48 protein-coding genes are annotated in these 57,671 nt (G+C 46.9%); 22 read left to right on the plus strand and 26 right to left on the minus strand.

What is annotated here, in order from left to right; translation table 11 throughout:
* The coding region (locus BM613_RS15325) for a hypothetical protein (RefSeq protein ID WP_219930668.1) at window positions 1-186 on the plus strand (186 nt) is incomplete at its 5' end.
* 12 nt (window positions 187-198) lie between these two features.
* Here BM613_RS15325 and BM613_RS09290 read toward each other — a convergent pair.
* From BM613_RS09290 to hpf, 5 genes are all read right to left on the minus strand, one after another.
* Window positions 199-1,056 carry a methyltransferase domain-containing protein gene (locus BM613_RS09290; RefSeq protein WP_109430907.1) on the minus strand — a complete coding sequence of 286 codons (858 nt, stop codon included), beginning with the start codon at window positions 1,054-1,056 and terminating at the stop codon, window positions 199-201.
* A gap of 137 nt (window positions 1,057-1,193) precedes the next feature.
* Window positions 1,194-2,319, minus strand: a protein-coding gene (prfB, locus tag BM613_RS09295; protein WP_181363011.1) for a peptide chain release factor 2 whose coding sequence is annotated in 2 segments (ribosomal slippage) — window positions 1,194-2,240 and window positions 2,242-2,319 — 1,125 coding nt in all. Because the reading frame shifts where the segments join, the coding sequence is not laid out codon by codon here.
* Window positions 2,320-2,359: 40 nt separating this feature from the next.
* Window positions 2,360-4,747, minus strand: coding sequence for a preprotein translocase subunit SecA (gene secA, locus BM613_RS09300; protein WP_181363012.1), 2,388 nt, complete (start codon window positions 4,745-4,747; stop codon window positions 2,360-2,362).
* A gap of 130 nt (window positions 4,748-4,877) precedes the next feature.
* Window positions 4,878-5,138, minus strand: a complete 261-nt coding sequence (locus tag BM613_RS09305; RefSeq protein ID WP_109430909.1) for a hypothetical protein — start codon at window positions 5,136-5,138, stop codon at window positions 4,878-4,880.
* A 101-nt stretch (window positions 5,139-5,239) separates the two neighbouring features.
* Entirely contained in the window at window positions 5,240-5,800 is a 561-nt protein-coding gene (gene hpf, locus BM613_RS09310; RefSeq protein WP_109430910.1) for a ribosome hibernation-promoting factor, HPF/YfiA family, read from the minus strand.
* Window positions 5,801-6,053: 253 nt separating this feature from the next.
* On the opposite strand from hpf, the gene BM613_RS09315 reads away from it, so the two are divergent.
* The 12 genes from BM613_RS09315 (at window position 6,054) to BM613_RS09370 (ending at window position 21,356) form a co-directional block, all read left to right on the plus strand.
* Complete coding sequence (locus tag BM613_RS09315; protein WP_245926334.1) at window positions 6,054-6,641, plus strand: RNA polymerase sigma factor; 588 nt, start codon at window positions 6,054-6,056, stop codon at window positions 6,639-6,641.
* A 36-nt stretch (window positions 6,642-6,677) separates the two neighbouring features.
* The gene (locus BM613_RS09320; RefSeq protein WP_109430912.1) at window positions 6,678-6,914 is read left to right on the plus strand and encodes a flagellar biosynthesis anti-sigma factor FlgM; all 237 of its coding nucleotides are present in this window, start codon (window positions 6,678-6,680) and stop codon (window positions 6,912-6,914) included.
* Window positions 6,915-6,994: 80 nt separating this feature from the next.
* Complete coding sequence (locus tag BM613_RS09325) at window positions 6,995-7,288, plus strand: hypothetical protein (RefSeq protein WP_109430913.1); 294 nt, start codon at window positions 6,995-6,997, stop codon at window positions 7,286-7,288.
* Between the two features lie 87 nt (window positions 7,289-7,375).
* Entirely contained in the window at window positions 7,376-8,968 is a 1,593-nt protein-coding gene (flgK, locus tag BM613_RS09330) for a flagellar hook-associated protein FlgK (protein ID WP_109430914.1), read from the plus strand.
* Between the two features lie 28 nt (window positions 8,969-8,996).
* Window positions 8,997-10,301, plus strand: coding sequence for a flagellar hook-associated protein FlgL (gene flgL, locus BM613_RS09335; protein WP_109430915.1), 1,305 nt, complete (start codon window positions 8,997-8,999; stop codon window positions 10,299-10,301).
* A 68-nt stretch (window positions 10,302-10,369) separates the two neighbouring features.
* Window positions 10,370-11,701 carry a flagellin N-terminal helical domain-containing protein gene (locus BM613_RS09340; RefSeq protein ID WP_181363013.1) on the plus strand — a complete coding sequence of 444 codons (1,332 nt, stop codon included), beginning with the start codon at window positions 10,370-10,372 and terminating at the stop codon, window positions 11,699-11,701.
* A 102-nt stretch (window positions 11,702-11,803) separates the two neighbouring features.
* Window positions 11,804-13,369 (plus strand): flagellar filament capping protein FliD, encoded by a 1,566-nt coding sequence (gene fliD, locus BM613_RS09345; protein ID WP_109430917.1) that lies wholly within the window; start codon window positions 11,804-11,806, stop codon window positions 13,367-13,369.
* Between the two features lie 67 nt (window positions 13,370-13,436).
* A complete protein-coding gene (locus BM613_RS09350; RefSeq protein ID WP_146192785.1) occupies window positions 13,437-13,754 on the plus strand; it encodes a hypothetical protein in 318 nt (105 codons plus the stop codon).
* Window positions 13,755-13,868: 114 nt separating this feature from the next.
* Complete coding sequence (locus BM613_RS09355; protein ID WP_181363014.1) at window positions 13,869-15,773, plus strand: glycosyltransferase family 2 protein; 1,905 nt, start codon at window positions 13,869-13,871, stop codon at window positions 15,771-15,773.
* Window positions 15,770-16,129 carry a flagellar protein FliS gene (locus BM613_RS09360; RefSeq protein ID WP_109430920.1) on the plus strand — a complete coding sequence of 120 codons (360 nt, stop codon included), beginning with the start codon at window positions 15,770-15,772 and terminating at the stop codon, window positions 16,127-16,129. The genes BM613_RS09355 and BM613_RS09360 overlap by 4 nt, the downstream gene beginning before the upstream one ends.
* Window positions 16,130-16,215: 86 nt before the next feature.
* A complete protein-coding gene (locus tag BM613_RS09365; RefSeq protein WP_181363015.1) occupies window positions 16,216-18,123 on the plus strand; it encodes a TPR domain-containing glycosyltransferase in 1,908 nt (635 codons plus the stop codon).
* A 38-nt stretch (window positions 18,124-18,161) separates the two neighbouring features.
* Window positions 18,162-21,356 carry a glycosyltransferase gene (locus BM613_RS09370; protein WP_109430922.1) on the plus strand — a complete coding sequence of 1,065 codons (3,195 nt, stop codon included), beginning with the start codon at window positions 18,162-18,164 and terminating at the stop codon, window positions 21,354-21,356.
* A gap of 73 nt (window positions 21,357-21,429) precedes the next feature.
* On the opposite strand, the gene BM613_RS15330 is transcribed toward BM613_RS09370, so the two are convergent.
* The 7 genes from BM613_RS15330 to BM613_RS09405 all read right to left on the minus strand — a co-directional run bounded on the left by BM613_RS15330 (window position 21,430) and on the right by BM613_RS09405 (window position 28,696).
* Complete coding sequence (locus BM613_RS15330) at window positions 21,430-22,305, minus strand: ComFC family protein (protein ID WP_219930669.1); 876 nt, start codon at window positions 22,303-22,305, stop codon at window positions 21,430-21,432.
* A gap of 74 nt (window positions 22,306-22,379) precedes the next feature.
* Entirely contained in the window at window positions 22,380-23,219 is an 840-nt protein-coding gene (locus BM613_RS09380) for a DegV family protein (RefSeq protein ID WP_181363016.1), read from the minus strand.
* 175 nt (window positions 23,220-23,394) lie between these two features.
* The gene (gene pnpS, locus BM613_RS09385; RefSeq protein ID WP_109430924.1) at window positions 23,395-24,696 is read right to left on the minus strand and encodes a two-component system histidine kinase PnpS; all 1,302 of its coding nucleotides are present in this window, start codon (window positions 24,694-24,696) and stop codon (window positions 23,395-23,397) included.
* A 6-nt stretch (window positions 24,697-24,702) separates the two neighbouring features.
* Entirely contained in the window at window positions 24,703-25,407 is a 705-nt protein-coding gene (locus tag BM613_RS09390) for a response regulator transcription factor (protein WP_109430925.1), read from the minus strand.
* A gap of 27 nt (window positions 25,408-25,434) precedes the next feature.
* Window positions 25,435-27,645 carry an SF1B family DNA helicase RecD2 gene (recD2, locus tag BM613_RS09395; RefSeq protein WP_109430926.1) on the minus strand — a complete coding sequence of 737 codons (2,211 nt, stop codon included), beginning with the start codon at window positions 27,643-27,645 and terminating at the stop codon, window positions 25,435-25,437.
* Window positions 27,597-28,256 carry a phosphate signaling complex protein PhoU gene (phoU, locus tag BM613_RS09400; protein ID WP_109430927.1) on the minus strand — a complete coding sequence of 220 codons (660 nt, stop codon included), beginning with the start codon at window positions 28,254-28,256 and terminating at the stop codon, window positions 27,597-27,599. Before phoU ends, recD2 begins: the two co-directional genes overlap by 49 nt.
* Before the next feature lie 248 nt (window positions 28,257-28,504).
* A complete protein-coding gene (locus tag BM613_RS09405) occupies window positions 28,505-28,696 on the minus strand; it encodes a hypothetical protein (RefSeq protein ID WP_109430928.1) in 192 nt (63 codons plus the stop codon).
* A gap of 177 nt (window positions 28,697-28,873) precedes the next feature.
* On the opposite strand from BM613_RS09405, the gene BM613_RS09410 reads away from it, so the two are divergent.
* Window positions 28,874-30,136 carry a helix-turn-helix domain-containing protein gene (locus tag BM613_RS09410; RefSeq protein ID WP_181363017.1) on the plus strand — a complete coding sequence of 421 codons (1,263 nt, stop codon included), beginning with the start codon at window positions 28,874-28,876 and terminating at the stop codon, window positions 30,134-30,136.
* Window positions 30,137-30,166: 30 nt separating this feature from the next.
* Here the strand turns inward: BM613_RS09410 and BM613_RS09415 are convergent, their stop codons facing one another.
* Both BM613_RS09415 and BM613_RS09420 read right to left on the minus strand, forming a co-directional pair.
* Window positions 30,167-31,885: a GGDEF domain-containing protein gene (locus tag BM613_RS09415; RefSeq protein ID WP_109430930.1), complete on the minus strand. Its 1,719-nt coding sequence runs from the start codon at window positions 31,883-31,885 to the stop codon at window positions 30,167-30,169.
* A 161-nt stretch (window positions 31,886-32,046) separates the two neighbouring features.
* Window positions 32,047-32,475 (minus strand): hypothetical protein, encoded by a 429-nt coding sequence (locus BM613_RS09420; RefSeq protein WP_109430931.1) that lies wholly within the window; start codon window positions 32,473-32,475, stop codon window positions 32,047-32,049.
* A 67-nt stretch (window positions 32,476-32,542) separates the two neighbouring features.
* On the opposite strand from BM613_RS09420, the gene BM613_RS15075 reads away from it, so the two are divergent.
* On the plus strand, window positions 32,543-32,692 hold the full coding sequence (locus BM613_RS15075) for a hypothetical protein (protein ID WP_181363019.1): 150 nt from the start codon (window positions 32,543-32,545) through the stop codon (window positions 32,690-32,692).
* Here the strand turns inward: BM613_RS15075 and metK are convergent.
* The 7 genes from metK to BM613_RS09455 form a co-directional block, all read right to left on the minus strand.
* Window positions 32,687-33,880: a methionine adenosyltransferase gene (gene metK / locus BM613_RS09425; RefSeq protein WP_109430932.1), complete on the minus strand. Its 1,194-nt coding sequence runs from the start codon at window positions 33,878-33,880 to the stop codon at window positions 32,687-32,689. The two genes, BM613_RS15075 and metK, sit on opposite strands and share 6 nt — an antisense overlap.
* 161 nt (window positions 33,881-34,041) lie before the next feature.
* A complete protein-coding gene (locus BM613_RS09430; RefSeq protein WP_109430933.1) occupies window positions 34,042-34,263 on the minus strand; it encodes an alpha/beta-type small acid-soluble spore protein in 222 nt (73 codons plus the stop codon).
* Between the two features lie 170 nt (window positions 34,264-34,433).
* Window positions 34,434-35,318, minus strand: a complete 885-nt coding sequence (locus BM613_RS09435) for an LCP family protein (RefSeq protein WP_146192786.1) — start codon at window positions 35,316-35,318, stop codon at window positions 34,434-34,436.
* A gap of 17 nt (window positions 35,319-35,335) precedes the next feature.
* Window positions 35,336-36,067: a WecB/TagA/CpsF family glycosyltransferase gene (locus tag BM613_RS09440; protein WP_109430935.1), complete on the minus strand. Its 732-nt coding sequence runs from the start codon at window positions 36,065-36,067 to the stop codon at window positions 35,336-35,338.
* Window positions 36,068-36,105: 38 nt separating this feature from the next.
* A complete protein-coding gene (locus BM613_RS09445) occupies window positions 36,106-37,179 on the minus strand; it encodes an LCP family protein (RefSeq protein ID WP_109430936.1) in 1,074 nt (357 codons plus the stop codon).
* Between the two features lie 293 nt (window positions 37,180-37,472).
* A complete protein-coding gene (locus BM613_RS09450) occupies window positions 37,473-38,468 on the minus strand; it encodes a stalk domain-containing protein (RefSeq protein ID WP_181363021.1) in 996 nt (331 codons plus the stop codon).
* Between the two features lie 108 nt (window positions 38,469-38,576).
* Window positions 38,577-39,545 carry an NPCBM/NEW2 domain-containing protein gene (locus tag BM613_RS09455; RefSeq protein ID WP_109430938.1) on the minus strand — a complete coding sequence of 323 codons (969 nt, stop codon included), beginning with the start codon at window positions 39,543-39,545 and terminating at the stop codon, window positions 38,577-38,579.
* Window positions 39,546-39,893: 348 nt separating this feature from the next.
* Between BM613_RS09455 and BM613_RS09460 the strand changes: the two genes are divergently transcribed.
* Complete coding sequence (locus BM613_RS09460; protein WP_109430939.1) at window positions 39,894-40,091, plus strand: cold shock domain-containing protein; 198 nt, start codon at window positions 39,894-39,896, stop codon at window positions 40,089-40,091.
* Between the two features lie 86 nt (window positions 40,092-40,177).
* Here BM613_RS09460 and BM613_RS09465 read toward each other — a convergent pair whose 3' ends face one another.
* Complete coding sequence (locus BM613_RS09465) at window positions 40,178-42,820, minus strand: PAS domain-containing sensor histidine kinase (RefSeq protein WP_181363022.1); 2,643 nt, start codon at window positions 42,818-42,820, stop codon at window positions 40,178-40,180.
* A gap of 299 nt (window positions 42,821-43,119) precedes the next feature.
* On the opposite strand from BM613_RS09465, the gene BM613_RS09470 reads away from it, so the two are divergent.
* A complete protein-coding gene (locus tag BM613_RS09470; RefSeq protein WP_109430941.1) occupies window positions 43,120-45,051 on the plus strand; it encodes a S53 family peptidase in 1,932 nt (643 codons plus the stop codon).
* Window positions 45,052-45,184: 133 nt separating this feature from the next.
* Here BM613_RS09470 and BM613_RS09475 read toward each other — a convergent pair whose 3' ends face one another.
* On the minus strand, window positions 45,185-46,462 hold the full coding sequence (locus tag BM613_RS09475; protein WP_109430942.1) for a sensor histidine kinase: 1,278 nt from the start codon (window positions 46,460-46,462) through the stop codon (window positions 45,185-45,187).
* Window positions 46,463-46,464: 2 nt separating this feature from the next.
* Window positions 46,465-47,139, minus strand: a complete 675-nt coding sequence (locus BM613_RS09480) for a response regulator transcription factor (protein WP_109430943.1) — start codon at window positions 47,137-47,139, stop codon at window positions 46,465-46,467.
* A gap of 239 nt (window positions 47,140-47,378) precedes the next feature.
* On the opposite strand from BM613_RS09480, the gene BM613_RS09485 reads away from it, so the two are divergent.
* The 4 genes from BM613_RS09485 to BM613_RS09500 all read left to right on the plus strand — a co-directional run bounded on the left by BM613_RS09485 (window position 47,379) and on the right by BM613_RS09500 (window position 53,853).
* Window positions 47,379-48,104 carry a hypothetical protein gene (locus BM613_RS09485; protein WP_109430944.1) on the plus strand — a complete coding sequence of 242 codons (726 nt, stop codon included), beginning with the start codon at window positions 47,379-47,381 and terminating at the stop codon, window positions 48,102-48,104.
* Between the two features lie 166 nt (window positions 48,105-48,270).
* Entirely contained in the window at window positions 48,271-48,762 is a 492-nt protein-coding gene (locus BM613_RS09490) for a MarR family winged helix-turn-helix transcriptional regulator (protein WP_181363023.1), read from the plus strand.
* Window positions 48,763-48,826: 64 nt separating this feature from the next.
* The gene (locus BM613_RS09495) at window positions 48,827-50,725 is read left to right on the plus strand and encodes an efflux RND transporter periplasmic adaptor subunit (protein ID WP_109430946.1); all 1,899 of its coding nucleotides are present in this window, start codon (window positions 48,827-48,829) and stop codon (window positions 50,723-50,725) included.
* Entirely contained in the window at window positions 50,722-53,853 is a 3,132-nt protein-coding gene (locus BM613_RS09500; RefSeq protein ID WP_109430947.1) for an efflux RND transporter permease subunit, read from the plus strand. Before BM613_RS09495 ends, BM613_RS09500 begins: the two co-directional genes overlap by 4 nt.
* A 119-nt stretch (window positions 53,854-53,972) precedes the next feature.
* On the opposite strand, the gene BM613_RS09505 is transcribed toward BM613_RS09500, so the two are convergent.
* Entirely contained in the window at window positions 53,973-54,755 is a 783-nt protein-coding gene (locus BM613_RS09505; protein WP_109430948.1) for an EAL domain-containing protein, read from the minus strand.
* Window positions 54,756-54,829: 74 nt separating this feature from the next.
* A complete protein-coding gene (locus BM613_RS09510) occupies window positions 54,830-56,446 on the minus strand; it encodes a glycosyl hydrolase family 18 protein (RefSeq protein ID WP_109430949.1) in 1,617 nt (538 codons plus the stop codon).
* A gap of 293 nt (window positions 56,447-56,739) precedes the next feature.
* Between BM613_RS09510 and BM613_RS09515 the strand changes: the two genes are divergently transcribed.
* Complete coding sequence (locus tag BM613_RS09515) at window positions 56,740-57,348, plus strand: tetratricopeptide repeat protein (RefSeq protein ID WP_109430950.1); 609 nt, start codon at window positions 56,740-56,742, stop codon at window positions 57,346-57,348.
* Window positions 57,349-57,671: the final 323 nt, after the last annotated feature.

Here is a 57,671-nt window from a genome sequence, read left to right on the forward strand (position 1 = left end):
TTTAGTTTTCAAGGATCAACTCGCTACCTTCTTGCGCCGCCGCTCGCGGCGACATCGAGTAATATAGCATATGCCCCTTTTACGAGTCAACTAGTTTTGTTGATCTTACTTTTTCGACTTTTTACAGGCCGAGCACAATCTCTTTTTGTGCCCGGCGGAGCCCAAATCCTCCTTTACGCAGATTGAGCAAAGTACCGTTTACGGTTTAACAGCAAACGCTGTCACCTGCCCATTCGTTTCAAAATGCCATTGTTGAGCGTCCATCTGGTATTGATCATAATACGCATCAAATTCTGCAGCCGTAAGTAACCCAGCTGCCAATACACGGTCACGCACCTGCCGCAGACGACGTAAGACAAATTGTACTGCCTCGTCCCCAATTGTACTTTTAGAATACCCGGATTGCACCTGTGCAACACTTTGAACGCCGACAAAGCCCGCATTTTGCAGATAGTGCGCAAGCTTTCGCCCAATCTTCCGATCACCACCTGCGCGCTCCTGCAGTCCCATAAACGCCTTGTGTAACACTTGATAACCATTTGATTCAGGATAACTTAACGACAACCCTTCATCTACATCAATAACACACGCCACCCCGCCGCTGCGCAATACGCGAAACAGCTCTTGCATTCCAATAACCGGATTTTCTAAATGTTGAAAAAGAAATCGTGAAATCACAAGATCAAACGACTGCTCTGCAAACGGCAATTCGTACACATCACCGACCGTAAAGTTCGGAAGATGCCAATCGACCTTTCCTTGTTCCACAATATTTCGAACAAGTACGTTGGCGATTTCCAGCTTTTTTTCATCTACATCTACAGCTGTCACCATAACAGGCGCAAAGAACGCTAATTCTGTCGCCAAAGCTCCAAATCCCGTCCCCACATCCAGAACACGCGCTCCTTCACGCAAAGGCAAAAATGCATACAATCCACGCCGCTCTCGCGCAGTATGCACGGTCTGTTCAAGCAACCAAAGATCCTCTAGCTCCGGATGTTGTTCAATATACTGTGTGTACGCCTGATCTACCATCTGAAATCTCTCAATCGTCAAATCGAACCCTCATCTCCCGACAAACGCGATACACATAGAAACTGCGCCGCTGCAGCAATATCCAGCACACGGCGCAGAAATTTTACTACAGAACAGGAACGCGAGATTGACACCTCGTCCCCTTGACACTTGTGTGATCAATCGGTCGACATGCGACGCCTTAATTGCCACCTCAGATACTCATTCACAAACTCATCCAGATCACCGTCAATCACCGCTTGAGCATTCCCTACTTCATAATTGGTGCGGTGATCTTTGACCAGAGAGTAGGGATGAAATACATAGGAGCGAATTTGGCTTCCCCATCCAATATCTTTTTGTTCCCCGCGCAGCGCAGCAAGCGCCTCCTCCTGCTCTTCACGCTTCTTTTCAGACAGGCGAGCTGCAAGCAACTTCATGGCCATCGCCCGATTTTGAATCTGTGAACGTTCACTCTGACAAGTGACCACAATGTTTGTCGGAAGATGCGTAATCCGAACAGCTGAATCTGTCGTATTCACGTGCTGCCCTCCAGCACCCGTAGAACGATACGTATCAATCTTGATTTCATCAGGACGAATGTCAATCTCTACGGTATCATCAAGTTCCGGTATTACATCAACTGAAGCAAAGGACGTATGGCGTCGTCCTGAACTATCAAAAGGAGAGATGCGCACGAGACGGTGAACCCCTTTTTCCGCTTTCAGATATCCGTACGCATTATGCCCGCTAAATAGTAACGTCACGCTTTTTAGGCCCGCTTCATCCCCTGGGAGATAATCAAGCGTTTGCACTTTCCAACCGCGATGATCCGCCCAACGTGTATACATCCTCAATAAAATCTGTGCCCAATCTTGAGATTCCGTCCCGCCTGCTCCGGGATGCAGTTCCACAATTGCATTGTTGCGATCATAAGGGCCATTTAGCAACAATTCAAGTTCAAAGGTCTCAATATCATCCAATAAATCAAAGCTTTGTTTGTCCGCTTCGCGAAACAACTCTTGATCGTTTTCATCTTGCGCTAGATCCACAATCACTCGCAGATCTTCGACCGATTCCCACAACCGATCATAGGCCCCAAGAATCGATTTAAGGCCCCCTGCTTCCCCGAGCACCTTTCGCGCGAGGTTAGGATAATCCCAGAAGGTCGCTTCCATCATCTTATCTTCAAGCAATTCCAACCGTTCGCGCTTTGACTCGATGTCAAAGAGACCTCCCAATATCCGCCAAACGCTGGGCCATAGTCTGAATTCCCTGTTTCAATTCTCCAAATGTCTCTGCCATAACATCCTCCAAGTCACATCAAGTCATCGATCCAGAAAAATCACGAGGAAGTGAATAGCGGTTGCGGCGTCTCTGGCGGAGCCTCATAGGATAACTGCGCCTTAAAGACGTACATTGTCACTTCTTCACGAATGCTGTGCACCATACTCTCAAACATCTCATATCCTTCTTGTTGATAGGCCGTAAGTGGATCAATTTGTCCATAACCACGCAAATGAATTCCTTGACGCAACATTTCCATCGCGTCAATGTGATCCATCCATTTGCTATCCACGGTCCGCAGAAGCACCATACGCTCAAGATCGCGAATCACTTCGCCCATCTCAGCCTCACGTGCCTGATACTCAACTTCAACTTGTTCATATAAGAATTGACGCAATTCATCTCGATCCAAACGGCGTAGTTCTTCCTCCTTCAAACGCCCAGGAGTTAGAAAATGATTCTCTCCATAATCAATCAAACCCGGAATGTCCCAATCCTCTGGAATTTGATCCAAAAGACAATACGTATCCAGCATAAAATCAATCAAATCCCGAACCATCCCCGCAACAATCTCGCGCAGATGATCCTGCTGGATAATTTGCAACCGCTGCCGGTAAATCACTTCCCTCTGTTTATTCATCACATCATCATACTTTAACACATGTTTGCGAATATCATAGTTATTGGCCTCGACTTTGCGCTGTGCACGCTCAATCGCTTTTGTGACCATTTTATTTTCAATCGGCTGATCTTCTTCGATACCCAACTTATCCATCAGCCCCATAATATTCTCAGACCCAAACATACGCATCAGGTCATCTTCAAGCGACAAATAGAATTGTGAGGACCCAGGATCACCTTGACGCCCAGCCCGTCCGCGCAACTGATTGTCAATCCGCCGACTCTCGTGTCGCTCTGTGCCGATAATGTGCAGTCCACCCAGTTCCTGAACCCCTTCCCCGAGGATGATATCGGTACCACGACCAGCCATGTTCGTAGCTATGGTCACCATCCCAAGTTCCCCTGCGTGTGAAACAATCTCTGCCTCCCGTTCATGGTATTTCGCATTCAGAACTTGGTGCTTGATCCCTTTGCGCTTTAACATAGCAGAGAGAATCTCCGATTTTTCTACAGATGTTGTCCCGACAAGCACCGGTTGCCCCTTCTTATGTCGAGCCTCGATTTCATTGACCACTTGCGAAAATTTACCTTTTACTGTCTTGTAGACAACATCTGATAAATCTTTCCTCTGGTTCGGACGATTCGGCGGAATGGTCACTACATCCATTCCATAAATATCGATAAATTCCTGCTCTTCCGTTTTTGCTGTACCCGTCATTCCGGAAAGTTTTTTATACATCCGAAAATAGTTTTGCAGCGTAATGGTCGCAAGCGTCTTTGATTCATTTTGTACTTTGACGCCCTCTTTCGCCTCTATCGCCTGATGCAATCCATCACTATATCGACGTCCCTGCATCATGCGACCTGTAAATTCATCGACGATGACAACTTCTTCCCCTTGTAATACATAGTCCTTATCTCGTTTCATCAACGTGTGCGCTTTTAACGCCTGCATGATATGGTGATTAATGACCACAAATTGAGGATCAAATAAATTATCAATGTTAAAATAACGTTCTGCCTTATGCACGCCAGACTCCGTGAGATTTGCAGTACGCGCCTTTTCATCTGTATGATAATCCTCAGAATTCAAAGAACGCACAAACAAATCCGCCTTAAAATACAAGTCCGTAGATTTTTCTGCCGGCCCAGAAATAATCAACGGCGTACGCGCCTCATCGATCAAAATGCTGTCAACCTCGTCAACAATCGCGTAAAATAGCGGCCGTTGTACCATTTCCTCAACCTGCATGACCATATTGTCACGTAAATAATCAAAACCAAACTCGTTGTTTGTTCCATACGTGATATCTGCACGATAAGCTTCTTGTTTTTCATAATGTGAAAGCCCATGTACATTCAATCCTACGGTCAAACCGAGAAAACGATGAACTTGCCCCATCCATTCACTATCGCGGCGAGCTAAGTAGTCATTGGCTGTAATCACGTGTACTCCTTGCCCTGCGATCGCATTCAGATAGGCCGGAAGTGTAGCAACAAGCGTCTTGCCTTCACCTGTGCGCATTTCAGCAACCCGCCCATGATGTAAAACGATCCCGCCTAGCATCTGCACGTCAAAATGGCGCATGCCAATTACGCGCTTTGCAGCCTCACGCGTTACAGCATACGCTTCAGGTAACATGTGATCGAGCGACTCACCGTTTTGATACCTTTCTTTAAATAAGGCAGTCTGCCCTCGCAATTCATCGTCCGACATAGCTTCCATTTTAGGTTCAAGCTCTCGAATTCTTTCCACGATGCGGTATAAGCGCTTGACTTCGCGCTCATTCCCGCCTCCGATCATCTTTTTAATCAGCCCTATCAACAGGGTACACTCCCCTCACTCACACCAAAGATCTGCCGCGAGCTTCATTAAAAATCATTTTACCTTTTTCTACTCCCTGACACAACAAAAGAGCGACAACGTCGCCCTTTGTATAAAAACGATCCTCTCATTAACGCGTAAGTCCGCGATTGTACTCGTATTCTCCATTTGCAACACCCAAAATTACGCTGACGCCGATTACAAAAAACCAACTTCCATAACCCACGTGCGCCAACAAGACAATCAACAACGCGATCACAAGCGTCACAAACATCGAAAACAACAACGAAGCAATGCCAAAGCCTCTACGGAGATTCCAAAACAGCAGGTGAACGACCTTCCACACCACAAGAGCAACGATCATCTGCAAAACCCATAAGAGTATGGCCATTGTCCCCACCTCCGCACCCGCGATTGCTATGAGTCGCTACAATAAGCGTATTCTTAGCGCCCGTCCAGGTTGCCTTATGAGGTCAATGTTTACATCTTGGATCACTGAGGTTGAATCAGTCCATATTGTCCATCGCGCCGCCGATAGACAACGCTCGTTTGATCCGTCTCCGCATTCGCAAACACAAAGAAATCATGTCCAAGTAAATCCATCTGCAAAATAGCCTCAGAAACATGCATAGGCTTCATATCAAACTGTTTCACACGCACGAGCGGAAAATCCTCGTCCGCTTCCATAGGAGCCACACTTGAAGTGAGAACGGGTTGAACTTTTGCACGCCCGCCTTCCACCTTTAATCGATGCCCAATCTTTTGTCCAATCTTATGTTTATACTTATCTAATTGCTTTTCGAGCTTGTCCATGACCATGTCAATCGAAGCATACATATCCCCCGACCGTTCCTCTGCCCGTAACATGACATGACCGAGTGGAATCATCGCCTCTACTGCATGGATTCCCCTTGTCACAGACATCGTCACAGTCACTTCCTGTGAGGCAGGCGCATCAAAATAGCGATCAATGCGCGACAACTTTTTCTCTAAGTAGTCTTTTAAGGCAGGTGTCACATCAAGATGATTATCTCCACGAACGTGAATCTTCATCTCTATATTCCTCCCCTCGGAAGTTAAAGGAATTATAACACCCGAACGGCCAATTGCAAAGCGCACCGAGACGTTCCGCTCTATCGTTATCATCTAGCTACCAAGTTTTCATGATTCTTGGTACATCCTATGCTATAACAGGTAACATAGCGATATTCTAGATTCTGAGCGGTGAGCGAAGAGTTACACACTCCCCGTCATCAATCTGTCGCCTCTCTCGAATCCCACAAGGAGTGACAACGTTTTGGAAGATGTGTCCTTTAGCGATTTAACCCCCGAACAAATGTTATACATAAAACGGTTGGCACATCGTCTGATTCAGTGGCGCAAGAGCGGGTCCGTTGATGTCGACGATCTCATTTCCGCCGCACGCACTCGCTGGTGGAAATATTGCTTGCGCCACCCAGAACTTGCCGATGGAGTAAAAGGCGATGAACCCTCGAAAGATTGGGTCATGATCGCTTTTCGACAACAAGTAAAGTATGCGATGCGCGACGTCTTGCGAGATTCATCCCCCGTAAAAGTGACTAGAACCTATCAAGCAAAAATAAAAGCTTACGAAACTCCCTACAGCGTCTCTTTAGAACATGCGATCAATATTCGGGCAGGCGAAGAGGTTGCTGATCACGATCTATGGCTTGATGTCATCTCCAGTATTCGTCAATTGTCGCAAAGAGATCAGATCATTCTTTCTTTATATGCTGAGCAAGGATACAGTTTCACGGAAATTGCGTATGCGCTCGACTTGTCCGTCTCAACCGTTTCAAGAGCTTATCAGCGTACGATCGAACTCATTAAAAAAAATGTCGAAGAAAATCGAACATCGCGCAAAAAAACGTAAAATTCGACTGTACATATAAATGAGGAGGTTACGAAGATGAATCCGACTCCAATCGATCCAACACAAAAAATCACACCTACAACGAAATCTACTGCTGATCAAGCACAAAATACGACAAACTCATCTTCACGTGCATTCGTTGACCACGCAGACAGACAACAAACGCGCGCACAAAAGTTAGAGCACATTCGTCAGCAAATTGCGCAAGGTGCATACCTCGTAGATGCTGAAGAACTCGCAAAAACGCTGATTGATGGTGGGTTTCTCGGTTAATACGTGCCCTGCACCACAAAGTGATTCAATCACAGACAGCTCTACAGAGATAAAATTTGTCAACCGATTAGGTGAGGGCTATGACAGCGCAACGCGCACTAGAGTTGATGGCAATTTTAGAAAAAATAACAGATGAAGTGATTGAAAACTTGGTTTCACATCAACCGCAAAAACTCGAATCTCTGGTCATAGACCAATGTCGTTATCTGCGAGAATTACAGTCATTGCAGACTGAATCCCTCGATCGTGAGCGACTCAATCACTTACATCAACGCGTTTGTACACAGCAAACACTCATCGCTCAAGCACAACAAGTGACCGAATTCTTTTTGCAGCGCCTAAATGAAGGGGCGATGTTTCAAACTCTCGGTTAATCAAGGACTTCGTGTGACCCTTTAAGATTTACCTGACTTTAGGACAAGTAATTGACGTTTACAGAGCATCGTTCAGGAGGAATTCTCATGTCTCTCTCTACTTTTTTTGGACTTAATATCGGCGTCAGTGCACTCGATACCATGCAACAGGCGGAAGATGTAGTTGCAAACAATATTTCAAACGCCAATACGCCTGGGTATGTGCAAGAGGCTCCGCAATTACAAGAGACGACAGCATATCCTCCGATTCCGGCCCAAGATCAGCCCATCATGGGAGGTCAACTTGGTCAGGGTACCTATGTCAGTGAAGTCACACGTGAAACAAACGCTTTTGTCAACGAACAAGATCGCACGAATCAATCCAACTATTCGATGTATCAAACATACCATACCAATTTAAGTCAGATTGAGTCTATTTTGAATGAACCTAGTTCGAACAGTATGCAAAACGCTGTGGATCAGTTTTTTTCTGCATGGCAAACTCTATCTACAGATCCTTCAAATACGGCCGCTAGAGAATCTGTAATTGCCGAGGCGCAAACACTGGGTCAAACTTTTCAGACCATCACAACGCAACTAGAGAGTCTTCAATCCAACTTGGTTGGGCAAATTCAAAATCAGGTTCAGGAATTAAATCAGTATGCGAGTGAAGTCGCCCAATTAAATAACCAGATCGTGCAAATTAACGCAATGAACCCCGGACAGACACAGGCGGGCCAAAATACCCAATCTGAAAGTCCGAACCAGTTGCTTGATCAGCGCGGATACATCCTTGACCAAATGTCAAAACTCGCCAACATTTCTTACGCGCAAGTCACGGGTGACGCTTTTGCCGTCAGCATTGGAGCAGGTCCTACACTTGTGACACTTGTGAATGGCTCATGGACATATACGCCACTTGCAACAGCTACCCTTTTGCCGTCGGCAACGAGTTTAGTCACTTCGACTGCAAACGCCACTTCACCACTCGGCGTAACACTTTCGGAGATTACATCTGGAAGCATTGCTGGTAATGCACAAGGATTAAATTATACAGATCAGTTGCTTGCAAACCTCGATAGCTTCCTCTCGTCATTTGCAAGTCAAGTGAATACAGTACAAGGCCAAGGCTACCCACTCAGTGGCTCTTCAACAACCGCACAAATTACTGCAACTGCGGGTGGTAATACATATAATTACGGGGATCTATTCACCTCAGCAACAACAGCATCTGGTAATTTAGTCTTATCTATAAATCCGCTCTTTCTTCAAACGAGCGGCACGAATTTTATTGCTGCATCTAACGCTCCTAACCAACCAGGGAACAATGCAAACGCAATGCAGATGATCAACCTGCAAACAAACCCAATAACTGCCACTTATACCTCCTATTCGGGTTATACAATCTCATCAAATCCTAGCTATCAAAGTTCATCCTATAGTCAAGCATCCACTGCAGATCAGTATATGGCGAGTCTCGTATCGAATCTAGGCGTTGAAACATCCGCAGTAAAATCCAGTGAAGCCACAGCAAATGCGCTTGCACAACAGTCATCAAACCTCAGGCAGTCCATTTCTGGGGTAGACACAAATGATCAAGCCGCGAAGATGGTTGAATATCAAAATAGCTATGATGCTGCGGCAAAGTTTATCAGTGTTTACGATCAGATGCTTCAATCTTTAATCAATATGATTCCATAACAACTTTCAATTAGGTGAGGTCCTGTTTATGCGTATTACTCAAAACATGATGACAAACCAGTTTATTTACAACATTACAAACGAACAGCAAACAATGCAAACACTTGAAAACGAGTTGTCTACCGGCAAAACTTTGACTCGTCCTTCTGACAATCCACTTGCCGTTTCTCAGGACATGTCAGTTCGTGCAACACTCAGTCAAACAGCCGCTTATCAATCAACCATTAACTCAGGTCTCAGTTGGATGAATGATACCAGTTCAGCAGTTCAACAGATTCTCTCTACTTTGCAAAGTTTGCAAGGTACCGTTCTTGAAGGGATCAATACGACAAGTAAAAGCCCGGCAACACTAGCTGCACTTTCACAAACAGCGCAAGAACTTGCTGCAAACATTGGTCAAACACTAGATGCAAAACAAGGTAATCGTTACTTGTTTGGCGGTGTGCAAATCGATACACAAGTTGCCTCTGTTACACAAGTTCCTTATAGTCCGACAGATATGGCTGTAGTGAACGGTACGACGACGTCAACCACAGGCTATTATGATCTACCGGAAACTCCTGGGAATCCTATGGTTGCCTCAATTACAGGTTCCAATACTACGCTGAGTACAAATCAACCCTATGAATTGCAAGTTGCCGTGTCTACTTCTGGAACTACAACTTTCACTTTGTCAAATCCAATTAATCAGACAGTAATTGCCTCAACACAAGTGGCCAGCACGCCTGTTGCCGGTTCTAGTGTCACCTTAATCGGACCCGCATCGCCGAGTGGCTCCCCTTCAACTTATGCACTGACTTTATCAAATTCATATGCTGTAGCTGCTGGAACAACACAGTCTGATCTTCTCATTCCGAGTACTCACTTAACGAATCCCTATAGTGTGGCGAGTTCTGCATCTGGAACGATCTCTTATGAAGTAGCACCAGGTGTCGAAATTCCAGTCAATGTGACAGCGCAACAAATCATGCGAACTTCTCCGGATGGATCTTCTCCCTCACTGCAAACAACATTGCAAAATATTGCTGTTGACTTGCAGACAGGGAACTCATCCAATCTTCAATCAGATCTTGCCGCCCTTCAAGAAAACATCACAAACATCACAAATATCAACGCGGATTTAGGAGCTCGTATTCAACGCTTAAATGCCTTGAAAAACCAAATGAGTAACTATCAAACGACGCTTACTTCTGAAAAGGGGGTGATAGAAGGCGCAAATATGGCGAAGGTCATCAGTCAGTTTAATACCGATCAAACTGTCTTTACTGCCGCATTAAAGATGGGATCTGAAATTTTACTGCCTTCCCTCGTCAATTTTCTGCCAAATGGTTAATCGTCCTTAGACATCATCGTACTTAACTATAAGAAGGGAATGAACATACTATGTCAAGTTTTTTTAGCGTGAATAACAACGCGCAAGCACAATCTATTCTTCAAAACCTAGACAATGTACAAAATAACATTAACAGTGAATATTCTGCGTTGTCGACAGGCAACAGCATTAATTCTGCAGCTGATAATCCTGCAGGTTACTCTATTGCCCAACAAATGACTTCTCAAGTCAACGGTTTGAACCAAGCCACACAAAATGCACAAAATGGAATTAGCATGATTCAAACTGCTACAGGTGCAATGAACCAAATTGAAACAATTATGCAGACAATGTCCAGTTTGGCAACTGAAGCATCTACCGCAGGGATGTCTTTCTCCGACCGAGCGAACCTACAGTTAGAAATGAACTCTTTAGCTCAACAAATTAACAGCACCACCAATCAAACGCAATATAATGGCATCAATCTGCTGTCAGGACAATTTGCGGCAAGCGGTGCATCCGGGACGCAAAATTTAACCGTGCAAGCAGGTGCCGATCAAAGTCAAACGCTCTCTTTTAACATCGCTGCAACAGATGTTGTAAGTTTAGGCGTTGCTGGAACTTCCGCTGCTGGTGGATCCGTAGCCCAAGCTTCTTTGGCAAATGCTGGATCCTCCTCTACGAATGGTGCTGCGTTATCATCCGTCTCTTCACCCACTACTCTACTTACAGGGTCAAATGCGGTTTATTTTGGGGCAAATACATTATTCCAAGCCGGCCAACAGTTCCAAATCGTCGTAACTGCCAATCTCAGTGGGACAAGCACACTGGCAACAGTTACATCCGAAACTCTACAATTACAAACCTTAAGTGGAAATGATATTGGAGCCGCTTTCACAATAACTCCAGGTTCATCAGGTACAGTTACGCTCGGCGATCCTTCCACTGGAGCAGAGCTCTCCGTAAATCTGTCTACTCAACCTACCACGGGTACGGTGAGTTCAACAGGAACTGGTACGTATACTGGCATTATCTCATTTGCTGCACCAACATCAGGCACATCAGCGCCGGTTGCCGGAAATCAATACAATAATTGGACAGCATCTGCGAATGTCTTTGGGTTAAACATCATGAATCAAGCAAGTGCACAACAGGCGATTACCACACTACACAATGCGATTAACGAGCTTTCCAGCGAACAAGCTCAACTTGGCGCTGTACAAGATCGTTTGAATTACACCGTATCAAATCTGCAAAATTCATCCGAAAATCTGCAAAACGCAAAGTCGACGATTACGAATACCAATATGGCGGCTGAGTACACGCAGTTTTCGCAAAACCAAATTTTGGATCAGGTCGGTCAAAGTATGTTGGCACAAGCAGATCAACAACCGGCTTCCATCTTAAAGTTACTTCAATAGTTTCCTGTATTTCATGATCTAAAGGGTTGATTTCCCTTTTCATCAACGAGCCGCGCGCGATGTATAGCGCGCGGTATTCCCATCATTACAGGAGGAGACGGCATGTCCATAAACCTGTTGCAACAACTCAATTCAATCCCTAACTTGGGTGGCACTGGTCTTCCTGTTCAACAATACGCGTCCGAAATGCAACAAGTTTTAACAGCACAATTTGAGACGATCCCAAATTCCGAACTTTCCACACTCTCTACGACGCAAAATGCATTAAACAGTTTACAACCTGCATTGCAGCAACTTCAGTCTGCTACACAAACATTAGCTAGTTCACTCAGTTGGAATGCTGTTCATTTAACGACGACAGGGTCTGGTTTTACTGCCACAGCACAAGCTGGCGCGGAACCTTCTTCTTACACGATTCAAGTAAACAATCTGGCCACTGCCCAGTGGAATACGGCATCTGTCAGTTTGGCGACGTCTACAGGCAGCTCCACATTGACCGCAGGAACTTTTGCCATCACCCCCTCTTCCACTTCTCAGTTGACGGGAACTGCGACGATCACCGTCACTAGCGGGGAGAGTTTAAGTGATATTGCGGCGGCAGTCAATCAAGATAGTGCAGCAACGGGAGTGGTCGCTTCCATCATCCAAAGTAATAATGGATATCAATTGACATTTCAAGATGTCAACCCCGGTGCGACAAATACCTTTAGCCTTACGGATGTCAGTGGCAATGTGATTTCCTCACAACTAAAAGTCACACAGACAGCAACGGCAACAGATGCTTCAATCACCCTGGATGGTTCAATGACGCTCACGTCATCCAGTGATACATTTGCGAATGCCATTCCAAACGTCACGATCAATGTCAATCAAGCTGGAGCATCAGGAACCATTCTTTTAGCTCAAGATTCTTCTGCAGCCCTATCAGCCGTGCAGAATTGGATGAATGCTTATAATTCGGTGATTTCAACTCTACACACAGATACTGCCTACACGCCAGCTTCTGCATCAAATCCGGCCGCTGGTGCACAGACAGGTCCACTCTTTACGGATCCAGCAGCCACTGGATTATTAGCGCAGCTTCCAAATTCAGTAAATTCCTTTATCGGCGCGAGTGGAGCAACTGGGTCCTCAAATTTCTATCATTCACTTTCTCAACTTGGCATTGTCGTTGATCCAAATACAGGGCAACTCGAGTTTCAATCAGCAAGTGGGTTCGCTGCGAACCCTGCATCTGGAACCGCTGGATTTTCTGGTACTTTACAGTCAGGACAAGCAATGTTTACGCATGCAGTGCAAAGTAATCTTGCAGCGGTACAACAACTTTTCGGTGTCGTACAAACTTCTTCGCTTTCATCTGAGGTCCCCACAAATGGTATATTAGGGAATCTAAATACAGTATTAAATGAATTTTTAGGGTCTGGTTCCTCGACAGGAGTCATTTCTGGTGAGTTGCAATCTATTTCACAACAACAAAAAGAGATCAATCAATATTTAAAACAAGTAAATCAAATGATTACAAACAATGTGCAAAACTTTACTTCACAATTAAATAATTTAAATGCATCATTACAGCAATCAAGCGCACAAATGCAGCAAATAAACGCCATGTTAAATGGTGCATCAAGTTCCAGCAGTAGTTCTAGTTCTAATTCCTCAGGTGGATAATCATATGAATTTGTTTGTCATGCATTCATAATCATTCCGAGTATGCTACACTTCGCGAGGGATGAAGATGAGAGACCGACTTTTAAGAGTAATAGAATTAGGAACCCTAGCGATGACTGCGATCGAACACAAGCAGTATTATCAAACGTATGTAGTGATGCGTGAGCGAACAGAAGCGATTCAAGCACTTCTTGAAGTACAGCAAGGTAACCAAGCATCTGTTTCGCTGGACCTAGCAGAGTTGCATGAACTACAACAGCAAACGCTTGCTCTGCAGCAAGCGTTACAAACTGCAATACACCATGCACAACAGGCACTGCACAAAGAATTACAATCTGCGAATGCAAGAAGAATCTACGCCAAACAGGAACATTTAAATCTCTAGGAATACAAGGATATTTAACACATCATCTGTAGGAATGATCTGCAGTGACACTCTCTATGTAGAGAGCAACCAGTCTATTGAAAAGGCGCGAATGAAATGCTTTTATCTGCATGTATGATTGTAAAAAATGAAGAACTGACGATTAGGCGCTGTCTAGAATCTTTACAAGGAATTGCCGATGAAATCATCGTCGTAGATACAGGGTCTACCGACAAAACAATGGAGATCGTGCAATCCTTTGGCTGCACGATCATACAACACGAATGGCAAAATGATTTTTCAAGCGCCCGCAATGCTGGAATTACTCAGGCAAAGGGAGATTGGATTCTTGTCATCGATGCAGATGAATTTGTAGAAAGATTAGATCGGGAGAAGTTTTTCCAGTTTCTCAAAGCTACGGATGCAGAAGGGGTGTTTATTACAGTAAATAGTTTGATGGGCCCCCTCGCGCATCCGAGCAATATCTTTGCCATTCGTGTGATGCGTTTATTTCGCAAGGGACATTTGTACTCTGGAGCGATTCATGAACAAGTTGCAGATTCTGTTTTTCGCACCAAGCGTCCCATTGCAAAATACGATTTGATCCTCACGCATCTTGGCTATACAAATGAATTTGTTGCGATGCGCGCAAAAACGAAGCGCAACACGCAGTTGATCGAACAAATGATTGAAGAGAATCCCAATGACCTGTTTCAAATCACGAATTTAATGGCTGAATACTCCATATCAGGACAACATACGCAGTGTGCAACGTTAAGTGAAAAAACGTGGAATCGCGTAAAAAAAATGCCAACTTCCGAATGGCCCAACTTTGCACCCCGTATGGTATCCATTTTAGTTGCTTCACTCTGGGAACTTGGCAAACGCGAGGAAGCTCTCTCCTATATGCAAGAAGGGATTCGACTTTTCCCCTGGTTTACAGATTTTAAGAAACGTTATGCTGATATGTTGATACTAAACAGTCAATTTCGTGCTGCAATTGAAACCCTGATGGAGTGTCGAAAACAAGGGGATACACAATTAGGACTCATTGAATTTCTTGAAGGCGCTGGTACTTATCTAGCAGCATACAGCTTAGGGGTAGCTTGGGCGCATGTTGGGGATGAAATGAACGCACGCAAGTGGTTCTTGCAATCTTTTTTTGAAAACCCAGCACAAGATAATACGTTATTACCCATAATAGGTCTGCTCCCTAAAGATCCGAAGCTATTAAGAGAATTCATCGAGCCACGTCTATACGATCCAACAGCGTTTGCAACCTATGTTGAGATTTACTCCGGTTGGAATTATGAAGATGCTGATCGACTCATTGATCAACTTGAGAAAAAATACGGAGAATCAGAAGCTTCGCATCGTGCTCACATGTCTTTGTTGCGACTGGAGGGTACCGAAGCCCTTCACAAACGAGCACAAACTGTCAATTATGATATCGATTGGCTACTGCTCGGCATCCATTACCTTGAACTGGGAGATAAAGAACAAGCAAACTATGCGCTTTCACGTGCTAAAGTGCGTGGTGAATACCTGCTAAAGGTCATGACCTCTTTAGAAAATTCACCTGATTCTACATGGGGTTTACATGGGGTCATCCGCGATCTAATTGCTATGAACCCAACAACTTTATTGCAAAAATGGCTCCCACGCGCAATGGACATAGAAACATTTTGGATTACTCTTAAATGTTCACCACTGAAAAGTATGCTTGAAACAATCACATGGCCAGGTAAAACGGCGCATGAATGTGAGCAAAATGCGCTCAATCACTTCAATCAGAAAAACTATCGGGAAGCTTCGAAATGGTTAACCCGCGCACAACAGTTTGAAAAGACAGTAACACAATTTCTACTTGAATGTGATTTAGCGTTAGCCGAAAATGACTTGCCAAAGGCTCGTAAAACGATCTTTGATGGAAAAAAACTGTATCCCGATTCTGAAATGCTAAAAATTGCTTCAGATCAAATACATCCAAAACTCAATCCACTTGAAATCACACAGAAACTCGGGAGTGGTATGCAATGAATCCTGCGGATGTGTATCGCCAACAATCTGTACTGACAGCACCCTTACCAGTGAAACTCGCAAAACTGCACGAACGCGGCGCTTTATTAACTCGACAAGTACGTCATTTCACCGAGAACAACGAGATCTTACGCGCACGCGACGCCATCACGCAAATTGAAGATATCATTACCTTTCTACGCAGTTCTTTAAACCCTGACTTAGAAGTTTCTTCTTATGTTGAAGCGACATACATTTTCTATTACGATATGGCAGTTTCATGGTACATTGATCCAAATAAGGTATCTGAAGGCTATGATTCTATGTTAGAATTCTGGGAGAGTTGGGCACGCACATGGAGTCAAGTTCGCGATTAAAATAACTATGCGAGACAGCGAGAATACTCGATTGTCGATCCGTATCGACTCAGTGAGGATGTGCTTCTGTGTTACTTTCAGCCTGTATGATCACAAAAAATGAAGCGTTGACTTTGCGTAAATGTCTAGAATCTCTGCAAGGGATCGCGGATGAAGTGGTCCTTGTCGATACAGGATCTTCCGACGAAACAGTGGCTATTGCCCAAGAGTTTGGATGTAAAGTTTATACATATAAATGGAACCACGACTTTGCAGCAGCCCGTAACGAATCATTACGTCATGCAACGGGAGACTTTATCTTAGTCATTGACGCAGATGAATATCTTGATGCAAGAGAAAAAGTAGGACTGCGCGATTTCTTAGCCAAAACGGATGCAGAGGGCATTTTTGTCATCTCAAAGAGTTATCTTGGATCACTTACACATTTAACAAGTGCAGTGCCCATTCGTGTCCTGCGCCTTTTTCGCAATGGGCACTTCTATACAGGCGCCATTCACGAACAGATTGCTGAGTCCATATTAAAAACTGGAAAGCCTGTTGTATCTTATGATCTGACCTTACACCATTTAGGATATACGGATGAATTCTTAGCGCGACGCGCCAAAACAACGCGTAATACCGCATTGCTCGAAGCGGAGCTTCACCGCGATCCCCAAAATGTCTTTCAACGTTCCAATCTCATTGTCGAGTATATGCTACAAAAGGACTGGGTAAAGGCAGAGCGGCTCGCGGAAAAAACATGGCACGACATAAAAAGTACGCCCCCATCCTTATGGCCCAATTTTACTCCGCGAATCGCACTCAATTGGATGACAATTTTATGGGAACGCGGGAAAAAAGACGCTGCACTTCGAACTGGACAAGAAGCGATATACTTCTTTCCTTGGTATACGGATTTAAAGCGTCGATACGCCACGTTTTTAATGCTGCATCATCAAATCGCACGAGCCATTGATATTCTCATGGAATGCCGCGCACAGGGAGATGTAAAACCTGGACTCATCGAATCAATAGAAGGATCTGGAACTTATTTTGCCGCCTATGATCTTGGAGTAGCTTGGGCATTATTGGGGGACGATTTACAAGCACGGAGATGGTTTTTACAAGCGTTTCAAGAAAATACGGCTTTCGAAGCTGCCATCTCCCCGCTCATCATGCTTGCTCCAAATGATCCCCAATTTTTATACGAGCATTTCGAAAAGCGAATTTGGGATACACATACCTACGGAAATTATGCTGAGGCATACGCAATCATCGGATTTGCACAAGCAAAAGAGGTCGTTTCACGTGCCGTACAAGCCTGTGGTGAGACCGAAACCACACATCGCGCGGCAATGGCACTTCTTGTAAACGAAGGAGAAGGACCACTTTCCAACTATGCGCAATTACATCCTGCAGATATCACATGGTTGCTTTTAGGAATCTATAAGTTAGAACAAGGAGATCAAGAGGGGGCACATATTGCCCTACAAAAAGCAGGTCCACGTGGTCATTACCTGCTCCATTTGCATCAATTGTTTCAATCAGATCAACAGGCTACATGGTCACTTTTGCCGATTGCCCGTGACCTAATTGCAATGCGTGCAGAACGCTTCCTTCGCGCTCACTTGCACACAGCCCAAGACGTGGACAGCGCTTGGCTTTTACTTAAATATTCTCCTTTAAAACATCTCTTATTTGAAGTTGAGTGGCAGGGCCACTCTGTCTGGCAGTATGAGATGAATGCTTTGCGTGCCTTACAACAAAAACAATACGACCAAACCGCGATATGGCTAAAAAAAGCGCGCGCCGTTCAACCGACTGTCACTCAAACTGTGATGGAGTGCAATCTGCATTGGGCACAGCAAGATCAGCAAGCCGCGCGGAAATCCTTACTTGCTGGGAAAAAAATCTTTCCACATTCGGAGTTACTCAAACATCTTTCCGCCTTACTATACACAAAAACAGATCCCATCCAAGTTATGAAAAAACTCAGGAACGGAACTTCAAGATAGTTTTCATGATAAAATTTGCATCTTGACGGAGGAACAGTATGACATCGATCTATTGGGAAGGCCCAATGTATTCTTCAGGAAGTTTGGCCCATGTCAATCGTGAACTATGTGCAAGATTAGGCATGCACTCTGCCATCGAATTAGGTATTATCCCCGATAGCCCAGATCATCCCGAAATGTTTAAAGAGAAGAATTTCAATCAATTAACTTCTTTCTATTACCGTAATCTATCCAAAGTAGATTACCACATTCGACAACAGTGGCCCCCAAATTTCTCCGCGCCTCGTCAAGGAAAATGGGTTCTTTTCCAACCATGGGAGTTCGGTTATATACCAAAAACCTGGGTATTTCACGCTTTATATCAAATAGATGAGATTTGGGTGAATAGTCAATATACAAAGAAAATGTATACAGATTCGGGAATCCCCGACGAAAAAATATTTTCCTTCCCTCTAGGAATAGATACAAATTTATATACGCCTAGTGGAGAACACCTCCAATTAAAGACGGAAAAGAAGTTTAAATTCCTGTTTGTGGGTGGAACAATTTGGAGAAAGGGAATCGATATTCTATTACAAGCATACATCAATAGATTCACAAAAAATGATGATGTATGCTTAATTATCAAGGATTATGGCGTTCATTCATTTTATCAAGGACAGACGAGTCAAGAGACAATCCAAAAAATTCAAATGACCCCGAATACACCTGAGATCATATACATAAAAGATGAATTATCCCCACAACAAATGGCGGCTTTATATAGAACTTGCGATGTCTTAGTTCATCCTTATCGCGGCGAAGGGTTTGGACTTCCGATTCTAGAAGCAATGTCTTGTGGGATTCCTGTCATAATCCCAGATCAGGGTCCAGCCGTTGAATTTACCAATAAAAATTGCGCATTGTTCGTACCATCAAAAATTCAAACAGGTACAGAACAAACAGACCTTGTGTCAAATCTAAAGTGGATTGAAGTACAGCCCGAAGTCCTTAGCGAAACATTAAGTCTCGCTCTTAAATATCAAAACACGCTACATGAAATGGGTAGAAATGCGGCGCAGTTAGCACATTCACAGTTTACATGGGAACAATCAGCGGATCACATCCTAAAACACCTAGAAAGTGCGGATTACTCAGATATACCAACAAGATTTCAGCCCAAAGCATGGTATAGCATCGGGCAACACCACTTTTTTAATCAGCAATGGGACGCTGCAGAAGCAGCCTTTGCGAAAGCAATAGAAATCGATGCTCATGATGTAAGATCTGCTATTGCACATGCGAGTTGTCTCATTGAAATTGGGCAACTAGGTCGTGCAGTTACAGAACTACTGACTTTGCGCAAACAATTCGTCCCTGCACCATATCATCAAGAGATTCTTCTCTTACTTGCAAAATCAATGACTAAGTTACAACGTCTTCAGGAAGCAAAAGAATACTGCATAGAAGCTCTTACACGATCTAATAACGAAGAAATCTCATTGTTATTACGTGAAATAGATTCTAAATTAGCAGATCAAAAAAAATTGATTTCATCTGAAGTACACACCCTTGTCCACACAAACCATAGTCAACAATGGATTGATTCACGAATCGAAAAATTAAATAGACAGTTTTTGGGTGTCTATCAAAAAGGAGAGAGAGTTCTTTATTTAAATAGAGAGGGCTTACCCGCGAATCATAAAGTTATTTCATCAGAAGTAGAATATCACGTTTTCAATTTACCAAATTCTGCTTTAGATGAATTAAATAACGGTTCTATTTCGGCATTTTTGTCTTTGATAAGAGAACTTTTTCATCAATTTCAATATCAGGGGATCATTATGGATAAATTTATTGAAACCCTCCCCGTAAAACTAGCATCCCAAATTTTTAGCGCGATCAAGGAACTCGCAGCTCCTAATTTTCGGTTGATTATTACTTATTCTAACGTAAGTACACTTGAACTGTTTGGAGAGTTTTGGGATAAAGAATCCAATGTTCGACCGTATACTGAAGCTCTTCTAAACAAATTACTTCTCCATGCTGGATTTAAAATTAAAGAAATGAGCGAAAGGAATCGTGAAAAAAAGGAGAACTATATCATCGCTTCTCAATATGCAATACCCACATTATGGGAGGCGCCCGTGTTAAATACTTCAGGTTATGCTACGGGAAACCAAAAGTTACTAGAGGCATTACGAGCATATCCTCTATCAATACAGTTAAATCTTAGAGAGAATGATTCTAAACCCGAAGTATATGACGCTGATTTCGTTCAATATATCAAAGCATTGCAGTCTAATAAAATCATACAACCCATCATCCATTACCAAAATGTACCTGCCTATGGTTTTGTGCCACCGAATGCCGTGATCTCCATAGGTCGTACAATGTTCGAGACAGACCGTATCCCAGAAGATTGGGTTTGGAAATGTAATCAACTTTCAGAAATTTGGGTTCCTAGTACGTTTAATGTTGAGACCTTCGCCAAGAGTGGGGTAGATGAAAAGCGAATTAAAGTAATCCCAGAACCTTTTGATTTTGATTTTTTCACTCCATCGAAACTACCACTAGACAAAAAAGCACTACTTCCTGGAATCAAGTCATTTATCTTTTTCTCTAATTTCACATGGTTATACAGAAAAGGGTGGGATGTTTTAATCCGCGCTTATGTCGAAGAGTTTTCAAAATACGATGATGTCACATTATTAATTAAGACCTCAAAAATGCAAATGAATGAATCACCCGAGAACGAGCTAAATAAGTTCTTAAAATCATTAGGTTATACTCGAGAATCAGCCCCTCATATTGCAATGATTGACGGTAATCTTACGGAAGAACAGATTCGCTTACTCTACAATCTTTCAGATGCGTTTGTACTTCCAACTCGCGGCGAAGGTTGGGGGCGCCCATTTATGGAAGCAATGGCAATGGAATTACCCGTTATCGGTACAAACTGGGGAGGAAATACTTCCTTTATGAACAAATCAAATAGTTATCTCATAGAAATTGAGGGTTTAGAGGAAATAGGCCCCGAAATGAGTATAAATTTTTACCAAGGGCATTACTGGGCCAATCCCAGCATAACTTCTACGCGCTCGGCAATGAGAGAAGTTTATTCAAATTACAATACAGCAAAGAATGTGGCAATAAATGCAAGAGAAGATTTAAAAAATAGATTTGACTCACATTCTGTTACTCGATTAATCGTGGATAGAATTCAAGAGTTAGTCAATAGCTATTATGCCTGAGGATGTACTATTGGAGATAGACTGTTTATCTCAACCATTCAACTCAACTGATGAAAAAACTCACCGCTCGCACTTAACGAGCGACAGTCAGAACGTTCACGCTAACGGCACCCGCTTGATAGAGAACTTCGGCACAGGCATCAGCTGTCCCACCTGTCGTTAACACATCGTCAATGAGGAGGATCGATTGACCTCTAACTAGGCGCTCGGCAAGCGACTGCGTGCTGTAACGACGCATAGATAACCCAGTGCGATGGCCTTTCGTGCGAGTGGCCATCGTCTTTGTCGCACACTCTTTGTACAAGCGAAGCGCACGGCGATTGTATGCCAGCTGATTTGAGTGCGAAAGCGCAAATGCGCCACGCAATGACGCGATCCTCTCCTCGCGAGAATGCACAGTCTGGCTCTCGCTTAACACAATTTTCTCTAAAACATGGGCGGTTGGTAAACGCAACTTATTCACAAGATAAGCACTAAGATCTTCTGCTTGATTGAATCCCCTGCGCGTCTGCTTGACGGGATGCATAGGGATCGGCACAATCAGGTGATCTCGTGCATGGCCAAAATGCCGAGTATAAGCTTCACTCAACCACTCTCCTAATATGCGAACGAAACGTCGATCCCCTTGGTACTTAAGCCCTTTAAGTGCCAGTTCTAGTGTTCCCGCATAGCGTCCAAAGGAACGCGCCTCTAAAAACAGGTGGGGAGTTCTTGCACATTCACCACATAAGCCCCCTTGCCCAGAACGGCCACAGGTTCGGCACACCCCATTGGTGTGTTCAACAATGCCTTGTTCACAGCGTTCGCATAATTTGGGTACAAAAAAACGCCCCTGCGGAGTATGCTTAAAGATGTATCCGCAAAGTGGGCATGTAGCCGGGGCAGGAAACAGTAGATCGAGCAGAGCATCACCAAACACCCGTGGTAGTCGACTCCAACTCTTACGCAACGGCCATCCGCCTCATCACTCTGACATCCCTTACACGAACGCAATCCGTTCCCAACCTAAGATCAAAACCGTTGTCACTCTGCATAATAGATTAAGGCAAGCACGCCAGGACCTACGTGAACGCCAATCACAGGATCGAGTTCGATCACTCGCAGGTTTGCATCAGGAACTCTGGTTAAAACTTCATGCTGTAACGCTATCGCCTGCTCAACTGCAGCACCGTGCACAACCGCGCCGTATACGGTTTGCTTCCCTTGCACATCTAGCACAAAACGCGATACGATTAAGTCCAGTGCTTTTTTGTGCGTTCGAACCTTCTCATAGACTTCGATGCGCTTATTACGAAGTAATAATACCGGTTTTATCTGCAAAAGTGTGCCTAAGGCTGCTGCTGCCCCTCCGACTCTTCCCCCACGACGCAAATATTCAAACGTATCCAATACGAAATAGGCACTCGTACGCTCCCTCACTTCCTGCAAGCGCGAGACGATCTCCTCAACTGTTGCCCCGACCTGCGCTCGCTTCGCCGCCTCTATCACTTGAATGCCAAGCGCATACGCAGTCATCCCTGAGTCAACAATGGCGATCTCCCCCGAAACGATCTCACGCGCCGTTTCTGCCGCACGCACAGTGCCACTTAACTCACTACTGATGAAAATGCCTACAATCGCATCATGACTTTCTAGTAGCTTTTGAAACGCTTCAACAAAATCGCCAACCGCAGGTTGCGAAGTCGTTGGAAGCACCTTATGATTTACAAGTTTTGCATAAAATTCGGCAGCCGTTAGGTCGATGCCGTCACGGTAAGCATGCTCCCCAAAGATGATTTGCAAGGGAACCACCGTAATCCCATACTCTGCTACTTCTTGCGGTGATAAATCAGCTGTGCTATCCGTGACAATCGCAATACGCACCTCTATCCACTCCTTTGCCCAACGACCCATCTTGGCCTTTTACAGCACCCGGACCGATTGGCCAAGAGCAAGCCACTCCTCTGTGCCATCTTCCTGCGCGCACCAAGTTTCGTCCATCATATCACAGGTGAACACTTCGTCAATGAGCCAAATGCACAGTTACAAAAAACGCATTCTATACCTCTTCATTCTCTGCCTCTACACCTGCTACATCAAAGAAAAAACGACTGCCTTGCCCCACTTCCGAAAATACCCCGACATGCCCGCCATGTGCTTCCACAAGGTGTTTCACAATCGCAAGCCCTAGTCCTGTTCCGCCAGACTGACGACTGCGCGTCTTATCTACGCGATAAAACCGCTCAAATACGCGCTGTACATCTGCAGGTGGAATCCCAACACCAGAATCCTGTACCGCAAAAACAATGCGGTCTCCCTTACGCTCTGCCGAGAGTGTAATCCGCCCTCCGGCTGGTGTAAATTGTAGAGCATTATTGACAAGATTAATCAACACTTGCCGCAACCGATCACTATCTGCCAATGCGATGACAGGGGTACGCCCGATCACCTCTTGCGTCAACTCAACCCCGGCATCTGCCGCTTGACCAGAAAATGTATCGACAACCCGCTGCATAATCCAGGCCGCGTCAACGGGCGCCAAATGCAGATCGATTTGTTTTGCCTCAATCCTCGACAAATCCAACAAGTCTTCGACAAGGCGTCCAATACGATCCGCCTCATCCTGCATAATTTGTACAAACTGTCGCGCCGTGGCCTGATCTTGCAGCGCCCCATCCAGCAAAGTCTCCGCAAACCCCTTCAAAGCGGTAATGGGCGTACGCAACTCATGGGAGACATTTGCCACAAAGTCACTGCGCATGCGTTCCAGACGACGCCATTCACTCACGTCGTGTAATAGGACCACGGCCCCTGCAATCGCTCCGTTTGACTGTTTAATCGGTGTTACGTGCGCTTCAAGCGTCAGTTCTTGCGGTTTGTGCAATTGCACTTCTCGCTTTTGTACAACCCCATATGCAATTGCCTCATCAACAAGTGAAGCAAGTCCATAGTGATGTCCTGCTTCCCAGTGCCAACGCCCAACCATATCGTCTTCGTTTAAACTGAGTAGGCGTTGAACGGCGGCATTGACAAGAACAATGCGTCCTGCCCGATCAATCACAATCACACCACTCACCAGTGGCTCCATGATGCCTTCAAGTTTGCTTCGTTCTTGCATCGTCTCCTCACGCGCTTCACGCAACAGTTCAGCCAGATCATACACGCGTGACACAAGTAACCCTAAGCGCCCGTCTACCACAGCGCGCGCAGGCAATTCACGACCCTTTGTCGCCGCGTCAAGTACATCTACGAGCGCTTTTTGCACCTGATTAACCCGTCGCTCGCGATACGCACCATAAGCGATCAACAAGAGACAAAACAGCCCAGCGAACAGCCATGGTTCAAGACTCGCCAAAGTCAAGTGCCGTTACTCCCCTCGCACAAACTTGTACCCCACCCCGCGCACTGTTTTAATATAGCGCGGATTTTTCGGATCATCTTCAATCTTGTCGCGCAAATGGCTGATATGCACATCGACCAATCGCGTGTCTCCTGCATACTCATATCCCCACACACCATCAAGCAATTGGTCACGACTCACTACACGATCCAAGTTTTTTAGCAAATAATGCAAAAGCTCAAATTCTCGCGGGGTTAGTTCAATCAACTCTCCTCGCACCGTCACTTCATAGCGACTAGCGTCCAAGTGCACATCGCCTATGGTATAGCTGTCTGCCTCTACACTATTTGACGTAACGGGCTCATCTGCTTTGCGACGCAAGACCGCACGCACGCGCGCCACAAGTTCACGTGGGCTAAAGGGCTTTGTAACGTAGTCATCTGCCCCCATTTCTAACCCTAAAACGCGATCGATCTCCTCGCCTCGAGCCGTTAACATGATAATCGGAATTTTAGAGTTCGTTTGGCGCAATCGCTTGCATAACTCAAGTCCATCGACACCAGGAAGCATAAGATCCAACACAAGAAGATCATAGTCACCCTTTGCAATCAATTCTAGGGCCATGAATCCTTCCTCAGCAGTCTCCACCTCATACCCAGCCATCCGCAAATTGTACTCTACAAGCGTGCGAATCGCCTCTTCATCATCGACCACAAGCACTCGCTCAGCCACAACATCGCCCTGCCCTTCTTTCCATTCTTATGACTCCGCCTGCAGTCGATCAACCAATCGCGTAAAGCGTTTAGCCGCATCCACCCGACGCAATGCCAATTCAAAGGCCTGCAGCGATCCCACGATCACAAGGAGCAACTTTGCACGTGTCATCGCTGTATAAAGTAATTGTCGATATAACATGACAGCATGTTCACGCACGAGCGGCAGCACAACGCAAGGATATTCACTGCCTTGACTCTTATGCACTGAAACGGCATACGCATGAATCAATTGCCCACAATCCGCACGCGCAAGTTCAACTTCTCGCGCTTCTTCTGAAAAGCCTACGCGAAGGGTCAGCCCCTCCTCCTGAATACGAGTAACAAAGCCGATATCTCCGTTATAAATGTCACGCTCGTAATCATTTTTTATATTCATTACTTTATCACCAACACGAAATACACGCGGTCCAACCTGCAAACCCCTGCTTGTTTCCGATAAAATACGCTTGCTAAGTGCTTCATTCAATCGCTCTGTCCCACAGTATCCCTTGCGCATCGGAGCAAGCACCTGTATACCGGTGCGAGCATCAAGCGCCAAGTAAGAGGGTAAACGGCGGGCTGCCAGATCTACAACCAGCGCAGCGACTTGCTTTGGATCTTCTTCCTGAATAAAATAATAGTCGCTCTCATTCGACTTTTCAAAATCAGGAAATTTCCCTTTTCGCACTTCATGTGCTGCTCGCGTAATCGCACTTTGCTCCGCTTGGCGAAACACAAGCTGTAACTCGTGAACCACTGCCATTCCAGATGCAATCACATCACGCAACACTTGCCCCGGGCCAACAGATGGAAGTTGCCATGGATCACCGACCAGTAATAGCCGGGCGCCATCTGGCAGCGCGTCTAAGAGATGCGAAAAAAGCGGGGCGTCAACCATAGACGCTTCATCAATAATGAATACATCTCCCTCAACTCGGTTCCCCCGATTTCGCGCAAATCCATAGTGCCCGTTTCCCTGCTGTCCAACTTCTAGCAATCGATGGATCGTCAAAGCAACCTGTCCCGTACTGTCGGCCAATCGCTTTGCAGCCCGTCCAGTAGGTGCACATAACACGACGCGCAATCCATACTGTTGTGCATCTTCTACAACTTTGCGCACCGTTGTAGTTTTCCCCGTTCCTGGTCCGCCTGTCAATACAACAAGCGGATACGTAAAGATCGCACGTGCAGCTTGTCTTTGCAGCGGTGTCAAAATCTCTCCCACAGCCTTTGGTGCAGGAGTTTCCAGATCATCCCACGCAGCCGCCGTTTGCACCAGTTCGCGCAAACGCAAAGCGATCTTCGTTTCTACACGGTACATGGAAAGCAAATACACAAATAATTCCCCGTTCATTTGTTCAAGTACCACGCGACCATTTGCAATCAAATGGCCCCCAGCAGCAGCCAATTCTTCTTTCGGCAAGGAAAGCAGTTTTTCTGTGCGAACAATCCACTCCGCATGCGGCAACCCCATATGTCCCTCATCGACTGCTTGAGAGAGTGTATAAAGCAGAGCTGCGCGGAGACGATCTGGATCATTTAGCTTCATGCCAAGCGCCCGTGCGATCCCATCCGCCGTCTTAAATCCAATCCCCGTAATCTCTTCTATTAATTGGAATGGATGGTCCATGACCATATCAAGCGCTTGGCGCCCGCCGCCAAACTTTGCCGCCACTTTATCCGCCAAATGCAAAGGCAACCCGTGCGCCCGGAAAAAAGCTCCTAGTTTAGCTACGCCTTCTTGCTCAGCGAAAGCTGTCACAATCGCTTTCGCACGTTTTGCTGTCAGACCAGGAACTTTTGCAATCTCTTCAGGCTGTTCGCGAAGAATATCCAGCGTTTTTTCCGCAAAATGCTCGACAATTCGTTTTGCCGTCTTTGGACCAATCCCCTTAAAACGACCGCTAGCGAGAAACCGCTCGATGCCAAGTAGACTCGTGGGCACTTGCGCCCGATAGGATTCTACGTGAAATTCCCTCCCATATTCAGCGTGAAACTGATACCTTCCGACGAATTCACACTCTGAGCCAAGTGCAATGTCGGAAATCCGACCAACCGCCCGCACAGTCTCCCCGTTTGCCAAACGCACCCGCAAAACAGCATACCCGCGATCAGAAAGAACTAGAAACTGCTCCGCTGTTCCCCGCACCTGAACCGTTGCCATCGCTACATATTCAAATCCCGCCGCACGCCGTCGACCATATAGATGACCCATTCCCCAATATTGGTCGCATGATCGCCGATGCGCTCAAGATTTTGTGCAGCCATCATCAGTTGCGTCGCTTGTTCAACAGAAGCAGGCGTCGAGATCATCAGACCGAGCAAGTCGCGGAAAATCTGTGCATACAAACCATCTACGACATCGTCACGTGTCGCCAAAGTTTCAGCAAGTTTGACATCCCGCCGGATAAATGCCGTAAGTCCGTCGCGCACCATTTTCTCAACTAAATCTCCCATACGCGGAATATCAATCAGCGGTTTAATCCACGGTTGTCGATTCATGCGCAAAACAACCTTCGCGATGTCTACAGAATGATCTGCCATGCGCTCCAAATCTGTGACGGCTTTGAGCGTTGTCCCGAGTGTGCGCAAGTCCCGCGCCATCGGTTGTTGAAGAGCGATCAACTGCAAGGAACGCGTTTCGATGTCGATCTCCATTCGGTCAATCTGATCATCACCTGCGAGAATTTCTTCTGCTAATGCCTGATCTTGATCCGTTAGTGCACGCACCGCCTTAAAAATTGACTCCTCAACAAGCGTGCCCATCTTCAACAAATCTTGTTGTAATGCTTCTAAATCTGCATGAAACTGGCGCCTAGGGTCCACGTTCAAAGCCTCCTACAAGCTCGAAGCCATTTAAAGTTTATCTCAAAGATATGAAGATCTCGTCAATTTATCGTAAAGACCGTCTAATGACCGATCGCATCCACATGTCGAATTTCAGTGTTGGACTATGCATATCTTCCATTATGCACGAAAAAAGAAGGGAAGCATAGCGTCATCCCTTCTGTAAACCGCTCCATTTACTCGATCTTCCCTTTTCTGCTGGATTGCGACATGAGAAGATCTACATTTTAATGGTGAAAAACAGCGAACGCTTGAAATTCCTGCTTTTCCATGCGCCCTTGTCGAACTTGTTCACCCAGTTCCTGTTCGACTGCGCGCAATTCTTTTAAGATCAAAAAGCGCGCTTCTCCGTTCACTGCATCAAGCCACGCATGCAGTAAGCGCTGTTGCTGGAGCTGAAGCTCTTTCACTTCATCCACGAAAATCCCTCCGTACATTTAGTCAATCTCAGTGTACGCCAAGTAGGGGTAGAGAAGTATAAGAGAAAGTAAGTATTTTGTGAAGAAATACGCACGGTTCCTTCATATTGCACAAAGCTATCTCTTCGCTTATGATAGATTTAATTCTAAAAAATAGAGTAGATGAGGTTAGCCAGAATGTCATCTTTGATTGGTCAAAAAATTCGAGAATTAAGACTAGCGCGCGGACTTACACAGACACAATTAGCAGAAGGCATTGTCACGCCAAGCATGATCAGCCAGATCGAGGCAGGCAAGGCACAGCCCTCCGAATCCCTGCTCAAAAAATTAGCACAACGACTCGAAACACCGGAAGAAACGTTATCACTCACTCCGTCCAAAAGCGAAGCCGTGAGCAAACGCATGGAAGTCATCGAAACATGCTTACTCTTTAAGCGCTTCGATGAAGCCGAACAGTTGATCAGCAACTCCTTTGATACCCCTGCTGGCCATGTGGAACTGCACTATTTTCGAGCAAAGTTATATGCGGCGAAACGACAGTTTGCGCTTGCCTATCACACGGTTGACACTGCGCTGACACTGGCCATCGAACAAAGTCGCCACGACCTGTTGCCAGAATTATTTTTACTTCAAGGAAATATCCTTTTCGAAACGGGCGACATCGAAATTGCCCTGCATCTCTTTGACCAAGCAAAGCGCGCATTTGACCGGCGGACGCAACGCAAAGGAATTCTACATGCCAACATCTGCATGCGCCTAGGAGAGTGCCATCGTTTACTCGGCCACGAGCAAAAAGCGCGTGCATGCGCAGAAGAAGCGGCAACAAGTGTGGCCGTTGGCGAACATGCGCTATATCTGGCGCAAGATCACCTTTCACAAGCGTTGCAACTCCTGCAGCAAGGGAAAGAAAAAGAAGCGGGAAGACTCGCTGCAGAAGCGCGTACACTGCACCAAGTTGTACAATGGATTGAATCGTCGCTAGAAGCAGATCTCCTGCGCATCATGCAAATGCTTGAACAAAGTGACTTACAAGGAGCAGATGCGCTGCTTTCTTCCTGTCTGACGCGCGGTTGCTTTGCAATGTCTGAAACACTACACACGCGGCTACAGTTTTTATTCGCTGAATCGCTCGTAGCACATGGTGATTTAGAGACAGCACTTGTGCAAATCGATTCCCTCATCGCTCAAGATCCGAACACACCATCTGTCGAGCGCTTGCACGCATTGACTTTTACGATACGCGCAATCGTCTATCACGACAAACAAAAGTTGATCGCGCTCGCACAGACTGCGCTGCAAGATGCGCTCTACTATCATCGTTTATCACTTGCGGCGGAACTTTCTACTATTGTAGGACGCGCCCATTTACGCATTGGACAACCAGATCTCGCAAAACTCACCTTGGTCAATCTCGATCGACAAATTCACAGTGTCTCTTAGTCCTCCCGCATAATCGCTCCACTTCTTTGCCTAGTGTTCATATGCTGCAACGCGATTGCGACCGCGTTGCTTTGACCCTACGTACATGGCGCGATCTGCGTTACGCACAAGCTCTACCGCAGACTGCGCCATGATCGGATAAACGGCCACGCCAATACTGACTGTCACGTGCAGCGGCAAAAAGGCCGTTTTGCCAATCTGCGCCACAGAAACCGGATGCTGTGCAATCATTTCACGCAACCGCTCAGCAATTGCAACGGCTGAATCTACCGAAACTCCAGGTAAAATCACGGTAAACTCCTCCCCCCCATAGCGACAGACAACATCCTCCGCACGGACAAACTCCTTGATGAGTTGCGCAACCGCCTTTAAAACTTCATTCCCAGCCAAGTGACCGTAAACGTCGTTGATTTGCTTAAAATGATCCAAATCCATGATCAGCAATCCAAGCGTCGTGTCTAAACAGTCCGCATTGTGACACATCCGTTCAAGAATCATATCAAAATAGCGAAAGTTATAAACCCCAGTCAGTTGATCAAGATAACTTTGCTCCTCAGTTCGGGCAAGGCGACGCGCATTCCACAGAGAAATCGCAACTTGGCTTGCCAAAATCTGTGCCATCTCCTGATCACGCCGAGAATACGCTCGATATTCTTTGTGGACAAGCGCTAGCACTCCAAGCGTGTCATCACGATAGATGAGCGGAATCGCAATCATCGAGCGGCCAAAGTCGATCGCGGCATTTGTCTCCTCAGATCGCACGAGAGGCTGGCGGCGCCCGTTTGAAAGCAGCGCCCGCCCATGCAAAAAAGCCGTACCCGCTACCCCTTCACCAGGTTGCAGACGCACAGCACGCATCTGTTCCTCCATTTCTAATGAACTGCCGCGAACGCCGCAAGGAATCAAAACCCCGTCGGCATCAGGACAAAACAAGTAACAGGAAGTCAAGCGAATAATGCGTGGTAGGCCATTGAGTAAAGCCGCGATTACCTGATCTTCACGCAATTCACTACTTAATTCCATCGTCACTTCACTAATGAGTGTAAGCTGACGATTTGCCAACACGAGATTGGAATATAGCCGAAAGATATAAAGGAGCACAACAAACGGCAACCCCAAAAAAATGATCGCTTGTGCTCCATAGGCAACAGCAAAGAAGACAAAGAGTAAGGAAAGAGCGTATTCGACAGCAAATGAAGCGAAATCCCATTTGATCGCGAGAAAAAAATGATCATCGGGTTGTTCAAACATCGCATACAACCAATTGACTGCGTAATTGGAGATAAAGTGTAGAACAGCAAAGACAGTAAGCGGAAAAAGCACCTGGAAAAATGTAGCCAAATGCGTCTGAGGAACAACACCGCCCACAAGCTTGTACCCTAAACTCGCAAACGTTGGCATGAGCATGAACATGCCAATATTTTTAATCGTCCGTTCTATATCCCACATTTTCCCGCGCACAAAATCGCCAATCAACCAAGCTGCAATCAAACTCGCCGCAGTCACAATAGGACCAAACCATAAAAACATGGGAATCTCAATACTAAGAGATAAACTGATCATCTGATCCCCCAATTGGACGGGGGAAACATAGGTTAACGCCAGTAGTACAAACAGCACGCCAAAAAGCAGCCACATGAAAGGGGTGAGCACGGGGAATGGAAAAACAAGCAAACTACTAAACAGCGTGACTGCTGCGGCGGCGTAAAGTACACCTACACTCGCCCAGTAACGCGTTCTCACAATCATCGCTCCCGCTTCCTCCCAAGTAGCGTGGATACACGGGACTCCATCTCTACGCAAATATCTGTGATGTCAATGAGCCCACGAAAAGAAACACGCTTACGCTTTCTGACTTGGAAATAATTCTTCACCCAATTTGAAATCTCCTGCTTTTTCTCCCGCTTTTTTCACACCTCAAAATGTGACAACATACGCAGAACTTGTCGCATGTCCCCCTCATCGTTGATTTTGACGACAAGCGTCTGATCCCTTTGGCTCGTTTCAAGTAAATTGGACACATCTGTCCAACACCGCGCAGTCGAACTTGGAATATAAGTAACAAACGGAAAACGGATCGATAACTTTGATATAATCATCGCCGTTTCATCTGAAGCACTCAAGTCAACAATAAATACATCCTGAACATCTTGCCCCTGGGTATACATCTGTAAAGAAAGTTGCCGAACAAACCACTCAATCCACTGACTGGCATGACCTACAATAACAATGAGATTTGGCAAAAGATTTGTCGTAGAATTGTGGAACTTGCGATTCAGTTGCCACAAAAAAATAATGAGCCCGTACACTGCGAGCAATACAATGACGAGTGAAAGCACATCCATCACCTTCGTCAGTTTGTCTTCATGTTTTCTAGCTTTAGTGTATGCGAGACAGGAGAGAGCGGTGAGAAATGTAAGCGATGGGCAAAAAGCGCGTTTTCTTAGGAGGTCGAATAAAAAAGAGCGCGGGGTACGCGCTCATCCAGACAATTTCTTGGGATTTAGTTCACACCAATTGCAGGCTGTCTACACGTTTCGGAGAGACCGTTTATAGGCCAGCTTGTGCACGCAACGTCGCCGCACGATCCGTACGCTCCCACGGCAAGTCGAGATCTGGCCGACCAAAATGGCCATACACTGCAGTTTGTGCATAAATAGGGCGACGCAAATCGAGCGTCTTAATAATGCCCGCTGGCCGCAAATCAAAATTAGCCTGAATCAACTCAACAATCTTATCATCTTCAACTTTTCCTGTGCCAAACGTATCTACCATGATCGACACCGGATGTGCGACGCCAATCGCATAGGCGATTTGTACTTCGCACTTATCAGCAAGTCCTGCCGCAACAACATTCTTTGCGACATAACGCGCTGCATAAGCGCCTGAACGATCCACTTTCGTGGGATCTTTGCCAGAAAAAGCACCGCCGCCATGACGCGCATAACCACCATATGTGTCAACGATAATCTTGCGCCCGGTGAGACCCGCATCACCTTGCGGACCACCAATGACAAAACGGCCGGTTGGATTGATAAAGTACCGCGTCTGATCATCCAGTAAATGGGCAGGAACAACTTCTTTAATCACTAACTCCCGCAAATCACGTTCAATCGTTTCTAAGTCCACTAGCGGATGATGCTGTGTCGAAATGACAATCGTATCAACCCGAACAGGCCGATTGCCCTCGTACTCAACAGTCACTTGCGTCTTTCCGTCTGGGCGCAGATAGCTGACCAAACGGTCTTTGCGCACTTGTGCTAAACGCCGTGCAAGACCATGAGCAAGTGAAATGGGAAGAGGCATGAGATCTTCCGTTTCATTGACGGCAAGCCCAAACATGAGACCTTGATCGCCAGCGCCAATCGCATCGAGATCTTGATCGGTCTCTTCTCCTCGCCGCGCCTCAAGTGCCTTGTTAACTCCCATCGCGATATCTGGAGACTGTTCGTCAATCGAAGTGATCACGGCGCAGGTATCTGCATCAAACCCAAACTTCGCCCGCGTATATCCGAGTTTGCGAATCGTGTCGCGAACAACATGCGGAATGTCCACATAGCCTTCTGTTGTCACTTCCCCGGCAACAAGGACAAGACCAGTTGTCACAGACGTCTCACAGGCGACACGAGAGTATGGATCTTGTTGTAAAAAAGCATCGAGTAACGCATCAGATATCTGATCGCAAATTTTATCAGGATGACCCTCAGTTACTGATTCAGAGGTAAATAACTTCCGGTTGGTCAAATCGATTGCACCCCCATACCATCGCGCTCGCCTCTCTTTGCAGAGACCACTGATACTGTATTACAGTCACGCCACGGTGTCAATGAAAAGGGGGGACAAGGATCTGCCGAACTCGTAAATCTGCAGTTCCTTGTCGCAGTCGTACAATTGACACTTACGATTTAACTTTCTTGCGTCTTCTGCGTTAACGCCATTTCCCCAAATGCCACCAATTTGCGCGTCATGTGTCCACCGACTGTACCTGCGTCTTTAGTTAAAATATGCCCCCAATAATCTTCACTGCCTTTGTATACAGGCAAACCAAGCTCAGCTGCAATCTCATATTTCATCTCATCAAGCGCCTTATGCGAGGCCTTTATGACCTGCGTAAATCCACTAGCCATCGCTACTTCCCTCCCAGAAACAGATGATGTTCGCTTCCGGCGACATCCCTATCCTGTGCAGTTAGAAGGGAATTAGGACGTTAACTATTGGCATCCTCCCCAACTTCTCTCAAAGCGAACGATCTCGTCCATCGTCTACATCCAATGCGCCAGTACGACTTTCCCATGCACTAAAATGCGGGTTCCGCTAGATTCTTATGCAAAATGAGCGCAGCGATCACCGCCATTCCACGCTGGTCTGGGAGCCAATAACTGACTTCTTGACCCGTGCTAAAGTTACCAGGAACCGAATGCGCGTGATATTGTAATAAGGGGTGTACCATTTCATAGGAAAGAAAAATGTCACGCCCTGATAGTTGCGGATCAAGCGTCAGCATCACCCGTCGAAAGATTCCAAACGGGAGTCTTGACGCTAGTTGCACAGCGCTGCGCATAAAACGCTCTTGTCGATGTACGCGCCCAATGTCACCAAGTGGTTCATGGCGAAAACGCACGACTGTCAACGCTTCAGTCGGGCTCAACACATGAGTTCCTGGGGCTAACGCCACATCCCCCTCAGGCGCTCTCATTGGACGGTCCACTTTAAACAAGATCCCTGGGACTAGATGCAAAGCCTGGCGAAAACGCGCAAAATCAAGCACGAGCACATCGTCAACATGAATCCCTGTCAAATTGCTCACTGCTTCAGCTAATCCTGTGCGATGACGCAACAAGTACATACCGTTGATTTTTGTATACCCAGAATGCGGAATATAGATTCGTGTATCCCGAGGAATGTGCAGTGCATCGACAACGCCACTACCTAGCTGTGAACTCAAAAGGATTAGCGCATCTGCATGCGCATCAGTTTGACGATTGGGATCATGGCTCGTCGCATCGCGATCAAGTCCCGCAATTAACAGTGTATATCGCGCAGAAGAGAGAGACGTGTGTGCATCCACCGGCGCATGTAATATACAAGTGACGAACAGCATCGCCAAAAGGGACAGCAACTTTGCTCTTCGCGATGCACATGCCAAACTCGATACAACTCCTTTATCGATCGTCCTAGCCAATCTCCTTACTCTTTCCTTCACCTTCGCCGTTCACGTGCATCGCGCCACGAAGCAAAAGCGAACTGCGGCAACACCAACTGACGGCGCCAACGACTGGGTTCGCGCAGTAAACGATAAAACCATTCTAAATGGAGTTGTTGCAACAAAACAGGTGCGCGTTTGACCGTCCCCCCGAGGACATCAATTACGCCCCCTATGCCCATTGCGAGTGGAACGCCCAACCGTTCTTTGTAATCTGCGATAAATTGCTCCTGACGCGGTTGCCCTAACCCGACAAATAAGACATCTGGTTTTACCTCAAGAATATCAGCAAGCACAGTTTCAATTTGATCAGGAGTAAAATACCCGTTTCTCCCGAAAATATTCAATCCAGGATAACGCGCGCGCAAAACCTGTAATGCCCGTTGCAATGACGTTTCAGAAGCCCCCAGAAAATATACACACAACTGTTGATCATAAGCATAAGAAAGTAAACGTTCAGTAAGCCAAATTCCGGTCACACGATCTGCTAACGGTTGCCCATACCATCTTGAGGCAAGCACAATCCCGATTCCGTCTGGCGTGATGAGGTCTGCCGCCGAAACGAGTGCGCGTAAAGCAGGCTCACTTTTTAAACGCATGACAAATTCTGGTCCTGCCGTAATCACCATATGCGGTTTGTGAGCGCCAATAAACTCTATACAGCGAGCAAATACTTGCTCATCGGTCAGGCGCGAAAAAGGCACGTCGAGAATTTCGATCTGTTCCACGTCACATCAAAACTCCTTGCTCTACCTCACACCCTGCTTTATCGCTCGCGCGACGACTGCTCCGATGCCTTGGCATTTTCCTTAGATGGAACAACAGCTGTGTCAAAAGCCATCCATTCACGACGCCATTGCTTCAATCCATCATCATCGAGGTAAAAATACCACAGACCATCTGTAGGGTCTACTTTATTCTTACCACGTAATCCTTCAGTCGTAACGGTCCACTTCGAAGTCAGTGCAATTTTTGCCACTTCACTAAGTAATGCAAATTCGGACAAATCGCTGCGAATATGGCGGCTTAGTCGCGGCAACGCCATACCAAGCGCCCACCAGCGTTCAATCGGAATGGGTGTGCTTGCAATCGCATGTAATAAATTGCGTTGTCTTTGCATACGCCCCGTATCTGCAAATGCATCATGGCGAAAGCGGACATAATCAAGCGCCTCTTTCCCATCAAGACGCTGTTGCCCAGGCCTTAAGTGGATATGCGTCCCATCTGTTGCATCATCATAATCGAGAGCTTTCTCCAGATGGACTTGAACACCACCAAGTACATCAATTAATTCAATAAACCCTGCAAAATCGACAACCACTGCGTGGTCGATCGGCACGCCAAAGACACGCTCAACCGTATGTTTTAAAAGCGGTAGATCGCCAAATGCCAAGGCGTGGTTAATTTTCGTATATCCATACCTCGGAATATAGACTCTCGTATCACGCGGGAGAGAGACAACGAGTGCCCTTTTTTGCGCAAAATGAATGCGCGTCAACAGCATGGCATCAGAGCGTGCAGCCTCCCCATGACGGGAATCCGTCCCGATTAACAGAACCGTAGATGGATCGCGCACTTGATTCCCTTGTGCCAAATCTTCAAGCGCCTGCCGCAGACGATTCTCTAAAAGTTGCTCTGGATCTGGCGGAACGGTCTTTACAAACCCCTGCAATTGACGTTGTGTAGTCACTGTATTCCCGCTTCTTCCGGTAAACTGCACATGTACGGCAGGATTGTAGACGCGTGCGGAGACGAGTATGCCACCTATCGCAACCACAAAAACGACAAAAATCGCCCATACACCGTTTCGCCCATGCACATCAACGCCCTCCGGTCCCATGTACTCACCATGTAGAGTAACCAGGAGAAAAGCAGATCATCCAAGAAAAAAAAAAGCCACCAAATGGTGGCTGTAGAACGGGAAATATAAGTCAATTATAAGCGGACAAGCGATAATCGAAACTATACGATACAATAAATAATTGCACACAACAAAAGCCTGGATCTGTGCTTCACGCATTTCTGAATAAGACCACAAGCTCTTGTTAAACCTATCTTACTCAATTCGACAGAAAGTGACAAGCCCTTGACACAAATTTTATTTCAGCTTAGGATTTATTATTCGCGATTCGACTACATGTGGCCAACTCCAGTTAGCGTAGGTTGTAACAAATCCGTAAAGACGATCGGACCCTTTACCCCATCTACGTTGACACTCGGTGCTTGGTACGTCTGCCCTGAGGTATAGATCGTACCACCAGGTCCGCGCAATTCATACTCAATCTGTAGAGTGGAGACTCCAGATACTGAGATTGAAAACGATGCAGGGGCACTCCCACCTTGTACCCATCCTGTCGAACCAATAGTTTTGCCATCGCCTACAAAAACAAGCTCTGCCGCCCCATTAAAATTTCTGGTCAAATCATCCACGGCAAACATTCCAGACAGGGTTTGTGCTTGTCCATTGAGTGGATACGTAAGTTCTGGTATCACGGCGGACTCAGAACTGTTCACACCCCACTCAATCGTCGAATTTCCTGAATACACCTTGCCAAGCACGGTCGGCGCATAGTATCCACTGAGTTTTTCATCTGGATATAAACTTGGATTGCTAAAATCACCACTTACAGCACTCGGTGTTAGTGAAGTGAGCAGAGTCCCTGAGGACGCTTGCGAGGAAGCTTGTGAAAAGTCGACATTCCCCGCTGCATCGACCGTAGGAATCAAGCCACTCGCAGTTTCATATGCTGCATCTGCGGCAGGAACACCAAGCACCCCGGTGCTCGTCACCACACCATTTGGCATCTGCTGACCATTGATCACCACCGTGAGCGGGGTAAGATGAGCGCCTGTATCCGCAGAATTTCTTGTTACGACTACTTTTGGCGTGCTGTTTACCCAATTCACTGCAGCTCCTAGCCCGTGCCCCACGGTCGAAATAGGAACGTATACGTTTTTGTTGTATATGAACGGCTCTGCACTTGTCTCAATCGTCTTCCCGTCAACAATGAGCTGAATATTGTGAAAAGATGCTTGAATTTGCTCAATCCCCACACTCGCATAGGACACGCTGCCAAATAGAAGAGCACTCGTCAAAACTCCTAATACCACACTGACCCGCTGTTTCACTAGGACCTCCACCTGGTTCAAAAATCCCGCAGTCTAGCTAAATCCAACCGCGAAACCAGGTTCCCTCCCTTCTCTAGTAAGATCATTTCAGTTTGTTTTACGTTCACGCTATTCGCTATGAACACGGACGTCAAGAAAATCCGCATTTGCTATAGTTCCTGCCGGAACCGCCTGTCCCATCGTGTAAACTGTCCCATTTGCCGTCTTTACAGCAAGAGCGGCAGTCAATAAGTGAATTCCTGTCACATTAACAGCGACCGGCGTAGCGGCCTCATTGGATGTCATCCAAGGCGATTGATATAACTGCTGTCCATCCCCTAATAGTGTCAATTGTACAGCATCCGGACTAGATACCATACTATCCATCCCAAAGACTCCATCTAGCGCACGATACCGACCGCGCAAATTGTATGTAATCCCGGGAACGAGCGATGGAGAAAGCGTCGGAGCCCAAACAATAGACTGTCCACTCGCACCTGGAAAGAGCTGTTTCCCAATTTGTGCGAATCCATCTGACCATCCCGTTGCTGGTCCAAAATTGCCTTGCGCCCACATCGCAAAATCACCGTAATCGCGAACAACCGGAAAATTCACTAGAGGTAAGCCCGTCCCATCTCCCTGTCCAATATAAAAGGTATGTGTCTGTGCATCATAGTCATATGGTTCACCCATGAGATTCGCCAAGGCAACCGGCGATTCATAGACTTGTCCATCATTCGATGTCAGATGAGTGTTCCCATACCAAAGAACGGGAGAATCATCATAAGAAAGCACGCCTTCAGTAATTTTCGTTTGCGTGGGATCTGTTACGACTACATCATCTTTCCCCTCAACCCACTGCACACGTGCACCCAAGCCCTGCCCTACTGTACTGATAGGTACATAGACATTTTTCTGATAAATAAATGGCTGCGCAAGCGTAGGAATCACCTTGCCATTTACCTCAATCTGAATATTTGCATACCGCACACGGATCGCCTGTACTCCCGTACTCGCAAACGTGATCCCGCCAAACACCATGCTTCCGATCAGTAATCCTGTGCCGTAACCGGAAAATAAACGCACCACTCGCTTCACAGTTTCAGCCTCACTTCAAGTTCTATTTCGCTCAACCCAGATATTTTCCCAAGGTTCTCTCGCTATTCTCATCATACTTGATCTATCATAGAGCGACAATGTGGTTTTGACTCAACCTTTTTCAAAACGAAAAGAGAGCCGATCATTGAGATCGATTCAGACTTATAGTTCGACAAAACAAGTCGATTTTTGGGGGTTACACGGAATCGTCGTCGAGATTTTCAGAAACGTGCTACGAGTATAACAATAAAGTAGAAATCGTTTGACATTTTAAGACGTCAATGCTATGCTAAGTTCGCAAGTAAATTATGCAAGTACGTAAGTGTACTTCTGTAGGGGGCTTCTCCAATGCAAGGAACAGTGAAATGGTTTAACAGCGAGAAAGGCTACGGGTTTATCCGTGTCGAAGGCGGCAATGACGTGTTTGTTCATTATACCGCAATTAACGGAGATGGCTATCGTACGCTTGAAGAAGGTCAACAAGTGGAGTTTGACATCGTCGAAGGACAACGTGGACCACAGGCTGCTAATGTGAGTAAGCTGTAAGGTAAACCCTTAAGCGATACTTTCTATAACTTAAAACACCTCCGGATAGGAGGTGTTTTTCTTCTCTAATCCATTCTTTCAAGAAACTACGAGAATTTAGTGGCGTATAAGCCACCCATCGATGCATACACCGAACGCTCTCCATGCTCAATAGGAATGACCAATTCTACAATTGTGCCAGTACCCTCTATGCTTTTTATCTGCAAGGTACCATGATGAAGTTCAATAATTTTTTGACTCACTGTTAAGCCAAGCCCTGTTCCATTTTGCTTCGTCGTATAAAACGGAGTGCCAAGATTCTTTACTTGTTGTTCAGGAATTCCACACCCATCATCCGCGATCTGTACATGCACACTTCGTCCATCCCAGACATTTGCCTCAATGGTCAAATGCCCCCCAAGCGGCATTGCCTCAATTGCATTTTTCAAAATATTCATAAACGCTTGGCGCAACTGCATCTCTTCACACTGAACAAGCGGCAACGGACTCGCAATTCGCAATTCTACGGTGACGTTATTTTGTAAAATGAACGGTTGCAGTGGAGTCAATGCGTCCATCAACAACTTCCCTACATCGTACCAGCGCAGATTCATCGCTTGCGGTTTCGCGAGAATCAAGAATTCCTGAATAATCGTCTCGATCCGCTCTATTTCCTTATCCATGATCGAAATGTACTCTGATTTAAAATTCCCATTCTCGGAGAATCGCAAAAATCCCTTGAGGACAGTAAGCGGATTGCGAATTTCATGCACAATCCCTGCAGCCAGTTGCCCCACCACCGCGAGCTTTTCTGATTGCATCAACAACTGTTCAGCATGCTTACGCTCTGTGACATCATTGAATAGGCAAACGGCGCCCACAATGACCCCCTCATCAATCATCGGCGACATGATGTAATCGACATAAAATTTCGAGCCGTCTTTACGCCAAAACAAGGCATTCTCACAGCGTTTTACGCCTTCAAAGTCTGCCCCCAATTCCTCTTTTGCAAACAGCGAAACAATGCAGTTCTTTTCTCCAGATGCCATATTGCCATCTTGTAAATAATAAAACACTTCATGTGTATAACGACCGATGACTTCTTCTTCTGTATATCCTGTCATAGCAAGTGCTGACGCATTGCAAAACGTAATGCGGCCATCGAGATCAAGTCCATAAATACCTTCCCCAGCCGACTGCAAAATGGCATGTTGTTTGCGCGAAAGGTCTTCCAGTTCCATCCTCGTTCGCCGTTCCTCTGTAATATCACGAAAAATGCCAAAGACACCCACTTGATCTTCGCGCATCACCAAGGGTGACAAACGCAAATACACATCAATGAAATGTCCGTCTGCATGATACACTTGATAAATTCCTTCTTGCAATTCTCCGCGACAAGCGCGTGCATATGCAGCTAAGACACATCGGACATCTTGTTCTGCTACAAAATCACCAATGGTTGAACCAATAAACGCAAGGTTCTGACCGAGAATCGCATAACTTGCCGGATTCGCATCTAGCACAGTGCCCATTAAATCAAACCAGATGACTCCGTCGTGTAATTGTTCGATAAAGGAACGGTTGCGCGACTCGCTCTCCATCAGTTGCTTTTGCATATCGCGTTGTACGGAGATATCTCGTGCAATTGACAGGATGCCAATGGGTTGCGCACGGTCATCAAAAACTGGAAGTTTGCGAACTTCAAAAAGTTTCTTTGTGTGTGCCCCAGTCGGCAGTTCAATTTCAAATGCAATGAGCTCGCCAGAGTCAATTGCACGCTGATCAGTCACGCTAAATAGGGCGAGTTTTTCGTGATAGAGAGGGGAGATTTCTGCTAACTCAGCGTTTGTCTTCCCGCGATACGTTACATTGTGCAACCCGAAAAGATCGAGTGCAGCTTGATTGGCTTCCAGCCAATGCTGCTGTAAGCTTTTAAAGACAACCATGTCAGGCATCGCACACAAAAGTGCCCGCAAACGCCCCTCACTCTCCGCACGCGCGCGCTCCTGTCGATCGCGTTCACTGACATTGCGAACAATCCCTCGAAACCCCGTCTTTTCCCCGTACTTGTCACGCATCAATGTGATCGACACTTCAAGTGAAATCACTTGACCTTGCGCCCGGACATAGCTGATCGGAAGCGCCCGATTCGATCGTTCTTTACGATAAACACGAGATGCCGCTCGCATAATTTGAAAGGCGACATCAGAGGTGACAAGATCCGCCACAAGGCGCCCTCTTAAACAATCCCCGTCCACATTTAAAATGTCTGTCAGCGAGGTGTTAAATGCCTGGATACGACCAGACAAATCCACTTCATAATACCCTTCATACAACGCTTCAATCACTGAGTCTAGCGCTTGTGCATCGATGCCAAGCCGCCTGCGCAATTCTTTCGAATGACGATTGCGCGAAGCAAAGAGATAAAAAAATAGTCCATTTAACACCGCATAGGCAACGCTCACGCCTAAATCTAAAAAATGACCGGTACGTCCTCGCACATAAAATACAGAAAAACCCATCACAACGAGAAAAAACAATGCGTTTAGCACATAGAGAGAATAGACCGCGTCAGAGCTACGACCAATCGACTTTCTTCTTTGCTGATTGGTTTGCTGCAAACCCATCCCACTCTCTCCCTCAACCTCATCTGATCGACCTTGGAAAAAATAGAAATGACCATCTCCAAACGAATAGACAATCTCAACAACCTTACACCACGTCTGTGTATTTGGTGTAAGAACTAACATTCGACGAAAAGCGACCAATTTCCTTTGTATTTTTTGTAGAAAAAAGCCCCAGTCCGGAGACAGAGAGCAACGATTACGTTTATACATACACTTTGTGGAAACGTTTCTATAAAGATAACAAAAAACTCGAGTAGAATGGAAGGATTGGCCATCGTTGCGTCGAATATGTCTTCCAACGAGACTTCACGGAGACTTTTTACATTCTTTTATACAAAAAGGGAATCAAAAAAGATTGCCACCGCGTTCTCAGCAAAGTCTCAAACAAACGATTTCCTATCATAAAATAAGGGAGGGTTCAAATGAAACATCGCATGCGATTTTACAAGAAACCACTTTCGATTCGCGCTGCCAGTGTATTGACGATCACGCCACTGCTTTTTAGCATGCCGCTCGCTTTGGCCAATGCGAACACATCTGTAGCTGTCCCCCAAGGCGTCGGGCCACAAGTATTGAATGGTGCGACTGTCTTTGGCAACACCCCTGCCGACACACCTGTGACTGTGAGTATCATTTTGAAGACCGTCCATACACCTGAACTAGAACAATACATACAGCAGACGGTTACCCCAGGAAATCCACAGTACCGCCACTATCTTTCTGTGTCACAGTTTGCCGCACAATTCGGACAACCCGCACCGGTCATCCAGGCAATCACAAACTATTTGCACCAATTCGGCATTCAGACCAGCGTTTATTCCGACAATCTAAATATCACAGCAAATGGTACAGCCGGTCAGTTTGACCAAGCATTTTCTGTACAACTCCAAAACATGAAGTTCCAAGGAGTAAATTTTCACGGGACTGCCGCACCTCCGCACATGCCAGTTGCGCTCGCAGATCCCATACTCGCGGTGCTTGGCCTTACAAATTACGGAAACTTCAGCACACATTTAGTAAAGCCTCTGCCGCAGGAAAAATTTCTACCTACAAGTACCGACGGCCCTCCAGCAGGATCACAGACACCAGCCGATCTTGCCGCCAATTACAACGTGGACCCTCTCTATAAAGAAGGAGATTTCGGTCAAGGACAAACCGTTGGCATCGTCACACTCGCAAGTGTCAATCCTTCTGATGCCTATACTTTCTGGAAGTTAAATCAAATCCCTGTAGCACCCAATCGAATTCAACTCGTCAACGTCGATGGCGGAGCCGGACCAGTATCTGCTATGAGTGGTTCAGTTGAAACAACCATCGATGTCGAACAAGCTGGCGCACTTGCTCCACAAGCAAACCTCATTGTCTATCAAGCACCAAACACAGACTACGGTTTTGCCGACGCCTTTTTCAATGCGGTCACGGCCAATCAAGCAGATGCGATCTCAACCAGTTGGGGAGAGAGTGAGACCGCAGTGAACTACACCATCGCGCAAGGTCAAGAATCACCAAACTACGCCCAAGTCTTCAACGAAATCTTTATGGAGGGGGCTAGTCAAGGCATCTCAATGTTTGCCGCCGCAGGCGATGCAGGCGCCTACGATGCAGCTAGCGATCTTGGGACAACCAACCTGTCAGTGGATAATCCTGCAGATAGTCCGTACATTACCGCTGCAGGCGGAACGACACTTCCGGGCATCCAAAATTATGGGGCCTTTACGATTGATATCCCGCAACAACGCACCTGGGGATGGAATTATCTATGGCCATATTGGCAACAATTTGGCGCAAGCAGCGAGGCGAGTTTTGCAGAAGCACTCGTAGTGGGAAGTGGTGGAGGATACAGCGCGCTTTTCCCCACACCTTGGTACCAGCAACACGTACCAGGCGTCAACCAGTATTTTGCCGTTCCAAACTTAGTCCCGATTGACCATAATACCGCATGGAATTTTAACCCTGATCCACAGGTGATTCGAGGGGCCAATCAAGGACGAAATGTCCCTGATCTTGCGCTGAACGCAGACCCTGCAACGGGTTACGGCGTGTATAGCAGCACACTATTTGGCAATACAGAATGGGCCGTCTATGGGGGAACCAGTTTCGTCGCCCCACAATTAGCTGGCCTTACCGCCTTAATCAACCAGCAGGCAGAAGGGCGCGTCGGATTTTGGAATGGGCAAATCTACCGCTTTGCCACCCGTCCGCAATCCCCCTTTCAGCCGCTCGACACGACAGGAGCCAGTAACGACAATCTTTATTACACGGGCGCGCAAGGCGCGATCTACAATCCAGGAAGCGGACTTGGTGTTCCGAACATCGCCGCGCTTGCGACAGATTTCAGCCAACATCAAGAGTAGCCTGAGAAACTTCCCTCACCAACAGCCCACGACGCTCTGTACACTGCAGGCGTCCTGTGGGCTGTTGCCACAATCGCGAAGAACAGTAGTATTTATATAGCTCTAGCCTGAAGCAAACACAAAACTTTCCGCGTTAACTTTTGCCGCGCGGGAAAAAAACTCGACACATCGTGCCTCGATGTACCTCACTTTGCACGATCATCTTGCCATGATGCGCATCAACAATCCACTTGCCAATCGCGAGTCCAAGTCCTGTGCCACCCGTAGCACGAGACTTGTCCCCTCGATAAAAGCGGTCAAAAATATGGGGCAAGTCTTGCTTTGCAATCCCCATGCCCGTATCCGAAACAGATAGTTCAACATGCCCTTCATCTGCGTGACATTCCACGAGTACGCTACCACCCTTTGGCGTGTATTTCAATGCGTTGTCCAGTAAAATCCAGATGAGTTGAAGCAAGCGTTTTTCATCCGCTTGCAACACGATCTCGGGCTCGACCACAAAACTTACCTTCAGCCCCTTTTGTTCACACAGCAGCTGATATAAATCCGCAATGCGTTGCAATAACTCTGAGCACCGAACAGATTGCAGCGACAGTTCCAACTGTTTCGAGTCTGCCCGCGCCAATGTCAAAAGGTCATCCACCAGTTGGTTCATCCGTCGAGCTTCATTATCAATCGCAGAGATGCTTCCCGCTTCTTGTTCTACTGTATGAGTGGGATGCCGAAGCAATAGCTGCGCTTGCGCCTGAACGACTGCAAGGGGCGTACGCAACTCATGAGAAGCGTCAGAGACAAACTGTTGTTGCTTTTCCCACGATCTCCGAATCGGAATCAGCGCACGTGAAGCCAAGAACCAGCCAGCAACAACCGCTGCAAACAGTCCCGCGAGTAGATCAAATAAAATGAGAAACAAAAGGTTTTGCAACTCATGTACCTGATCGTCAATGTTGCGAATGACCTGCATCGTTCCACCACTAGGCAAAGCTCCTGCTGACATGGGGACCGGGAGATTTAAAACCCGAAAAGTGTGGTTTTGAATGGTGAGCGTAACCGGTCGTTTCGCCTCTAAAGCTGCCGCTAGCAATTTGAGATCACTTGTAGAAAAAGTATTTTCCGGTTCCTGTGACCAGATTTGGTGGCCTCGTGTCCATACGAGAAAGAGCGTTGGAACTTGACCAAAATGTGCGTGATCGACCGGAAGCCGCACAGTTGCAGACGGTTCGTGCCGATGCCGATTGGCCTGCTCCGCTCTATGTAAAACGATCTGGGCTGTCGTTCGCAAGGCGTGATCGACGCCTGCGTACAGTCGTTCTTTTGTAAACAAATATAATGTTCCTGCAATCACAAAGAGGATACAGGCAAAAACAACTGCATTTAAAATGGCTAACCGCAACCCGACCCGCTGAAACATGCCTAGGACTCCTTCAACATGAACCCGACTCCACGCACCGTGCGCACATACTCATCACAATGGAAGGGAGCTAATTTTTTACGCAGATAATGAACATACACATCGACCACCGTCGACCCGGAATCCGAATTAAACCCCCATACGCGATAAAAAATTTGCTGGCGAGTTAAAATTTGTTCCGCATTGATTAAGAAATACTCTAGCAGCTCATATTCCTTCACCGTAAGGTGCAATGGTTTATTGTCCACAAATCCGTCGTGCGCCTGCGGACGAATCTGAATGCGCCCATACGCAATGTGATCTTCGTGATAAATGCTGCCTTTGCGCCGTGCAAGCGCACGCACGCGCGCCAGCAATTCTGCCACGTCAAAAGGTTTTGTCAAATAGTCATCGGCACCATAATCAAGACCGATCACGCGGTCTTCCACACGATCACGTGCAGTGAGAAACAAAACGGGTGTCGTAAAAGATACCTTGCGAATCTCTTGCAACACGCGATGGCCGTCCAAGTCAGGCAGCATAATGTCTAAAATGATCACATCGCAAGGCTCTTGCAACGCTTTTTCTAATCCTTGGCGACCATCATGAGCCACATCTGTTTCCCATTTTTCCTCCTGCAGCGCCGATTCAATGACAGACGCAACTTCAACATTGTCTTCGATTACAAGCACTCGCATCAATAACCATCCTCACTTTTACGATCGTTCTCCCCCGATTCCCACATCCCTATCTAGTATGAGCGAGTTCTTTTAGATTTCCCTTAAATAAAACATGCAACGTTCATTCGAGCGCGAAAAAAAAAAAACGAAAGCGACCACGGATCATAAAAATGACATGGTTTTCTAAGAAAAATTAAAAACAAGCTTGTTATAACTACGTTGTCTCAAAAAAACTACTTCAAGGAGCGCGGTACCACATGAAAAAACCGAAGACACTTGTAGTAAACTCAGTCGCCATTCTTGGACTAACAGGCATAATCGGAGGCCTCGGAGGACTGACAGCCTTTGCCGCAACCCCTTCCACAGTCTCTGCGGGCAGTCCCACCTCCCACATCGAACATCATGGCAAACACCATCCAGATCAACAGTGGAAAGAACTTGCAAGCATCTTGAAGATTAGCCCAAAAACACTACACGCCGACTTAAAGGCAAAGGAAACCATCGCCGAGATTGCGCAAAAACAAGGCATATCAACCCAGACACTAACGGCAGAACTTGAAGCAAACTTCCAGTCACATCTGAATCGCGCCGTAGCAAATGGAAAGATCACCGCTGCACAAGAACAACGTCTGATCACCCAGTTTGACGCCCATGTTGGACAAATGATCAACCGCCCTGGCTTCATGCTCGACAAACGTCCTTTGGGAACACGTCCACATGGACAAATCGCCAAGCTTGCAAAACTTCTACATCTCAGCCCAAAAACACTGCGCGCCGACTTAAAGGCAAAGGAAACCATCGCTGAGATTGCGCAAAAACAAGGCATATCAACCCAAACACTAACGGCAGAACTTGAAGCCCCCGCCAAGACACATTTGGTGAAAGCTGTAGCAAATGGAAAGATGACCATCGCACGCGAGCAAGCCATTTTGGCGAAAATGAATACTCGCATAAGCAACATGCTAACACGCACGTGGCGATAGACTGTACATGATAACCCCCTTACACGACAGGAGCCCTTTTCTCGGGGGCTCCTGTTCTTTATCCGACAACCCTTGACAATCTCTCACGAATCTCGCACTATTACTACGTATGCATTATAACGGTTTCGTTATAAATGGCTGGATCTACAAGAAAGGACTGTCTTCTATGGACGAAGGAATGGAACTAGATCAACTCTTGCCGATGAGTATCGAACGCATAAAACGACTCATTCGCATGACGATTCGACAGGAGATTGTCCGCAAAGTGGGGGCTCCGGATCTGCGCATCATCGATTTTATCGCCTTGCGCATGATCAGCCGTCGCCCTGGACTAACCATCAAGGAACTCAGTACACACCTAGGTACCTCGCACAGCACAACTTCTGGCATGGTCGAACGTTATGAACGGATGCAACTCATCCAAAAAGTAGTCAATGAAACCGACCATCGTTCCTATCGACTCTATCTCTCTCCTAATTCCGAGGAAATCATGAGAAATGAAATTCGCGGCGTCACCGATGACTTGTTCGCTACACTGCTTCAGCAGTTAAGCAAAAAAGAACGCGAGGGATTGCAAATCGGCCTCAGTGGATTGTTGCGAGTGGTTGACGAACAGCTACAGCATTTTGCGAGCGATCATCCAACATGTGAATCATGATCTCTCGAAAATTGATCTCTAGTAAAAATCAAGCAGATTCAACAAACAGGGGAGTCTATTGCACATGAAAGAGCACATCTATGTCAAAAAGCTAATCCCCACCCTCGTCCTCACAACGATGGTCGGGTCCTTACTAGCCGGTTGTGGAACGGTAAGAAATTCACAAAACACCGCACTGCCTCCTTTACCTGTCAGTGTTGAAACAGTAGGCCTATCTCCTCTCTCTTCACAAAATACGTACTTAGGACAAGTTACTCCTTATATTCAAACGAGTGTATCCCCAGCCCTCGCTGGTGTATTGTCAACTGTCGACGTACGTCCTGGTCAAGTCGTTACGCGAGGTCAAGTCCTTGCTACTGTCAACACAAGCGAACTTCAAGCACAACTCGCACAAGCAGAGGCAAATGCAGGCGTCTCACAGGCCGAACTCACCTCTGCGATGGAATCAAACAGCCATTCCCTCGCACAAGCAGCAGCCTCGATCAAGACGGCGCAAGCCAATTTGGCGCAAGTGCAGACATCAGTGCAAAATGCCATCACGCAAAATCTCCAAGCCGTAAACACACAGACCACCCAATACCAAGACGCTGTCCAACAGATGCAAAGCACTCTCGCAGCTGATGCAAAGGCCGTCGCACTCGCACAGCAACAATTGCAAAGTGCACAAGTCAATCAACAAAATGTCATCGCACAAGCACAAAGTCAGTATCAGACGGCGATCGCGAACTTGAACGCGGTAAAAACCCAGCTAGCGAGCGCGCTCGCAACCGATCAAGCCAATGTCGCCACAGCCACACAACAAGTACAAATCGCCAGTACAACACTAAATCAAGCAGAAGAGACCAATCACCTGCTGACAGACCCTGCCGTCTTACAAGCGCAAAGTCAGTACGATCAAGCAGAAACTGCCCTGCAAAATGCAGAAAATGCGCTGCAACAAGAAGAAGCCAGTAGCGCACTGCAACAAGCGCAGGCAAGCTATGACGCAGCAAAAGCAAACTTACAAGCCGCCCAAGACAATCAACCGATCGCAATCGCGCAAGCGCAATTAGCACAAGCAAAACAAGCGCTCACATCAGCAGAGCAAAGCAAGTCCCTAAGCGTCGCAAAATCACAACTCGCACAGGCAAAAGCCGCACTGCAGGCAGCACAAGCTTCTGCAGCAAGCAGTATCGCCGCTTCCCAGGCACAACTGCAACAAGCCAAAGTGTCCTATGCAACCTTATTGGATAACCCACAACTCCAAGTCAATCAAGCACAACTCCAAGCATCTGAAGCAGGGGTTCAAGTAATTCAAGCACAAATTCAAAATGGCCAGATCCTCTCCCCACTCAGCGGCTACGTACAAGCTGTCAACGCGCAAGTAGGACAAGGCGTAGGTCCGACATCAAATTTCGTGACCATTGCTTCAATGAACCCTGAAATGGTCACGGTAGACGTCCCGGAATTTGATATTCATAAACTTCAGGTAGGAACCCCCATGCTCGTGACAGTGCCTTCGTTCAATGAGGTGTTACACGGTCATGTGCTAGCCATACACCCCGAGTTGTCAACAAACACACTTGCCTATCCAGTGGACATAACAGTGAGCGGAGGAAAAGCGCCTTTGCTGCCAGGCCTTGAGGTACAAGCGATCGAAGCGTCAAGCACCGCACACCTTGGCATCATGGTGCCAGCAGATGCTGTCCTCAGTCTACAAAGCGGTGCAAATGAAGTGTTCACTGTTGATCACGGGATCGCTCACGCACAAATCGTGCAAATCGGCGCAATGACGCAAAATGAATACCAAATTACAAGCGGCTTACGCCTTGGGCAAGAACTCGTCGTACAGGGGCAAAATCTACTTTCGCCAGGCAATCGCGTCACGGTCGTTTCCATAAATGGCAAATCCGTCAATCCTCTCTTGCAGCAAAGTGCTGCTGACAGTAAGCGCCATGCGCACAAAAAGGGGTCTTCTTCGTGAAAATCGCGGACTTTTCAATTCGTCGCTCCGTGACCATCACGATGATCATGGCAGCCGTTTTATTGATTGGCACCTTCTCTATTTTCCAGCTTCCGATCGAACTTGAACCTGCTCTCGATATCCCAGTCGCATCTGTTGCCACCTCGTGGCCTGGCGCCTCACCTGCGGAAGTAGAGCAACAAGTGACACAGCCGATCGAAAATGCTCTGCAAAGTCTGCCTGGCGTATCCGAGATCGACTCAACCTCATCACTTGGCAACAGCCAAGTCGTCGTCCAATTTAACTATGGCGTCAACATTTATCAAGAGGTAGACGATATGCGCAGCATTGTCAATCGCGTGCAATCCAAGCTGCCAAGTGATGCGACAACACCGATTGTGCAACAATTTAATCCCACCAATAAACCGATCATCACGATCGCACTCTCAGGAAATGAACCGTTGTCAGCCATCACGGACCTTGCGACAAACGTCGTTGAACCAGCCTTTGAGCATTTAAACGGCGTCGGGTCCGTCAACGTGATTGGCGGTTTGACACGTCAGATTAATGTTCTTGTCAATCCATCACGCCTCATGCTATATCATCTTTCCATTGGACAAGTAGTCTCCGCAATCTCCGCAGGCAATCTGACTGTCGACGCAGGTCAAGTCAACAAAGGCGATCAATTGATTCCTCTGCGCGTAAAAGGACAGATCACAGCACCTCAACAGATTGCTCAAATTCCGATCACAAGTGGTCAGGAAACCCTTAGCGTGGGTGACGTCGCCACCATCCAAGATGGCTATGCCAATGTTTCCTTTATCTCCACACTCAATGGGCAGCCAGCGGTCAGCTTTACGATCACCCAGGCGACGAACGCCAATACAGTACAAGTTTCACAAGAGACAAAGCAGGCCTTACGCCAATTGCAAAAACAATTGCCACCCAGCGTAAAACTCACGCTGATTAGCGACTCTGCAAATACGATTCAGGGGACGATCGATACCGTCGTCGAACACACCATTTTAGGTTTTCTAATCGGCATGCTTGTCATGCTGTTCATCTTGCGCAGCGTTCGCACAACCCTGATTATTGGCGTGGCGATCCCAATTGCCATGATCTCCACCTTTATCTTGATGAATGCAGCTGGACTCACAATCAATTCAGCCACACTAGGAAGCCTTGCCGTTGGCCTTGGTTCCCTCGTCGACTTCTCGATCGTGGTGCTTGAGAGCATTTTTCGCGCGCGACAGCGCGGGCTCAGTCCCGTTGAAGCGGCGAAACAAGGGACAGCAGAAGTTGGATTGGCCGTTGTCGTCGCTGCGATGGCGCAGATTTCTGTATTTGCGCCCTCCATCTTTGTACCTGGCGTTGCCGGACAGTTTTTTGGCCCCATCGCCATGACAGTAAGTTTCTCCCACCTTGCAGCGCTCTTTGTCGCAATCACGTTTACACCGATGCTCGCTTCGAAATTTCTAAAAGGGAGACGATTTGAATTAGAAGAGACGATACCCGGGAAAACCGCTCCCTTTCGCCCCTTGTCCCCCTTTGATTGGTCTGGCCGCGCCATGCACGACCTGACACAAGGGTATCGCAAGCTGCTCACGTGGAGTTTGCGGCACCGCGGGACTGTCATCGGGGGGGCTGTCCTCATGGTAATCGTCAGCTTTGCCCTCGTCCCGCTGATCGGATTTGAACTCATTCCAACCGTCAACACAAACCAGATCAGCATCACGACCACGCTTGCAAACGGGACCAATCTTGCTACAACGACGAAGTTCACACAAAGACTTGAACAACTCGCACAAGCGCATATGCCCGATGTCAAGTCGATGTTTGCACAAATCGGCAGCACCGCGTCTGACAGTTTTGGCGCGACCAATGCGTCGACCATCACGGTGACACTTGGCGCAAAAGCCCGTAACCTAGACGCCATCGCGCATCAGTTTCACCAATATGTCGCTGCCATACCCGGTGCGCAAATCGTTGTCGAGCCCGTCTCTGCGGCAAGCAATGGACCTGCCTCCGCAGGCGTACAAGTCGATGTGCAAGGGCCTGATTTACAGACACTCGCGATCTTGAGCAACGAAGTCGCACAAATCATGGAGCGCACGAAGGGGTTAGAATATGTAGATAACACACTCTCAACAGGGATGCCGGATGATCAACTGAACATCAACCAAGCCGCACTCCAACAGTACGGGCTCACTGAACAGCAAGTAGAGTCCACACTGCATGATGCCTTCCAAGGCGTGAATGCCTCCACGTACTTTGTCGGGGACAATCAGTACAACATCAACGTGCAGTTGCCAGAGAGCTTCTCACGCAATATTTCGAATCTCTCACAAATCTTTATTATGAACAACGCGGGGGACATGATTCCACTCGAGCAAATTGCGACACTCACGACATCGCAGGAACCCCCAGTGATTGATCATACAAATGGCGTGCGTTCAGTAACCATCAAAGCGAGTGTCTATGGAATTTCTGCAGGGCGCGCACAAAATCAAATCGCTGCGCAGATCCGACATTTGCGCATTCCGGCAGGTTACTCGATCAACTTTGGCCAAGAGGGGAAATTTATCGCGCAAGCGTTTGCTGATCTTGGAATCGCCGTCATCTTTTCAATCGTACTGCTTTACATGGTGATGGCAAGTCTTTTTGAATCGTTTATCACGCCCTTTGTCATCATGTTTTCCCTGCCCCCCACCTTTATCGGAGGCGCTCTAGGGCTTTTTCTCACTCATCGGTCACTGAATATCGATTCTTTTATTGGAGTGATCATGGTGATGGGCCTGATTGCGAACAATGCAATTGTGCTCGTCGATTATACAAACCAACTGCGTGCGCGCGGTCTTTCACTCACAAAAGCGCTTGAAGAAGCCGGGCCCATTCGCCTGCGGCCGATCCTCATGTCAACGCTCACCACCGTCCTTGCCATGCTTCCACTCGTTTTAGGATTTGGTACAGGCGGCGCAACACTAGCTTCAATGGCGACAGTCATCGCTTTTGGCTTGCTCTTTTCAACACTCGTCACCCTGATTCTCGTGCCTGTAGTCTATGTCACAACTGACAACAATCTCACGCGTATCAAGCGACTTTTCCACCGTACATCCCCCATGGATCCGACAATCCCCCAAGGGATGTAGGTCAAATAGAGACACCCATTTCATTTGGCAGGCCCGCCTCTTGCCCAAACACGAAAAGAGGCGGGCCATGCCAGCCCCGCCTCCCCGCTTCCTCACAGATCCCCGCCGTTTACACACGCTCACTCGATGCGCGCGGGGCGATGAAAAAAGTATCCTTGCGCATAAACCGCGCCCTCTTTGGCAAAAAAGTCTGCCTCTTCTTTTCGCTCAATGCCTTCTGCAATGACGGCCACACCTTCCTGACGCCAATAGGCAAGCAACGCTTTCATCATATACATGCGATACGCATCTTTTTCGATATAAGAGACCAGCTGACGGTCAATTTTCACATATTCCGGATGAACCATCGCAAGTGTATAAAGTCCCGAGTATGCGATGCCGACATCATCTACAGCAATTTGAAACCCCTGCTGCCGCAAAGCATGTATCTTCTGTAGCACTTCTTCCTGCGTGTAGGCAGCAAGCCCTTCGCGCTCAGACAACTCCAAAACCACCGCATGCGGATCCAGTGGAAAATGCGCAAGCAACTCTGTCCACGGTTCTGAGAACAGCGTAGAAAGATGAACATTCACAAACACACGCGCCGTATCAGCTACTTCCTGCAGTTCAGAACGATGAGCCAACAAACGTTGCAATCCCAAGCGGATCGTATACACATCCACCTCTTGGCTGCGGCCATGGGATGCGACAAAGGAATAGAAATGTTCCGAACTCGCAAAAGCTTCATGCGGCTCAGGGCGATTGAGCAGCTCAATTGCAAACGTTTGTCGCTGGTCATCACTACCTGGCATAAGCGTAACAATCGATTGATAGTAAGTAGAAAACAAATGGCTCTGTAAGGTAAGATCCACTTGTTTCATCTTTACTTCACAAGGAGTCAAGGTTTTCCGGCGTCGAAACATGCGATTCTCCCCCTAAAGCGAGAATAGCATGTTTCGAACAACCTGAAAAGGCCAGGCACCCACACGCATACGCTTTACTGCGCATTGCCTGCACTTGGCAAAAGAGCAGGCCACTGCGTAACATTCTCGTCGCCAAGTTGCCAATACCCCACTCCTGCCAAATGATCCTGCACCGCAAGTGCGCCCATTGCCTGGAGATGATTTACGCCATCTTGCCAAAATTCCCACTGCACACCATTTGCGTCTCGGTATCGATCGACCCACTGATTCGCTGCCGCATCAAAAGAGAACTGCGTTGCCTGTCCGTCTGCCAGCATCGCATCCATTGTAGAGAGTGGCACGCTGTGCATCTGCGTCGGATCGTTCGTCTGCCAGGCACGCGTGTAAAGAGGTAACCCTAAGATCACACGAGAAGCTGGCACCCCATCTTGCAACACAGTCTGCAAGTTGTCTTGTACCCACTGCTGCGTTGCGACTGGTCCTGGTGTCGTGTCACCACTCCAGTGCTCATCATACGCCATAAGAAACAGATCATCGACAGTGTTGCCAAGTTGCCCATAGTCATAGGCTTCTGACCATGAACCGGCAGATGGCACAGCCACGTCAATCGACGTCACAAGTCCTTGTGCGTGTAAAGTGGATGTAAGCTGCTGCATAAAAGCTGTCAAATCTGAACGCAAATTTCCAGGTACATTCTCAAAATCAATATTTGCACCATCTAAATGAGCCGTCTCACACGTAGTCGCGATGCTCTGTACGAGTGCCGTGCGCTGCGTTTGGCTGGAGAGCGCAGCAGTGAGCAGGTCTGGCTGTTCAGAGCCAAACAGTCCCCACACTTTTTTCCCATAGCTGTGCAGCGTATCCGCAAAAGACGCAGGCAAAGTACCCGTAAATTGCAAGGTGCTGTCTAAATGAAATCCATCATAGACAACCGTATTCACAGCGGTATCCTGCTCATCCTCCGCAAGGTCATTCGCAAGTGATTCCCCATAGTTAAACCCAAGTACAATCGGCGATCCACCTGCAACCACGGCCCCCGCAGTCGGAGCGACAGGAACTGCCTGTACAATGCCAAGCGGTTCATGCAAGGCAGCCTGCTGGCAGATCGCAAGCATATTTTCAAGTACCACAGCCGCGTCAGCACGCGTCAGATACACAGGGTCAGCGGATGCTGGCAAACCTGAAAAGACGCCAAGTTTCGTAACCGCAGCAAGTGGAGACACCCCTGCAGGCAAAGTATAGTGTAGCCGCGAATGCTCCAGCGCCGCGACAAAAAAGGAGGCAGCATCACCCCGCGAGGCCGCATAATTCTCATGGAAGCCCGTGCGCAAATCGATCCAATAGGGGTTTAGCCACCCCGCAAGTTCTGCACTTCCCACCACTTCATACGCCCAATTGCCAGCTGGAACGTCAGAAAAGAAAATGCCCTTAGATGCAGGTTGCACGTCCGTATACGGAGTGAGCGCATTCATTAAATACGCTAAAAACTGCCCGCGCGTAACCCAGGCATTCGGCATAAAGGTTCCATTTGCATAGCCGTGAAGAACTCCCGTTTCAGTGAGTTGAACAATCGCTTGACGCGCGAAACTATTTGCAATATCAGAATACGGATAGACTGCGGCAAATGCGATCGTAAATACACTCCCTGTTATCGCAGCAGCAGCAAATACACTCCCCATCTTCTTTCGCATGACCGTCTCCTTTATTTAGACTCGTAAATCTAGTATATCGGACATGTCGCCATGCGGCGCGCGGTATTATCTAACTGTATCGGTGTGTTTTACAAAATGCGACGTAAAGCCCCGCACTTCATCCCTGAAAATAGGAAAGCGCCTCTCAGATATACCTTCCTTTTGACAAAAATGCGACGCAAGAGCCGAAAAACTTGCTCTAGCAAATGAATTTATGATAGCTTTAAAAACGGTCCACCCCTGCGTGGGATGATGTAGGGCAAGTCATGAGAAACGATGGGATGGTGTAAGCAATGCCAGGAGTAAAACAGCGCATCATAGGAATCGGAGCCGTCGGCTTGATCACTGCCTTGACACTTAGCGGTTGCGGGACAAGCCCTAGTACGACCGCGGCATCGGCCCCCGCAAAACAGCAAAACAACGTGGTCGTCCACAACTCAACCGGTGGCGAATCCCTTGTAGAAGGCGGAGCACCCTATTCTGGAGCGGCGAAACTCAAACAATTTGAAACGACAGCAAAGAATCAGCCGCAAAATGAACAAGCTCAAATCAATGCAGCCATCAGTGCAAACATCAACGGTAAACCTCAACTTGCGATCCAATACTATCAAAAGGCCATTCAAATCGCGCCAAAAGATGCGATCCCGTATAATAATATAGGGAATATCTATTATCGAACACTAAACCAACCGCAAAAAGCACTCCCTTACTATGTGAAAGCTACACAAGTCAATCCCAGCTATGCCTATGGTTGGTGGAATCTAGCCTTGTGTCAAGGCCAACTCAAAGACGTGAATGCGGAAAAACAAACCCTCACACAAGCTCTCAAAGTCATTCCGCCATCAAACTCGCTGTACTCTGTACTCAAACAATTGCAAGCAACGGTGAACGGTACGAAATAGCGAAAAATAAAACCTCCTAAGCACCAATGGGTCGTCCATTGTCACGGAAAAGGATGACCCATTGGTGCCTAGATCGCAGACGTTCACGCCATCGAACGCACAGAAAGCGAGATAATGAATGGACAACCTGGCTATGGTGTACGAACAGTCTACAAAATTCAGGATGGGTGTGGTGTCGTAATGAGAGACATGAAGAGGGTTGGATTCCCATCACCAACGTGATCGCTGACGAGTAGATTGTCGAGTTTAAAAACAATAATGATTGAGAACAGAGCCTTAAAAAATTGCAAAATGATATGCGAACAGATAGCACTATTGGGCGG

Source organism: Sulfoacidibacillus thermotolerans (assembly GCF_003144315.1).
GTDB lineage: Bacteria > Bacillota > Bacilli > Alicyclobacillales > SLC66 > Sulfoacidibacillus > Sulfoacidibacillus thermotolerans.

What these genes read in the sequence shown, in the direction of transcription:
- BM613_RS09305 (WP_109430909.1), bottom strand. Translation starts at nt 5,138, where the DNA reads ATGGCCATACTCTTATGGGTTTTGCAGATGATCGTTGCTCTTGTGGTG.
- hpf (WP_109430910.1), bottom strand. Translation starts at nt 5,800, where the DNA reads ATGAAGATTCACGTTCGTGGAGATAATCATCTTGATGTGACACCTGCC.
- BM613_RS09320 (WP_109430912.1), top strand. Translation starts at nt 6,678, where the DNA reads ATGAATCCGACTCCAATCGATCCAACACAAAAAATCACACCTACAACG.
- BM613_RS09325 (WP_109430913.1), top strand. Translation starts at nt 6,995, where the DNA reads ATGACAGCGCAACGCGCACTAGAGTTGATGGCAATTTTAGAAAAAATA.
- flgK (WP_109430914.1), top strand. Translation starts at nt 7,376, where the DNA reads ATGTCTCTCTCTACTTTTTTTGGACTTAATATCGGCGTCAGTGCACTC.
- flgL (WP_109430915.1), top strand. Translation starts at nt 8,997, where the DNA reads ATGCGTATTACTCAAAACATGATGACAAACCAGTTTATTTACAACATT.
- fliD (WP_109430917.1), top strand. Translation starts at nt 11,804, where the DNA reads ATGTCCATAAACCTGTTGCAACAACTCAATTCAATCCCTAACTTGGGT.
- BM613_RS09350 (WP_146192785.1), top strand. Translation starts at nt 13,437, where the DNA reads ATGAGAGACCGACTTTTAAGAGTAATAGAATTAGGAACCCTAGCGATG.
- BM613_RS09355 (WP_181363014.1), top strand. Translation starts at nt 13,869, where the DNA reads ATGATTGTAAAAAATGAAGAACTGACGATTAGGCGCTGTCTAGAATCT.
- BM613_RS09360 (WP_109430920.1), top strand. Translation starts at nt 15,770, where the DNA reads ATGAATCCTGCGGATGTGTATCGCCAACAATCTGTACTGACAGCACCC.
- BM613_RS09365 (WP_181363015.1), top strand. Translation starts at nt 16,216, where the DNA reads ATGATCACAAAAAATGAAGCGTTGACTTTGCGTAAATGTCTAGAATCT.
- BM613_RS09370 (WP_109430922.1), top strand. Translation starts at nt 18,162, where the DNA reads ATGACATCGATCTATTGGGAAGGCCCAATGTATTCTTCAGGAAGTTTG.
- recD2 (WP_109430926.1), bottom strand. Translation starts at nt 27,645, where the DNA reads ATGGGTCATCTATATGGTCGACGGCGTGCGGCGGGATTTGAATATGTA.
- BM613_RS09410 (WP_181363017.1), top strand. Translation starts at nt 28,874, where the DNA reads ATGTCATCTTTGATTGGTCAAAAAATTCGAGAATTAAGACTAGCGCGC.
- BM613_RS09415 (WP_109430930.1), bottom strand. Translation starts at nt 31,885, where the DNA reads ATGATTGTGAGAACGCGTTACTGGGCGAGTGTAGGTGTACTTTACGCC.
- BM613_RS09430 (WP_109430933.1), bottom strand. Translation starts at nt 34,263, where the DNA reads ATGGCTAGTGGATTTACGCAGGTCATAAAGGCCTCGCATAAGGCGCTT.
- BM613_RS09445 (WP_109430936.1), bottom strand. Translation starts at nt 37,179, where the DNA reads ATGGGACCGGAGGGCGTTGATGTGCATGGGCGAAACGGTGTATGGGCG.
- BM613_RS09460 (WP_109430939.1), top strand. Translation starts at nt 39,894, where the DNA reads ATGCAAGGAACAGTGAAATGGTTTAACAGCGAGAAAGGCTACGGGTTT.
- BM613_RS09465 (WP_181363022.1), bottom strand. Translation starts at nt 42,820, where the DNA reads ATGTTAGTTCTTACACCAAATACACAGACGTGGTGTAAGGTTGTTGAG.
- BM613_RS09470 (WP_109430941.1), top strand. Translation starts at nt 43,120, where the DNA reads ATGAAACATCGCATGCGATTTTACAAGAAACCACTTTCGATTCGCGCT.
- BM613_RS09475 (WP_109430942.1), bottom strand. Translation starts at nt 46,462, where the DNA reads ATGTTTCAGCGGGTCGGGTTGCGGTTAGCCATTTTAAATGCAGTTGTT.
- BM613_RS09480 (WP_109430943.1), bottom strand. Translation starts at nt 47,139, where the DNA reads ATGCGAGTGCTTGTAATCGAAGACAATGTTGAAGTTGCGTCTGTCATT.
- BM613_RS09485 (WP_109430944.1), top strand. Translation starts at nt 47,379, where the DNA reads ATGAAAAAACCGAAGACACTTGTAGTAAACTCAGTCGCCATTCTTGGA.
- BM613_RS09490 (WP_181363023.1), top strand. Translation starts at nt 48,271, where the DNA reads ATGGACGAAGGAATGGAACTAGATCAACTCTTGCCGATGAGTATCGAA.
- BM613_RS09495 (WP_109430946.1), top strand. Translation starts at nt 48,827, where the DNA reads ATGAAAGAGCACATCTATGTCAAAAAGCTAATCCCCACCCTCGTCCTC.
- BM613_RS09505 (WP_109430948.1), bottom strand. Translation starts at nt 54,755, where the DNA reads ATGTTTCGACGCCGGAAAACCTTGACTCCTTGTGAAGTAAAGATGAAA.
- BM613_RS09510 (WP_109430949.1), bottom strand. Translation starts at nt 56,446, where the DNA reads ATGCGAAAGAAGATGGGGAGTGTATTTGCTGCTGCTGCGATAACAGGG.
- BM613_RS09515 (WP_109430950.1), top strand. Translation starts at nt 56,740, where the DNA reads ATGCCAGGAGTAAAACAGCGCATCATAGGAATCGGAGCCGTCGGCTTG.